This is a genomic window from Sphingopyxis sp. GW821-FHT02C12, assembly GCF_059421785.1.
In genome coordinates this window covers 1330149-1387220 of sequence record NZ_JBWKVQ010000002.1, presented here as the reverse complement: position 1 = coordinate 1387220, position 57072 = coordinate 1330149, and the positions used below count along the sequence as shown (strand labels likewise).

The window sequence follows — 57072 nt, the reverse complement described above, 5'->3', positions numbered from 1 at the left end:
CCTTCGTGCTGGCGCTGATCATCGACGGGCTGGCGCCCAACTTCGGTGGGCAGAAGAACCAGATCCAGGCGTTGAAGGTTGCGGCTTATTCGGCCACGGCCGCCTGGCTCGCCGGAATCTTCGGCATCGTGCCGTCGCTGGCGGTCCTGGGGATCGTGGGGCTTTACAGCCTGTATCTGCTCTATCTGGGCCTGCCGATCCTGATGAAGGTGCCGCAGGACAAGGCGGTCGGCTATACGGTCGTCGTGGTGATCGCCGCGATCGCGCTGTTCCTGGTGGTCGGGCTGGTCGTCGGGCTGATCGCCGCGCCGCTCATCGCCCCGACGATCGTCGCACCAACGCTCTGAAGCCCCGCGGCCGCTCCGAAGATCCTTCGAAGCGGCCCGCGGCCTCGCCGTTGGTCGATAACGGGAAAATGGAGGAGAGTGAGGGATTCGAACCCTCGGTACCGTTGCCGGCACTTCGCATTTCGAGTGCGACGCTTTCGACCACTCAGCCAACTCTCCTCGCTGAGGCAGACGCCCCTAGCGACGGCGCGATGATGTTGCAACCCCCCTGCGGCAAGCAAAGCGTGCCTCGGCGACAAGAGTCCGCGAAAAGAGCGAGATAGCGCGTCCCCGTCCGTTTTTGCTCCTATGGTTAAGCGCTTGCTAGCCATGTCCGATCCTGTCATGTTCGCGCCCGGGGAGACCGCCGCTTCACCGAAGTCGGCGAATCTTCGTGCGCGATCGGGAAGGGGCGGCACGAAAGGCACCGCTTTTCCGGATCGATCGCAGCATTGGGTGGGACTTGTTCCGATCGCGCGGCCTTGGGCCGACAGGCGACCGGGCGATCATTGGGGGTGTTTATGACCAGATATACTATGCGCGCGCTATGCGCGGCGTTTGCGGTGCTGTTGGCCATCCCGCTGGCGACGCCGGCCTCGGCACAGGCGACGCGGACCTGGGTTTCGGGCGTCGGCGACGACGTCAATCCGTGCAGCCGGACCGCGCCGTGCCGCACTTTCGCAGGCTCGATTGCGAAGACCGCAGCAGGCGGCGAGATCAATTGCCTCGACCCCGCCAGCTTTGGCGCGGTGACGATCACCAAATCGATCAAGCTGCTCTGCGACAATGTCGATGCGACGATCATCGCCAGCGGCACCAATGGCATCTTCATCGCCGCCGGTGCGACCGACAATGTCGTGATCAGCGGCATCAACATCGATGGGTTCAACACGGGAACCAACGGCGTGCGCATCACTAGCGCGGCCAATGTGCACCTGCGCAATATGACGATTCGCGGTTTCCGTGGCGCGACGAGCTATGGCGTCACCTTCACGCCGACCACCGCCACGACCTCGCTGGTCATCGACAATGTCACGCTGGTCAAGAACGGCGTCGGCAACGGGTCGGGCGGCATCCTGGTGCAGCCGGGGAACAATGTCGCCGCGAAGGTCGCGATCAACAATCTCCAGGCCAGCGACATCGCCGGCACGGCGGTGCGTTTCGACACGACCGGTTTCACCGGCGTGACGGTGAAGGCCACGCTGACGAACAGCGTGTTCACCGACTCGGCCAGCGCGATCTTCGCGAAGGTTCCGACCGGCAATGTCGTCGATGCGGTGATCAGCAAAAATGTGATCAGCGGCGGCCAGAACGGCATCGTCGCGCAGGACGTCGGCGCAAGCCTTTATGCCAGCGGCAACCTGATTTCGCAGAACAGCGCCTTTGGCGTGCGTTCGGTCAGCGGCGGCGCGATGGTCAGCCTCGGCGACAACGAACTGATCAACAACGGCAACAACGGCGCGTTCACCGCGACCGTCGGCAAGCAATAATCTCCGGCGCGCCGCCCGCGGGGGTGGTGCGCTTTGGGTACAGATTTGGGGAAACGATCATGAGACATTCCATCAAAGCGCTGATTTACGCGTCCGCCGCGGTTGCCGGCACGATGGCCTTTGCCGCACCGGCATCGGCGCAGGCCACGAAGACCTGGATTTCGGGGGTCGGTGACGACGCCAATCCGTGCAGCCGCACCGCGCCGTGCAAGACCTTTGCCGGGGCGATTTCGAAGACCGCCGCCAGCGGCGAGATCAGCTGCCTTGATCCGGGCGGCTTTGGCGCGGTGACGATCACCAAGGCGATCACCATCGAATGCGACACGACGACCGCCGCCATCCTGGTTTCCGCCGGCAACGGCATCAACGTCAATGCGGGTGTGAGCGACATTGTCATCATCAGCGGCATCGATTTCGAAGGGTTCGGCCAGGGCGGACGCGCGGTGAACATCCTCCAGGCTGGCGGGGTGGTTGTGCGCAATTCGACCGTTCGCGGGTTCCGTGGGGGCGCCACCGGCAATGCGATCAATTTCGCCCCGGCCAATGCGGGAAGCTCGTTGACAGTCGAGAATGTGACGATGACGGCCAATAATGGCGGAATCGTCGTGGTTCCCGCGAACGGCGGCCTTGCGACGGTTTCGGTGAACAATGTCCGGATCACCGGCAACACCGATTCGGGCGTGTTCATCCAGCCGGTCAACGCAGGCACCACGGTCAAGGCGACGGTGTCCAACAGCCTGCTCGCCGATACCGGCACTGCGCTTGCAGCAACGACGTCGGGCAATTCGATCCAGTTGCTGGTCAAGGACAATGTCATCACCGGCAACAGCAATGGCGTGGTGGTTGCCGGCAGCAGCCTGTCGTCGCAGCTCGTCGGCAACCGCATCGCGGGCAACGGAATCGCCATCGCGGCCGCGAGCGGCGCCAATCTGCAATCCTATGGCGACAATGTCATCGTCGCCAACACGACGAACGGCAGTTTCACTGGCTCGGTCGTGAAGCAGTAACGGCGCGATCGGCAGAAAATCGGGGCGTCCGGCGAAAGCCGGGCGCCCTTTTTCGTGTGCGTCAGACATCGCGGGATTGTTGCGATCAGTTTTTCGCTCTCGATTGCAGGGCATTAACCCCGCGTTGTCCGGTTATGGCTACGATCGTGGCCGGCGACGGCTCGAGGGGAAGAACATGCCGGAATATTTTATGCGGGCATCGCTCGCCGCGTGCGCATCGCTGTTGGCGTTGCCGTTCGCGACGCCGGCAGCGGCGCAGGTAACGCGGACATGGGTGTCGGGAGTTGGCGATGACGTCAACCCTTGCAGCCGCGCTGCGCCGTGCAAGACTTTTGCCGGGGCGGTTTCCAAGACTGCATGGGGCGGCGAGATCAACTGTCTCGACGGGGGCGGCTTTGGTGCGGTGACCATCACCAAAAGCATCGCAATCATATGTGACGACACATTCAATGGTGTGCTGGTGACGGGGGCGAATGCGATCACCGTGAACGCGGCCGACTATGATGTCGTTTTCTTAAGCGGCTTTGACTTTGAGGGTTTTGGAACGGGGGTCAACGCCGTTCGGTTCTTGGGCGGTGGCGGGCTGCTCATCCGCAATTCGACGATCCGCAACTTTCGCGGAACCAATGGATTCGGGATCAATTTCACACCAACCTTACCCGCCGCCCGGTTGGTGCTCGACGATGTTACCATTGTCGGCAACGGCGCGTCGAGCGGCGTGACGGGAGGGGTAATGATCCAGCCGGCAGTGAATGCCTCCGCCTCCTTCATCATTGTCAACAGCCGGGTGACCGACAATAATCGGGGCGGTATTCGCGTCGATGCTTCCGCTGACGGCGCGAGCGTCAAGGGGATGATTTCAAGCAGTGTCGTCTCTGGCAACCAGATTGGCCTTTATGTTCGGTCGGTAACTGGCGGCGGTAACGCAAATGTTGCGCTGATCGATACGGTCGTCAACGGCAACAGCAGCAGCGGCGTGCTGTCCGAGAGCGGTGCCGCCACAGTCAGCGCCAGTCGAAGCACGATCACTGACAATGGCAACGGTGTTCGGACGATGACGGGAGGAAACATCGTTAGCTTTGGCGACAACGTCGTGGCCGGTAACAACAATAATGGCGTTTTTACTGTCGTGGTACCAAAACAGTGAGAAGGTCCGCGTCGATCCACAATGAGCAACAGGCAGGTTTTCCGGGGGCGATGGCGTGATGCGATATTTGAGCCACACAGTGATGGCGTCTGCACTTGCAGCGGCCATGGGCTTTGCGGTGCCCGCATCGGCTCAGGCGACGCGCACCTGGGTGTCCGGAGTTGGAGACGATCTCAATCCTTGCAGCCGCACGGCGCCCTGCCAAACCTTTGCGGGTGCCATCGTCAAAACGGCGTCCGGGGGAGAGATCAACTGCCTCGATGCCGGGCTGTACGGCATGGTGACGATCACCAAGTCGATCTCGATCATTTGCGAAGGTCAGACTGGTAAGATACAGCCAGAGCTAACATACGAAAATCGCTTTGGCGCGATAGTCGTGGAAGCTGGCCCAGATGATAAGGTATTTCTCAGCGGGCTTGATATCCGCGGAGGAAACTGGGCCGGTCAAGGCGGGATAGCGTTCCTATCGGGCAAGGAGCTTCATGTCCGAAATTCAACCTTCCACAATCTGGGCAGTTGCGCGATCGGAGTCAGCGACGCTGGTTCGGTTCTTCTGGAAAATATAACTTCGAGCGCCAATTTTTGCGGTTTGGGTCTTCATAGAAGCTCCGCGGGGACGTTGAACTTTACGGCCAGAAATATCCGTATAACGGATAGCTTGCGGTCAGGAATTACCGTCGGCACGTCTTCGTCCACGGCGTCGGTGAAAGGCGTGGTGTCGGAGAGTCTGATTGCCACAACGACTGACGACAGCTGGGGCTTTGATAACCACGGAATAACGGCAAATGCGTCGAGCGGACAGATACATTTGACGATCGAAAACAGCATCATCAAGGACCAAAAGGTCGGAGCGATCGATGCGCGGGGGGCCGGTGCCATCCTCGGCGTGAGGGGCAGCGTTATCGCGCACAACATGCTCGGCGTTTCCTCGCAAGGCGGTGCCAGGGTGTCGAGCTACGGCGACAATATTCTGCTCGATAATGTGTCAAACGGCAGTTTCACCAATAGCGCTACCAAGAAATAGCTAGCGTCGGACGCTCAACGGATCGCCAATCATGGGAAGCCTTCCGGCGGTCAGACGTCGCGCAGTTTGACTTCGGCGATATGGCGCTTGCCGCCGCTGCGCCCGAGCTGGACGAAGACATCGACGGTCGAGCGCACATAATGATGAACGTCGGCGCGGTCGAGGCGGCTGCCCGATTGCAGGACTAGCAGCGTGAGCTGTTCGATCGCGCGTTCGGGGCTGTCGGCGTGGATCGTCGTCATCGAGCCGGGATGGCCGCTGTTGACCGCGCGCAGGAACGAGAAGGCCTCGACGCCGCGCAGTTCGCCGAGGATGATGCGGTCGGGGCGCAGGCGCAGCGAGGCGCTGAGCAGGTCCTCCGCGGTCGTATGCGTCTCACCGAGCGCGCTGCGGGCGGCGAGCAGGCCGACGGCGTTGGGATGGTGGATGGTGATTTCGGGCGTGTCCTCGATCAGGATCAGCCGTTCGCTTGTCGACACTTCGCGCAGCAGGGCGTTGAGAAAAGTCGTCTTGCCCGACGATGTGCCGCCCGAGATCAGGACATTCTTGCGGTTCTGCACCGCGGCGCGGAGCAGCGCGGGAATGTCGCCGGCGTCGAGCAGATCGTGCAATTTGCGGTCGAGGTCGCTGGCCTCGCCGAGGCGTCCCGCCCTGGTCGCGGCAAAGGCGCCGCTGTCGGCATAGTCCTCGAGCCGAAGGTCGGGTGAGACATGTTTGCGGATCGCCAGCACCATGCCGCCACGCGTCGCCGGCGGTGCGACGATCTGGACGCGCGCGCCGTCGGGCATCGTGGCGGACAGCAGCGGATGCTCGCGGTTGATCCCCTGATGCGACAGCGCCGCGATCTGGCGTGCGAGGCGTTCGAGAACCTGTTCGGTCAGCGCCGGGATGTCGTGGGTTTCGATCCTGCCGGTCAGCGATTCCGCCCAGGCCTCGCCCGGGCGATTGACGTAGATATCGGTGACGTCATCGCGGCCGAGCAGGGGCGCGAGCGGCGCGAGGTAGCTGCGAAAATAGACGCGGTCGTCCGGCAGGGCCGCGACATTGCTCATCTCAGCGCCGCTCCACGCCCGAAAAATCGAGATCGCGTGCGACGAACACCGAAATGCTGGTGCCCTGCGCAACCTTCAGGGTCGGGGCAATATTGCTCGGCTGCGGGCGCTGGGTTCCGCTGCCGCCGGGCAGGATGACGACCGGCGAATTGGTCGCGCTCGCTGCGGCGTTGACGCCGATGTCGAGCACCGACTGCAGGATCGCCTCGCCGAAGCGCGAGAAGAAATGGCTGTTCACCTTGGCCTTGATCCCGCCGCGGCCGAGCGGGTCGCCCGAAGGCGAGTTCAGCGAGATCGTCGCACCGTCGGGGCGGATCAGGCGCGTCCAGGTGATGAAGGCGCGCTTCTGTCCCTGCGTCGCTTCGGAGCGATATTCGCCGATCAGGCGGCTGCCGCGCGGGATCAGCACCCGGCTGCCGTCGAAGCTGCGCACATCGCGCGCCACGACGGCGCGCGAGAAGCCGGGGCGCGAGCTGTCGAGCGGGGTCTCGAGCACGGCGGGGATCAGCGAGCCCTGCACGACGGTGGTCGAGCGGTTGGCGAGCACCCCGGCGCGGACACGCCCGGCCTCGGCGGGTGCGGCGGCGCGCGATGTCGAGCCGTTGCCGTCGTCCTGCGATCCGTTCGTCGCGCCGGTCGAACCCGCACCGTCGTAAACGAGGACCGGACCGGCCCCGACCGCACGCGGCGGCGGCTGGGGCGGGTCATAACCTTGCGGCGGACCCGGATTGGGTTGCGGCATATAGACGATCTGCGGCGGCGGGGGCGGTGCGTTGCGGGCCGGCGCTTCGAGATCGCGTTCCAGCGGCGCGGGCAAAAGCTGTGGCGGCTGCGGGTAATCGTCGGGGATGGCGAGCGGTGGCGGGGCGGCGATCATCGCGGTCTGGGCGCCGGTCACCGCCGGGGCCTCGGCATTCTGGCGCCGCGCTTCGAGCGCGACGAACAGGATGATGGCGGCCAGGATCGCAAGCCCGACGAGCAGCGCGGTCGGGAGGCCCTGACGCGGGCGGCGCACCTGCGGCGCGTTGGTCGGTGCCGGTTCGGGGGCGATCGTGGTGTCGGTCATTTCGCGCGCGCCTGGCTGCGGCGCACCGCGCGGGCGAGCTTGCCGTCGAGGCGGAAGACGAGGCTGGGCACGACCTCGTCGATGGTCAGGATACCGTCGCGCATCATCGCATCGACCAGCACCTCCTGCCCCAGCTTGTCGACGATATAGATGGCCGGGAGCAGGGCGTCGTCGTTCCACTGCATATAGGTGCGCTTGCCGTCCTCGCTGATCGCGGCGGGATAAAGTTCGCGCGTGCCGCTGAGCTTGTAGAGTCCCTGGTCGATACGCTGCTCGTCGGGTGGGGTCGAAACAGCGGTCGGTTCGGGATAGGCGAAACGAACGATCTGCGCCGCGCCCGCTCCACCATAATTTGCCGGCGCGAGTTCGAACAAATAGGTGCGGGTGCCGGTCACCACCGTCATGTTGGTGGTGATGCCATATTGTAGCGGCTTGATGAAAATCCGGTCGCCGCGGCGGCTGGGCGAAACCTGCCAGGCGCTGCTGTCGCCGAGCGCGATATTCTCGATCGTCTCATCGGGCGAGATTTCGACGGTGAGTTGATAGCCGGTCGCTGCGGTCAGTCGCACGACCTTGCCCTCGGCATAGGTGACCGACTGGATCGCCGGATCGATGCCGACCGGTTGCGGGTCGATCTGCGCCGCCGCGGGCAGCGCGACCAGCGCGGCTAGCAGGACGGGCGTCAGGCGAATCACAGCGTTACCTGTGTGCCGTCGGGAAGGACCTTCACGACGTCGCCGCGACGCATCCCGCCGGCAGGGGGTTGTGGCAGCACTTCGTCGCCGACCGCGATCGGGGCGCCTGCCGCCCCCTTTGTGGCGGGCGTGTTCGTCGCGGCGGGAACGGCGACGGGAAGCATTTCGGCGTCGCGGCGATAGCTCAGCACTTGGAAGCCGAGCGGGTTGAACACCCGGTCCTCCTGCTTCATCGGCTCGCCCGAATAGCGATATTTGATCGTCGATACCCAGCTTTGTGCCGGCTGCCAGTCGCCCGCGGCGTCGCGGCGGCGGGTGTCGAAGCGGATCAGCGCGACATTGGCGCTGATCGGCGACACGCTCTTCACCAGCGTCTCGACCATCGTGCCGCGCGGATATTTGACAAGCGGGCTGGCGGCATTGTTCGACTGCATGATCGTCAGATAGTCGCTGCGCGCCTTGTCGGCCGACCAGAGCGCGACCTTGCGATAGTCGTTCTGGACCGAGTTCACGTCATAATTTTCGCGTGCGATGACGTACTGGACGAGAAAGCTTTGTGTCAGCGCGGTGTCGCCGCTGACCCGCTGCGGCTCGAGCGGGTTGAGCGCCTGGACGAAACCGGTGTGGCGATCGACGAGCAAAGTATAGGGTTCGACGGTCTTGAGCGGGGTCAGGAAGACCAGCGCGATCGCCTCGAACAGCGCGATCGCCGCCGCAACGCCGGCGACGATCCACGCGGTCCGGCGCGATTTCGTCAGCTCGTCGTGACGGTCGGCGCCCCAGCTTTCGGCGGCCTGCAGATAGTCTTCGCGGTTCTGTTTCATATCCTGCTTCATCAGCGTGTGTCCCGGCGGCTGCCGCTCGTCGAGGTGCGACCGGTGGTGCGGCGGCGCGACGGTGCGTCGCTGCCGCCATCGATGGAGGCGCGTTGCGGATTGCGCGGCGCGTTGGTGGCGGACACGGCCCCGGCGACGGCACGGGCGCGGTCATTGCCGCCGCCCGCACCCGCGCCGGCGGTCGTTTCGCGGCGCTGCATCGCCTCGACCGCATCGACGACGACCGCGGCGCGCGAGCGCGGATCCTGACGTTCGGCGGGCTGGGCGAGCGGGCGCTGACCGGCCTGTCCGGCGGCGCCGCCGAGCGAGGCGGGCAGATATTGCTGCGTCCACTGCCAGCTCGGCAGGCGCAGGCCCGCCGCGACATAGAAGGAGACGAGCAGCACCGCGAGGGCGACGAAGGCGAAGACGATGCCGAGCACGAGCAATTCTGTCGCCGATCCCTGGATCGAATAGCCCGACGCGCGCAGGTTGATCAGCGTTACGACACGCGGCTGGACGATCGCAGTCTCGACCGCGAGGACCAGCGAACTCGCGGTGGTGCCGAGGGTGAGGCCGATCAGTCCGCGCAGCCAGCCGCCGAACAGGCCGCGCGTCGCGTCGAAGAGCAGGAAGGCGATGAAGAGCGGAGCGAGCGCGAGCAGGACGCCGGCGGCGAGGCGGGTGAGAGCGATGCTGCCGATCGCGCCGGTCAGAAAACTCATCCGTGCAGCGCCGAGCGCCTTGGTCTCATAGGTGGTGTCGGGTTCGATGCCCTGATCGTCGCTGACCCCGGCTCGGTTAGGCTCGGCGCCGATACCCCAGGCGTTGAGCGTGCGCAGCGCGCGGTCGGTTTCCGACAGGCGCGCGGTCAGCGCCGTCCCGCCGCCGTCGAGCGAGGCCGCGCCGCCGACGGTCGCGCCGAGCTGCGCCGGTGCGTCGATCGCGACGTCATAGACAAGGGTGCGGAAGGCCGGCCAGCTTGTTGCGAGGGCGAGGACGATGCCGATCTTGGCGAAGATCAGCAGCCCGCCGCCAAGGTCGGGGCCGCGCCCGACGAACATGCGGTAACCGATCAGCGCGACGAAAATCGTCAGCATCGCGGTGAGGAAGGCCATGATGCCCGACCCCGGCGCCGACAGTGCGAGATAACCGGCGTTGCCGATCGTCTGCGCCTGACACTCGATGGCGCTCAATGTCCCGGCGACGAAGCTGTCGCCCGAGGATGGCGTGCAGGTGGCGAGGGCAAAGCTCATGCGACGGCCAGCAGGCGCGACATCCACACGCCGGGATCGTCGCCCGCGGTCTCGCGGATCTGGTCGAGCAGGCGCACCGTGCGCTCGCGGCCCGAGAGGATGGTGAGCAGGTCGCGCTCGCCGGTCAGGTTGAGCCGCACGACGACGCTGTCGTTGCCATGCTTGACGAGGAAGCAATGCGCATCGTCGGGCAGGGTGCGGATGAGCTGATACTCATGCTCGGTCAGCCCGAAGCCGTCCATATAGTCGGCGGCGCGGGCTTTTGGGTTCGCCATGAAGATCTGCGTCGCGACCTGTTCGATCAGCGCGCTGGCGATCTTGCTTTCGAGCGCATCCTGCGCGCTTTGCGTCGCGAAGCCGACGATGCCGTTACGCTTGCGGATCGTCTTTTCCCAATCCTTGATCCGGCGCACGAAGACATCGTCGTCGAGCGCCTTCCAGCCCTCGTCGACGACGATGATCGTTTTCTCGCCGGTCAACCGCTCCTCGACGCGGTGGAAGAGATACATCATCGTCGGCGTGCGCATCGCGGCATCGTCGAGGATGACGGTCATGTCGAAGCCGATCGTCGGGCTGTCCATGTCGGTCAGATCCTCGACATTGTCGAACAGCCAGGCGCGCTCGCCGTCACCCCACCAGGGCCGCAGCCGCGACCACATGTCATCGGCGCGCGGACGGGCGCCGCCGCGGAACAGTTCGGCGACGTGGCGCAGGCGGCGGTGCGCGGGTGGCTGCGCATAGCTTGCGTCGACCGCATCCTTGATCTGCGCCATTTCCTCGATGCTGGTGCCGCCGACGAGCTGCGCGAGCCAGTCGATCAGGAACTGGCGGTTGACCGGGGTGTCGTCGAGCTGGAGCGGGTTCAGCCCGCTCGCGACCCCGGGCCGAAGCTGGTCGTAGCGGCCGCCGATCGCGCGGATGAACAGCTCGGCACCGCGATCCTTGTCGAAGAAGATGATGCGCGGGTCGAAACGGCGCGCCTGCGCGAGCAGGAAATTGACGACGACGGTCTTGCCCGAGCCCGACGGGCCGATGACGGTGAAGTTGCCGAGGTCGCCCTGGTGGAAATTGAAATAATAGGGACCGGCGGCGGTGGTTTCGAACACCGTTACCGCCTTGCCCCAGACATTGCCCTCGGCGCGGCCCGCGGCGAAATTATGCCCGCTGGCCAGCCCCGCGAAATTGGCCGAGGAGACCATGCCGCGGCGGACGATATATTTGAAGTTGCCGGGGAACTGCGACCAGAAGCTCGGTTCGAGCGCGACATCCTCGCGCACCGAGATAATGCCGAGTTCGGCAAGCGAGGCCTGGACGTCGGCGATATTGGCGCTGACCTCGGCCTCGCTCTCGCCATGGACGGCGATCGTCATATGATGTTCGCCAAAGGCGGCGCGGCCCGCCGCAACATCGTCCTTGGCGCGCGCGAGCTGATCGCGCAGGCTGAGCGCCTCATCCTCGGTCGAGCGCATGCGCCGCAGCGCGAGGTTCATCTTGCCGAGCGCTGGCTGGCGGTCGACGAAGGCGAAGCTTTGCGCCATCACCATTTCGAAGGGCAGGCGCAGCAATTCGTCGAACATGCCGGTCGCGGTCGACGCGGGATAATCCTTGATCGCGACGATGCCGACGAAACGGCGCTCGGCATTGCCGACGGGGGCGAGCTCGATCGTCTCGGCGCCGAAGCTGATCCGGCGATCGGGCAGATAGTCGCCGGCGTCCTGATGCGGGGCGAGCAGGCGGCGTGGCTCGCCCGAGAAGAGTTGGCCGAAAAATTCGAGCGGTTCGGAGCAAAGCCCCTGATCGGTGTCGTAGAGACCGAGCAGTTCGGGCTGGTAGCTGCCGAGCTGCGCCATCAGCGCCTCGCGCGCGGTGTCGAGCAGGCGCAGTTCCTGCGTCACCGTGGCGCGATAATCCTGTCCGGTCGAACCGAGCCAGCCCGACAGCCGATCGAGCAATCCCATACGCCCCGGCGCCGGACGACGGACAAGGGTGAGGTAGAGGTCGTTGCGATAAAGCTGCTTGGTCGCGAGCCGCGCCTGCCAGCGTTCGTCGAGTCCCGCCGAGAAATCATCGCCGAAATCGCCGTCGAGGGTGATGCTCGCCTCGCGCCGCACGACGTGATGATAGAGCGCGTAGCGCGACGATCCGATCGCCTGCAGCATCGCGTCGCGGAGCAGCTTGCGGTAATTGAGCTCGTCGCTGTCGGCGGTCTCGAACAGGATGCCGCGCAGGCGGATGACCTGCATCAGCATGCCGTCGCGGGTCTCGATCGTGTGATCGTCGACATGGCGGCCATAGGGCAAATGCTTGCCCGCCGGCACCTCGCCGTCGCTCGCCGCCGGGTGCGGTTTCAGGGTCGGTAGGAGTTGCACTGCCAGGTCTTGAAATTCTTGACGCGGGGACAGCGGCTGACCTTGGTCAGCCATATATCGAAGAAGCGCGGTTCGCGCAGGCACAGCAATGCGCCGACCAGATGGACCAGCAGCGCGCCGAAAAGCGCCCAGAGCGAGCGGAAGATCAGGAACAGCTCGGTCGCCACGATCGCGTTGATCACGAAGAAGCTGTAGGTGACGCCCGCGAACATCTGCGGGCGGGTCAGCGCTACAAACAGGGGGTCGCGGTCGAGGTCGCTCACGGCGAGCCCCTAGAGTCCGCCGGAGGTCGACTGGATGCCGGCGACGATGCTGGCAGCGCCGAACAGGATGAAGCAACCGAGGATCACGGTGGCGCCGTAACGCCAGTTGATCCGTCCGGTGAGCATCAGGAAGCCGACCGAGGCGACCGCGATGATCGCGACGACGGTGGCGACGGTGCCGAGCAGCGTGCCTTGCAGCCACCGCACCGCGTTGACGATGGCGCCAGACCCCTCGGGGTCGGGAAGGCTGCTTTGCGCATAGGCGGCGGATGCATGGAAAAGGCCGGTCGCGGTGGCAGCAATCGCCGATAGTCTGGCACTTAGTTTACGCAAAATCATCCCCCCGGCCCGCAGGCCTCAGCACTCCCCAAGCTTAAAACTCTATAGGCAAAGGGCTTCATGGTGCAAGGGCGATGCGCCGTTCACCCCAACAGTTCGTCGTTTCATAGCGGGAGCATGAATCCAGTCTCCGTCATTGCGAGGAGCCGAAGGCGACGCGGCAATCCAGAGCCTGCGTAAACCGCTCTGGATTGCTTCGCTTCGCTCGCAATGACGACCAGATTAATTCGATGGTGCCGACGGCAAATCGCTTTCCCAGCCATAGGGTGCCCGCTTGCGGCTCCCGGTGTCGACCTCGTTCATCGTCAGCGGATCGTACAGCCGCCCGCCGAGCATGACCCGATGGATCTTGTCGGTGTTGCGGATGTCCTGCGTCGGATCAGCGTCGAGGATCAAGAGATCGGCGAGCTTGCCGGGTTCGAGCGAGCCGATATCCTTGGCATAGCCGAGCGATTGCGCGGGCATGATCGTGGCGGCGCGCAGCGCGTCGATGTTGCTCCAGCCGCCGCGCACGAACGACCATATCTCCCAATGTGCGCCGAGGCCCGATTGCTGGCCGTGTGCGCCGATCGAGACGTTGCGCCCCGCCTGCGCGATCTTCCACGCCTCGCGCGCCGAATCGTCGTCGACATAATCGCCCTCGGGCGCGATCGTGCGGCGCTTGTTCTGCGCGGCGAGTTCGGTCGGCGGCGCGTGGCGCGACAGGATCGGATGCTCCCAGACATTGGTGTGAGCACGCCAATAGGGATCGCCCGCCGGGCCGCCATAGGTCACGACCAATGTCGGGGTGTAATCGACAGTGGTCTGGCCCCAGAGCTGCACCAGATCCTGATAGAAGGTGTGTAGCGGGATATTATGCTCGACGGTCGAATTGCCGTCCTGGATCAGCGTCAGGTCCATCGTGTAGAGCGAACCGCCCTCGGGCACGACCTCCATGCCTTCGGCCTGGGCGGCCTTCACGACCATTTGCCGCTGTTCGCGGCGCGGCTGGTTGTAATTCTTGACGCTGTGCGCACCTTGCGCCTTCAGGCGGCGGACATGGGCGAGGGCGTCTTCATAGCTGTTGATCTCGGCATAGACCCCTGCCGCCTTGGCGCCGTAGATGATCTCGCCGGTCGAGAAGATGCGCGGCGCGAGGATCACCCCGGCGCGCTGCATTTCGGCCGAGGGGAAAATCTCCGACGCGCGCGATGACGGGTTGTGGCTCGTCGTCGTGCCCATCGCCAGATTGACGATCTCGGACCAGTTCTGCTGCGGCACCAGTTCGTCGTCGCCGTGCGAGCCATGGGCATGGGCGTCGACGAAGCCGGGAACGATCGTCTTGCCGGCGGCGTCGACGGTCACCGCGCCCGCGGGCACGCTGATCGATGCGAGCGGACCGACCGCGGTGATGCGGTCGCCCTCGATGACGATCGCGCCATTGTCGATGATGCCGCCGTCCTTGCCGGCCATGGTGACGATGCGGGCGCCGGTGATGACGACCGTGCCTTTGTGCTTCGCGGCGGCCTGCGTCATCGCCAGCGAAACGCCGTCGGTTGGCGGCGCGAACTTGGGCGCCTTGTCGTCCGCCGGGGCGTTGGTGAAGAGGCTGGCGAGGTCGGCGCTGAACAGGGTCGCGCCGCGGCTCCAGTGAAGCTTCGCGCCGCCGTTCGACCAGTGCATGAAATCGGCGCCGCTGCCGCTGACGCGGGTGACCGGCAGCGCGCCGCTTTTGGTGCCGAGCGACACGTCCTGCCCGCCGGGCATCAATGGCGTGACATAAGCATCGTAATTCTGCCGGAAGGCGATCGTCTTACCGTCGGGCGAGATTTCATAGTCGCTGACCAGTTCGCCGTTCGCATGGGTGCGCTTGTCCTGCCCGTGGAGGTCGGTGCTGACGAGCTGACTCTTGCCGTCGCCTGCCGTGATCATGAAGATGCGGTCGTTGTCGGCACCGAATTGCGGCTTGGCGCCGTCGGAACTGATGCGCTCGGGCGTGCCGCCCGCGGCGGCGATGCGATAGATGCCGGGGTCCTCGCTCCAACGCGTCGAGGTCAGCCCGCCGCTACCACGCTTTTCGAAGGCGATCGTCTTACCGTCGGGCGAGAAGCGCGGTTCGGCGTAATGGCCGGGATTGACCGTGACCTTGCGCGCGGTGCCGCCGGCCGCCGGGATCACCTGGATTTCGCCGAGGCCGCTGTCGGTCCAGCGCACAAAAACGATCGATTTGTTGTCGCGCGACCAGCTCGGCCACAGCTCCATCGCATCGTCCTTGGTCGAGGTCAGCCGGCGCGCGGTGCCGCCGGTCGCGGGCTTGGTCCACAGCTTGCCGAGCGTTTCGAACACCACAGTGCGGCCATCGGGCGAGACTTCGGCCCAGCGCGGCATCTTCGTTTCGAAGCTGTCGGGGGCGACTTCGACGGTCGGGTGGGTCGAGTCGATCACGACGCGGTCGTCGGCGATGCGGAACGGGATGATCCGCGCCTCGCCGCCATCCGCGCCGACGCGGCGGAGCTTGCCGCCAGCCCAGAAGACGATGTCCTTGTTGTCGCGGGTCCAGGCCATGTTCGGATAGACGCCGGTGACCGCCCATGTTTCCTGCACATCCTGGTCGAGCGCGTCGTAGATCTTGCGCTCCTGCCCCGAAGCGAGGTCCTTCACATAGAGTTTCGACTGGGTGCCTTCGCGGCGGACGAAGGCAAGCTTCTTGCCGTCGGGCGAAGGGGTGGGACGCACCGCGCCGCCGGCACCCGAGGCCGCGGTGCTGATTTCGCCATCGGCGAGCGCATAGCGTTCGATGTGGAACAGGTCGCTGTTGCTGTCCTGCGCATATTCGAAGATCGGGCCGGGGGTGACGTTGCGCGTGTAGAAGACGCTCTTGCCGTCGGCGGCGAAGATCGGCTCGCCGAGTTCCTTTTGCAGCCGCTCGCTCGCCTTCTTGACCAGCGGCACGCCCGCGCCGCCCGAGACGTGGTACATCCAGACTTCGCCGGTGCCGAGCGAGCGACCGGTGGTGAAATGCTTCTTCGCGACGATGAACTGGCCGTCGGGCGACCAGCTCGGCTGGTTGAGCAGGCGGAAATCCTCCTTCGACAGCTGGATCTTGCCGCTGCCGTCGCGGTTCATCAGCCAGATATTGTCGCCGCCGCCGCGATCCGAGACAAAGGCGATGCGGCCGCCGTCGGGCGAGAAGCGCGGCTGGTGCTCATAGGCGAGGCCTTCGGCGATGCGCGTTGGCGTGCCACCCTCGATCGGCATCGTGTAGATATCGCCGAGCAGGTCGAAAGCGATCGTCCGCCCGTCGGGCGCGACGTCGACATTCATCCAGCTGCCCTCGTCGACCGCGATGCTCACCTTGCGCGTCGTCATGCCGGGGGGCGCGTTGACGTCCCATTTTTCGGCCTTCTTGTCTCCGTTTTCGGATGGGGCGGGCGCCGCAGCGGTTTGAGCGAAGACCGAGGTCGAGCAGGCCAGCGACATGGCCAGGGCGAGTGCATAGCGCGCCATTTTAGTTTCCCCTGTTGAAATAATGCTGCGACCATATGGCTTTGCCGCCCGAGTGCAAGCGCGGGGTTTCGATGAAGGCGCTGGTCCGGTCGACGGACGGCTGCTAGCCCGTTCGCCAGAAACATAAGCGGGAGAGCAAGGCGTGCCATTGACGGGTATCCGGGTGCTGGATTTCGGACGCTATATCGCCGGTCCCTATTGCGGCGCGCTGCTCGCCGACTACGGCGCCGACGTGATCCGCATCGAGGCGCCCGGCGGGAATGAGGACCGCTTTTCGGTGCCGGTTGCCGAGGATGGGTCGGGGGCGATGTTCCTGCAGATGAACCGCGGCAAGCGCTGCCTCACGCTCAAGCCAGGCAGCGATGAGGGGCGCGCGATCGTGCGCAAGCTTGTCGCCACCGCCGATGTCGTGATCGCCAACATGCCCGACGACGCGCTGGTCAAGTTGGGGCTCGATTATCCGACGCTGTCGGCGCTCAACCCGCGCATCATCCTGGTCACCGCTTCGGCTTTCGGAACAGAAGGGCCGCTGGCGCAGCATGTCGGTTTCGACGCGGTCGGACAGGCGATGTCGGGCGCGGTGCATATCGGCGGCAAGCATGGCGAGCCGGCGCGGGCGCAGGTCAATTATGTCGATTTCACCACCGCGCTGCATTGCGCCTTCGGGGTGATGCTGGCGCTGCGCGAACGCGAGACGACGGGGAAGGGGCAGCGCGTGTCGGGATCGCTGCTCGGCACCGCGCTCGCGATCACCAACGGGCTGACGATCGACCATGCGCTGAACGGCATCGAGCGCGGCATGATGGGCAACCGCGCCTTCAGTTCGGCGCCGACCGACATCTTCGCGACGCGGGATGGGTGGATCATGACGCAGGTCGTCGGCAACCCGATCTTTGCGCGCTGGGCGCGGCTGGTCGGGCGGCCGGAGCTGGCCGACGACCCGCGCTTCACTAACGACATCGCGCGTGGTGGCCATGGTGAGGAACTGAGCGCAGTGATGGCCGAATGGTGTGCGGCGCGGACGAACGAAGCGGCGCTGGCCGAGCTCGGCGCGGCGAAGGTGCCGGCGGGGGCGGTGCTGAAGCCGTCGGAGGCGCTGGCGCACCCGCAGGTCGCGGCGGCGGGGCTGGTCGAAGCGATGGCCTATCCGGGCGCCTTTGGTGCGGCGCCCGTCGTGCGCACCCCGATCACCCTGTCGGCGAGTGCCAAGGCCGATCCCGCCGCCGCGCCGCAGGTCGGCGAGCATAGCGACGCGATCCTCGCGGCGATCGGTTATGATACCGACGCGATTTCGGCTTTGCGTGCGCGAAGTATAATTTGAACGGCCTCACTGGACGTCGCGGCTGCGGATGATTAGATACCGGTCAGTACAGATTTAGCGCAGGAGTGCCCGATGAGCGACGCCAACGACTATATTCCGCCGAAGGTCTGGACCTGGGACAAGGAAAGCGGAGGGCGTTTCGCGAACATCAACCGGCCGATCGCCGGGCCAACCCACGACAAGGACCTGCCGGTCGGCAAGCACCCGCTCCAGCTCTATTCGCTCGGCACGCCCAATGGCGTGAAGGTGACGGTCATGCTCGAAGAGCTGCTCGCAGCGGGCCATAGCGGCGCCGAATATGACGCCTGGCTGATCAACATCGGCGAGGGCGACCAGTTTTCGAGCGGTTATGTCGCCGCCAACCCCAACAGCAAGATCCCGGTCATGGTCGACCGCAGCGGTGCGGCGCCGATCCGCATCTTTGAATCGGGCGCGATCCTGATCCACCTTGCCGAGAAGTTCGGCGCCTTCCTGCCGACCGAAACCGCGGCGCGCGCCGAGGTGCTGTCATGGCTGATGTGGCAGATGGGCAGCACGCCCTTCCTTGGCGGCGGCTTCGGCCATTTTTACGCCTATGCGCCATATAAGATGGAATATCCGATCAACCGCTATGCGATGGAGGTGAAGCGCCAGCTCGACGTGCTCGACCGCCGCCTTGCCGAAAGCGAGTATCTGGGCGGCAGCGACTACAGCATTGCCGACATGGCGACCTGGCCCTGGTATGGCGCGCTGGCCAAGGGGCTGGTCTATGATGCGGGCGAGTTCCTGCAGGTGCACGAATATAAGAATGTCCAGCGCTGGACAGATGCAATCGCCAAGCGGCCCGCAGTCAAGCGCGGGCGCATGGTCAACCGGGTGACCGGCGACCCCGCGAGCCAGTTGCACGAGCGGCACGACGCGTCGGATTTCGACACGCGGACACAGGACAAATTGGCGGTCGCCGACGGCAGCTGATCGTCGAGGCCGGTTCAAGCGGCTGAAATATATGAATTGTCGGCTTTGACTTTCAGCAAACAGCCGTTACCGTTCCCCGACTTGCGGCATCAAGGGGGGGGTGGCTGTGCTACGCAGATTCACATATATTTCGGCATCCGCACTGGCGATCGGCGCGGCGAGCCTTGCGGCACCCGCGGCGGCGCAGTACAATTATGTCGGTCAGATTATCAAAACTGCCGGCAGTTTCTGCCCGAGGGGCACGTTGAATGCCGAGGGGCAGCTGCTGAGCATCGCGCAGGAAAGCACGCTTTATAATCTATACGGCACCACTTATGGCGGCGACGGGGTCACCACCTTTGCATTGCCCGATTTTCGTGGACGCTCGTCGATCAGCGTGGGGCAGGGCCCGGGTCTGACCAACCGTGTCCTCGGGCAAAAAAGCGGCACCGAGACCAATTTGATGACGATCGCCAACATGCCGCGGCATGAGCATGTCGCGCTGCTCCGCACCACATCGGCGGCGGGTGATTCGCAGCGTTCGTTCCGCAACGTTTTCGCGACCACGCCCGCGAACAAATATGTCAGCGGAACCGTCCCGGTGTCGAACCTGATGAATCGCGAGACGGTGATCATCCGGCCGACCGGCGGCGACCAGCCGTGGGACCATCGGCCGCCGACGCTGACGATCCGTTATTGCGTCGTCACGGCCGGCATCTATCCGTCGTCGAATTAGGCGGTGCTGGGCGCGGCGGCGCTTCGGGTAAAGGGCTTTAGGGGAAATATCATGCGGCACGGAAAATCTCTGGCGCTGGCCACGGCATCGGTGGCGGCGATTGCATCGGCAACGCCCGCGGCGGCGCAAACTTTCTTTCTCGGACAGATTTTGGAGGTCGGAGCGGCTTACTGCCCGCGCGGTTTTGCAAGCGCGAGCGGACAGCTTCTCTCGATCCAGCAGAATACGGCCTTGTTTTCGCTGCTCGGCACGACCTATGGCGGCAATGGCGTCAACACTTTTGCGCTTCCCGACATCCGCGGCCGGATGGTGATCGGCGACGGGCAACTCGGCGGTGGCGCATTCTATCAACAAGGTCAGATTTCCGGGCAGGAGACTGTCACGCTGACGAGCAATACGCTGCCGTCGCATTCCCATGCCGGGGCGTTCTTGTCGTTGACCGATGCGACGAACGAGCGGCGGTCGTTCCGCAATGCCTTTGCGACGACCCCCGACAACCAGTATAAAACGCCGCCGGTGAGCGGCCCGGTGTCGTTTGACGGCACCATGCATTCCGAAACGCTGACGGTCCAGAAGACCGGCACCGACGGGGTGCCGATTCCGAATATGTCGCCCTTTCTGGTGACCCAGTATTGCGTCGTGCTGCAGGGCATATTCCCCTCGCGCAACTGAGCTGCGCTTTCGGGCGATCGAAACATCGAAATTGGAGGCGGGACATGGCAGGCAAGACGGCAATCCGGAATTTCACCCTGGCGCTCGTGGCGGGCGGCAGCACTTTGGCCTATTCGGCACCGGCGCAGGCCGACGCTGCAGATCCTTACCTCGGCGAAATGTTTCAGGTCGGCTTCAACTTCTGTCCGCGCGGCTTTCTCCAGGCCAGCGGTCAAACATTGCCGATTTCGCAGAATACGGCGCTTTTTTCGCTGTTGGGCACCACCTATGGCGGCAATGGCCAGACGACCTTTGCCCTGCCGAATATGAGCGGCCGCTCCGCCAATCATCCGGGGCAGGGGCCCGGGCTGTCGACCTATGACCCCGGGCAGCAGGCGGGAGCCGAAACCACGACGCTGACTGTGGCCAACCTGCCCAAGCACGACCACCGCGCCGCGATCCAGACCGCGAATGCGCAGGCCAATAGCACGACCGCTTCGGGCAACGCGTTCGGCATCTCGTCGAACAACAGCTTCCTGACCGGGATCGATCCGACAGGCAACACCATGGATCGCACGATGGTACAGGTCCTGCCGACCGGCGGGTCGCAGCCGCTTACGAACCGGCCGCCCTATATTGCGCTGAAATGGTGCATCGCGGTCGAGGGCATTTTCCCGGCGCGCAACTAAAGTCCTCCCAAATTCTTTTGGGATAAGCAAAGGTCGTTTGACTTTGAAGTAAAAACATTTAGCCTTCGCGCCATTGATCAGGGCAGGGGGACGGGGCAATGGCTTTCGTGCATAAATCGCGTTGGTATGCGGCTGCGGTCGCGGTGATCGGACTGGCGGCGCCGGCGGCGGCTCAGGACACTTATATGGGGGAATTGTTGAAGGTCCCCTATAATTTCTGCCCGCGCGATACCTATGAAGCGAACGGGCAATTGATCTCGATCGCGAACAATTCGGCGCTCTATACGCTGTTCGGGACGACCTATGGCGGCGACGGGGTGAACACCTTCGCCATGCCCGACATGCGCGGGCGCTATTCGATGCACGTCGGGACCGGCAACGGGTTGACCACGCGCGTTCAGGGGCAGACCGGCGGCACCGAAACCAACACGATGACGCTGGCCGGGATGCCGAAGCACGAGCATATCGCGCTGATGAAGGCGACGAGCGACGCCGCCAATACCACCACGCCGGTTGGCAATAACTTTGCGACGACGCCGGCGATGAAATATATCAACGGTACCGCACCCAACTCGAACCTGATGGAGCGCGGGTCGATCGTCGTCGCGAACGCCGGCGGCAATCAGCCCTATTTGATCGTCCCGCCGCTGCTGGCGATCCGATATTGCGTGAAGGCATTCGGGATTTTCCCGTCGTCGAACTGACGGCGCGGGTCGGCGCGCGCTGGCGCGCATCGAGGGTAGAGGGATTTCAGGGGAGTATGACGATGCGGCATACAAAAATTCTCGCACTGGGCGCGGCAAGCGCGGCAGCGATCGCGGCGGTGCCGGCGGCGGCGCAGGACTATTATCTCGGGCAGATTATCGAGGTCGGCAACAGCTTCTGCCCGCGCGGCTGGGCCACCACCGACGGCCAGATTCTTTCGATCGCACAGAATACAGCGCTTTTTTCGTTGCTGGGGACCACCTATGGCGGCAATGGTGTCCAGACCTTCGCGCTGCCCGACCTGCGCGGGCGCATGGCGATCAGCCAGGGTCAGGGGCCGGGCCTTAGCCCCTATGCCCTGGGCCAGGTCGGCGGAGCGCAGCAGGCAACACTGAACCAGTCGAACCTGCCGGCGCATATCCACGTCGCGACGATCGAAACCAATCCGGGCAATGCGACCGAGCGACGCTCTTTCCGCAATGCCTTCGCCGTGACGGCCGACAATCAATATGCGACCGGGACCAACCTGAACGTCACGATGCATGTCGATACGATCACGGTACAGGGCGCGGGCGACACCGCGACGACGACGGCGCCGACGGTGTCGCCGTTCCTCGTCAACCGTTTCTGCATCGCGCTGCAGGGCATATTCCCGTCGCGCAACTGATCGCGCTCGACGAACCTATTGAAATTTGGGGAGGCGTATATGACACGCACTGGGAATTTTCATAAAGTCGCGTTGCTGTTGGCGACGACCGCCAGCTCGCTGGCCTATACGTCGCCGGCATCGGCGCAGGCGACCGAGATGTACCTTGGCCAGATGATGCAGGTCGGCTTCAATTTCTGCCCGCGTGGCTGGGCATCGGCGTCGGGCCAGATTCTGGCGATCAGCACCAACACGGCGTTGTTCTCGTTGCTGGGAACCACCTATGGCGGCAATGGGCAGACGACGTTCGCGCTGCCCGACATGCGCGGGCGCATGGCGATCAACCAGGGCAGCGGACCGGGTCTGTCGCCCTATCTTTTGGGCGAACAGACGGGAACCGAAACGACGACGTTGCTGACGACCCAAATCCCGAGCCACACCCACCGCTCGGCGGTCCAGACCGCGGTGCCGCAGGCGAATGCGACCACCGCGAGCGGCAATGCCTTCGGTATTTCGTCGAACAGCAGCTTCCTGGGCGGCAGTGACCCGGTCGGCAATTTGATGAGTCCGGGAACAGTCCAGTTCCAGCCGACGGGCAACAATATCCCGATCCCCGTTCGCCCGCCCTATCTGACGGTGCAGTGGTGCATCGCGACGCAGGGCATTTTCCCCGCGCGCAACTGACACCGGGCAACAGGTTTCGCAATCGATTTGCCGATTGCCGATGGTCTGAAAGCCGCGCCGCACCCGGCGCGGCTTTCGTCGTTTCGAGCTGCGGTTTGGTCCGTTTGGGTGCCTTGCGAGGCAATGGCCGGCAATAAAAATATATATAATCAAAAGGATGACTCTGCCCGTTTGACTCCGGTTAAATTCCGATTAGCCTTGTCGTCGGATCAGCGGACAGGGGGGCGGTGATGGCTATCACGCGAATATTGCTGGCGACGATCGCGGTCGGCGCAGGATGCGCCGGTATCGCGGCGCCGGCGTCGGCGCAGTCCTATTACCTCGGCGAGATATTGAAGACGCCGTATAATTTTTGTCCACGCAACACGGCTCCGGCGGCTGGCGCCATTCTGTCGATCGCTCAGAATACCGCGCTTTTCTCGCTCTACGGTACGACCTATGGCGGCAATGGGCAGACCACATTCGCGCTTCCCGATCTTCGCGGGCGCGCGACGGTGCATGAGGGGCAGGGGCCGGGTCTTTCGCCCTATGTGCTCGGCCAGGTCGGCGGGACCGAAACCAGCACCATGACCGAAGCCCAAATGCCGCGGCACGAGCATGTCGCACTGGTTCAGGCGACGACGGCGGCGGGCGACTCGCGGCGCGCCTTTCGCAACGCTTTCGGCACGACCCCCGCGAACAAATATGTCAGCGGCACCACGCCCGCCTCGGCGCTGATGAACCGCGACACGGTGATCATTCGTCCGACCGGCGAAGGGCAGCCGTTTGGCCACCGCTCACCTGTGCTCGCCATCCAATATTGCGTGGTGACGACCGGAATCTTTCCGCCGCGAAACTGATCCGCTGACGCGGTCGATACCAAGCAGCGTTTTTGAGGGGACAGACGATGCGGCACAAGACATCATTGGCGCTTGCAAGCGCATTGGCCACGGGGATTGCCGTTCCTGCGACCGCCCAGAATTATTACGTCAGCCAGATCATCCAGACGGGTGCCAATTTCTGTCCGCGAGACTTTGCGGGGACGGACGGCCAGCTCCTTTCGATTGCGCAGAATACGGCGCTCTTCGCCTTGCTCGGCACGACCTATGGCGGGAACGGGCAGACGACCTTCGCCCTGCCCGATATCCGGGGCCGGTTGGTCGTTGGCCCGGGGCAAGGCCCCGGCCTTTCGCCCTATGATCTGGGGCAGGTCGCCGGCACCGAAACGCAGACGCTCACCATCAACCAGATGCCGCAACATGTGCATCAGGCGGTGTTCCAAACGGTCAACGGCCAGGCCAACAATCGGCGGTCGTTCCGCAACGCGTTCGCGATTACCCCGGACAATCAATATACGACCAATATCACGAGTTTCAGTGGGGCGATGAACAGCGCGACGATCACGGTCCAGAAAACCGGCGGCAGTTCGCCTATCCCCAATCTCTCGCCCTTCACGGTGACGCGCTATTGCATCGCCCTATTCGGGGTGTTCCCGTCACGAAACTGATCGCGGGCGGCAATGGCGGACAATCGAAACATGGAGGCGGGCATGGCAAATATTCGGACATTCACGGTCGGGCTGGCGGTGGGCGTATCGACGCTGGCGATGTCGGCGCCGGCAATGGCGCAGGGGCCCCAGCCGCTGTTGGGCGAGATCATCTATGTCGGCGCCAATTTCTGTCCGCGGGGCTATGCCAGTACAAGCGGCCAGACGCTGTCGATCTCGCAGAATACCGCATTGTTCGCGTTACTCGGCACCACCTATGGCGGTAACGGCCAGACGACTTTCCAATTGCCCGACCTGCGCGGACGCTCGGCGATCCACAACGGGCAGGGGGCGGGTCTGACGGCATTCTCGCTCGGCGAAACCGCCGGAACGGAAACGGTCACGCTGACGACGAACAATCTGCCCAAGCACGATCATCGCGGCGCGATCCAGACCGCGAACGCGCAGGCCAATGCGACCACCCCGGCGGGCAACGCTTTCGGCATTTCGAGCAACGAGAGCTTTGAAGACGTCACGCCGCCGGCGAGCAATTTCATGGACCGCAGCATGGTTCAGGTGCAACCTGCGGGGGGCAGCCAGCCGATCTCGACCCTGCAACCCTATGTCGCGATCACCACCTGTATCGCCATTGAGGGGATCTTCCCGTCGCGTAACTGATTTTACGCATTTGGCAGCTTTGGCGGCGGGTCTATTGGTCTTGACTGTGAAAGCCTTCGCGCGGGCGAAGACGAAAACCGCGTAGTTCGCTCCTTACCGGATAGGCAAACCGAGTGAACGGGCGCAGCGAAAATATGTGAATTCGGTATTTCGCGGTTTCGCGATGCTGGCGCGTCCGCTTACGTCCCCCGCTCATAGTGGCGGGTATGACAAAGACATCGACCCGACTGGCCCGCGACCGGCGCGGCACCGCGATGATCGAGACGGCGCTGCTGCTGCCGCTCTTCCTGATGCTGTTGCTCGGCATCCTCATCTACGGTCAATATTTCCTGCTCGCGCACAGCGTCCAGCAGGCGGCGAACGACGGCGCACGCGCCGCGATCACGGGGCTCGATGCCGCCGATCGGCGCGCCGTCGCGATCCGCGCGATCGACCGCAGCATGCACGGCGTCGGCGGTTATCGACGCGAATTGCGCAGCGTGCTGGTGTCCGAAAATGCGCAGACGGTGACGGTCGATCTCGCCTATCATGTGCCCGAAGGCAATTTGCTGCGCTCGACACTGGTGCCCACGCCGGGCGATATCATCCGCGCCAGCGCGACCTTCGAACTGCCGGTCGAATGATGCGCGCGCGGCCCCTTGTTGCCCGGCTGTCGCGCGACGTTCGTGGCAGCATCAGCGTCGCCGCCGCCTTCGGCATGATCATGCTGATCGGCGCCGCTGCGCTCGCGGTCGATGTCGGATCGCTCCACCTCGATCGCCGCAAACTGCAGGGGATCGCCGACGCCGCGGCAATGGCGGCGGCGGCGAAGCCGGGCGAGGAACGCGCCGCGGCCGAGCGCATCATCGCCGCCAATTGCAACTGCAGCATCACGATCGCCGCGCTGACCCCCGGGCGCTATGTCGCCGACGTCGGGATCGCCGCTGAACGGCGCTTCACGCCCGGCGGCGCGTCGCCCAATGCGGTGCGCGTCGTGCTGACGCGCGAGCACCGGCTGTTCTTCGGCCGCGCCATCACCGGACGCGACAGCAATATCATCAGCGCTTCGGCGACCGGGTCGCGGCGCGGCTACGCCGCCTTCTCGCTCGGTTCGCGCGTCGCGGCGGTGAGCGGCGGGGTCCCCAATGCTATCCTGTCGGCGCTAACCGGCAGCGAACTCAACCTGTCGCTGATGGATTACAACGCGCTCGCCAGCGCCGACGTCGACCTGTTGAAATTCTCCGACGCCTTGCGCAGCGAGATCGGGGTCGAGGCGCTGACCTTCGGCCAGACACTCGACAGCCGGGTAACGATGCCGCAGGTGCCGTCGGCGCTCGCGGCGGCATCGGACAGCCATGTCGCGCCGCTGGTCGAACACATGGCGGCGCGGGCCAGCGCGACGCAACTCGTGCCGGCGTCGGCGATCGACCTCGGCCCGCGTTCGTCGAGCGTGCGGGTCGACGCCGCCAACCCGGTGCGCGTCAACCTGCTCAGCTTGCTGCGCACGATGCTGATCCTGGGATCCGCGGACCGGCAGGTCGACCTCGACCTCGTCGGCGCGCTGCCGGGCGGGACACAGGCGAAGCTGGCGCTGATCATCGGCGAGCCGCCGGCGAATTCGCCGCTGATCGCGGTGACCGACGACAATCAGGTCGTCGTCCGCACCGCGCAGGTACGTCTGCGGATCGACACCAGGATCGCGACGCCGGTCGCGACGATCGAATTGCCGATCCTTGCCGAACTTGGATCGGCCTCGGCGCGGATTTCCGCGATCGATTGCAGCAAGAATGCGAGCAAGGCGGTAACGCTGGCGGTGACGACGTCGCCCGCGTCGCTGGCGATCGGGACGGTCACCGATAGTGCGTTTCGCGACATGAACCGCCCACTCGATCCCCAAAAGGCGCGCCTGCTGAAACTGCCGCTCGCCAGCGTCGACGCCGAAGCCGAACTTGTTCTGTCCGATCTGGCGGAAAAACCGGTCTCCTTCTCGCGAACGAATATCACCGACGGCACGGTCAAGACGGTGTCGAGCACGGGGTTGGTGGCGGGGGCGGCCAAGTCGCTCGCCGACCGCATGGACCTTAGCGGGTCGGTGCTGGGAATCGGGCTGAATCTGGGGGCTTTGAAGTCGCTCGTCGCGACCACGGTCGGCGCAACCACGCCACTGCTCGACGGAGTGCTGCAGCAGGTGACCGGGGTGCTCGGGGTCCATGTCGGGCAGGCCGATGCACGCCTCAACGCGCTGCGCTGCGGTCAGGCGAAGCTCGTCGGTTAGTCCGTTCCGGAGTGAAAGCGTCCCAAACCGACCCATAAGGGAAGGAGCAGCGATGCTTCGGAGGATGAGATGGAAACAGGCCAGTCCCATGCGCGCGTATCGGCGGCGGACTTCATTCGCGGTTTTGCCAGCTGGCGGCTGCATTCGGCGCGCAAGCCGGTCGTGGTGACCCATCATGGCAAGGACGCGCATGTCCTGATCTCGCTCGACGATTACCGGCGGCTGGGCGGGGCGGGCGAGGGCGGCGAAGCGCAACTGCGCGATTCACAGGTCCTGCTGCTTGAATCGGTGCGCGACAGCCTGATCTTCGTCGATCGGCAGCGGCGGATCTCGGCGGTCAATCCGGCGGCGGCCGACATGCTGGAGGTCGCCGCAGCGGCGCTGGTCGGGCAGCCGCTCGCCGCCGCGCTGCCGGGGATCGAGACGAGCCTGATCTTCCACCACATCCTGCGCATGATCGACCATCGCGAGCGCTTCTCGGGCGACCTGCCGTCGCTGCTGCGGCCCGGGCAATGGCTGCACGCCGACCTCGTTCCGCTGCCGATCGGCGGCGCGATCATCCTGCGCGACGTCAGCGAGGTGATCGCCGCGCTCGAGGCCAGCGACGCGCGGACGGCGGCGCTCCGCGCGCTCGATGCCGATGGCGGCATCGGCCATGCGTGCATCTCGCTGCGCGAGGCGGTCGAATATGCGAATGCCTCGCTGACCGCCATGCTGGGGGTCGGCGACGAGGCGATCCGGAGGGTGAAATTCTCCGCTTTGCTCGCGGTCGCGCGGCGGGCGCAATTTTCGGATGCGCTGGAGGGGGTGCTGCGCGACGGGAAACCGGCGCGGATCGAATCCGACCTGGTGGTTCGCGACGGCGCCATCGTCCCGGTGACGCTGTCGATCGCCGAGCGGCGCAACGCCTATTTCAGCGACGGGGCGGTGGTCATCGTGACGCGGCGGGGCGGCGTGGGCTGACGCATTCTCGCTGCGCTGGACAAAGACGCGCATCTTCACGATGGTCGCGCATATCGCGTAGCAAGAAGCAACTTACCTTTACGTAAGCGTGAACCGGCCATATAAGGTCGGCATAGCCCTTGGGAGAATCATAATGGACATGGAGTTCAGCCCCGAAGACCTCGCCTTCCAGCAGGAAGTGCGCAGCTTCATCGCCGAAAATTACCCCGCCGACCTGCGCGGCAAGCAGGATGAGGGCGACGAACTCGCCAAGGAAGATTTCCTCGCCTGGCACAAGATCCTGTACAACAAGGGCTGGGTCGCCCCGGCATGGCCGGTCGAATATGGCGGCACCGGCTGGACCCCGACGCAGCGCTTCATCTTTTCCGAGGAAACCGCGCGCGCCGACTGTATTCGCCTGATGCCCTTCGGCCTCGCGATGGTCGGCCCGGTGATCTACACCTTTGGCACCCCCGAGCAGAAGGCTTACTTCCTGCCCCGCATCCTGTCGGGCGAGGATTGGTGGTGCCAGGGCTATTCGGAACCCGGCGCCGGGTCCGATCTTGCCAGCCTGCGCACCGCGGCGGTCCCCGATGGCGACGACTATATCGTCAACGGCCAGAAGACCTGGACGACGATGGCGCAGCACGCCGACTGGGGTTTCTTCCTCGTCCGCACCGACAAGGACGCGAAGCAGCAAGAAGGCATCAGCTTCCTGCTGATCGACATGAAGTCGCCCGGCATCACCGTGCGCCCGATCATCACGCTCGGCGGCGAGCATGAGGTCAACGAGGTGTGGCTCGAGGACGTTCGCGTCCCGCAGTCGCAGCGCGTTTACGAAGAGAATAAGGGCTGGACCTGCGCCAAGTTCCTGCTGGCCCACGAACGCACCGGCATCGCCGGCGTCGCGTCGTCGAAGCGCGGAGTCGAGAAGGTCAAGCAAATCGCCCGCACCGAGCTCGACGGCGACAAGCCTTTGCTCGCCAACGCGTTCTTCAAGCGCAAGATCGCCGAGCTGGAGATCGACCTGACCGCGCTCGAATTCACCGAGTTGCGCAGCCTGGCCGGCCCGAACGCGGGCAAGGGTCCGGGGCCGGAATCGAGCCTGCTCAAGATCAAGGGCAGCGAAATCCAGCAGCGGCTGACCGAACTGACGCTGGAAGCGGTCGGCCATTATGGCGCACCCTATTTCCGCGGTTTCGGGGAAGGCGACAACGAGCATCCGATCGGGCCCGACTATGCCCACCGCGCCGCGCCGACCTATTTCAACGTCCGCAAGACGACGATTTACGGCGGGTCGAACGAGATCCAGCGCAACATCATCGCCAAGATGGTGCTCGGACTCTGAAGCATGCGTCGTCCCCGCGCAGGCGGGGACCGCAGTCGGCCTTATCCAGCGCCGCAGTGTAAAACGATAGCGGCCCCCGCCTTCGCGGGGGCGACGAGGATATAGAGATGGATTTCACCTACACCGAAACGCAGGACATGATCCGCGACACGCTCGCCCGTTTCCTGAGCGACACCTATGATTTCGAGACGCGCCAGAAGTTCATCGCGAGCGACGAAGGCCGCGACCCCGCGATCTGGACCGCGCTGGCGCAGGAACTCGGCATGCTCGGCGCGTCCTTTTCCGAAGAGCATGGCGGCCTTGGCGGCGGCGCGCTGGAAAATGCGATCATCATGGAAGAGCTGGGCAAGGTGCTCGGCATCGAGCCCTATCTGCCGACCGTCGTGATCGCCGGCGGCGCACTCAAGGCCGTTGGCGGCGCGCAGGCCGACAAGTTCATTCCCGAGATCATCGCGGGCAATGTCATCGTCGCCTTTGCCTATGCCGAGCCGCAGGGCCGCTATGACCTTGCGAACCTGCGCACCACCGCCAAGAAGGACGGTGCGGGCTATGTGCTCAACGGACACAAGGGCGTGGTCTATGCCGCGCCCTGGGCGACGCATCTGCTCGTCACCGCGCGCACCGGCGGCGGCCAGCGCGACCGCGACGGCGTGTCACTGTTCCTGATCGACGCCAATCTGCCCGGCATCGTGCGCCGCGACTATCCGACCGTCGACGGCAGCCGCGCGTCCGAAATCTATTTCGAGAATGTCGCGATCCCTGCCGACGCGCTGCTCGGCGGCGAGGGCGCGGGGCTGGGGCTGATCGAACAGGTCGTCGACGAAGCGACGATCGCGGTCTGTGCCGAGGCGACGGGTGTGATGCAGAAGCTGCACGAAGGCACGCTGGAATATACCCAGCAGCGCAAGCAGTTCGGCATTCCGATCGCCAAGTTCCAGGTGCTGCAGCATCGCATGGTCGATATGTTCATGGAGGTCGAACAGTCGCGATCGATGACGATCATGGGCACGCTGAAGCTCGGCCTGCCCGCCGACGAACGCAAGGCGGCGGTGTCGGCGGCGAAGAACAAGGTCGCGCGCGGCGCGAACTTCGTCGGGCAGAATGCGATCCAGACCCATGGCGGCATCGGGATCACGCAGGAACTGGCGATCGGCCATTATTTCAAGCGCGCAACGATGATCGAGGGCCAGTTCGGCAGCGCCGACTATCATATGGAACGCTATGAGGCGCTGACGCTGGCGGAGTAGCCTGTAAGGCGGCTCGCGGGCGTTAGCGGGTCCCATTCAATCCTCCCTGCGGCGAAGCCGTGGGGAGGAGGACCGCCGCGAAGCGGTGGTAGAGGGGCCGCGGCCTCGCGCCAGCCTTTGACGGCGTCGGCCCCTCCGTCAGCGCTTCGCGCTGCCACCTCCCCATCGCTGCGCGACAGGGAGGATTGAGACGGCCGCTAACCGCCCAAAAGCGGTCGTTCGGCTGAAATCAATACGCCACGTCGATCGCGATGCGGATCGTCCTCGGGCGTAGCGGGGTCAGGAAGCCCGCGCTGCCCTCGACGAACGGCGTGCCGAGCGCGAAGCGATTGCCCTTGGCGTCGAACAGGTTGGTCAGCGTCAGCGACAGGCCGCGGCGGTGATCGCCGAGGCGCATCGCGAGGCCGGTGTCGAGATATTTGCCCTGACCCTCGCCTAGGATCGGGCCGATACCGAGCCGCGACGGGCCGACATAATTGGCCCAGCCGTTGATGCGCAGATCCTCGTCGCCCATCGGTGCGGCATAGTTGAACGAACCGCGGACCGCGTAGCGCGCGACATTGGGAATCTGGCCGAGGCGCGCGAGCAGCGCCTCCTGCGGGATGGTGATCCCGACATCGCCCCCCGCGGCGGCGGCGCGAACCGCGATGGTGCGCAGTTCGCCGGAGAAAAGCTCGGTCACGCGGCTGTGGTTATAGACCGCGCCGAGTTCGAACGACAATTCGGGCGTCGGCCGCACCGCAAAGGCGCCGGTGATGCTGGTGATCCGGCCGTCGCCGATATTGGCGGTGGTCGGAAAGCCGTTGGTGTCGATGAAATCGGCCTGGATGTCGCGCCAGCGGCTGTGCGAGACCGAGAGGCTGGCGTCGAACGGCGTCCAGCCCTTTTCGCCGAAGCGCACGCCGGCTTCGAGTGTCTGGACCTGGTCGTTGCGGAAACGGCGGACGAAATTATTGTCGACCGCGAGGCCGCCGGGGCGGAAACCCTCCTGATAACGAACGTAGAGCGTCACATTGCGCACCGGCAAGGCGAGCAGCGACGCCGACGGCAACAGGTCGGTCTCCGACCGATGCGCGGTTTCGGCGCGGCCCGCGAAAGCGACATCGAGCGGGATATCCCTGCCGGCCCCGTCGAGGCGCGCATGCGAGAGGCGCAGGCCGCCCGCAGCGATCAGGTTCGGCATGACTTCGACCGTCGCCTCGCCATAACCGGTGAATTCGGTGATGCGGTTGGCGACGCCGGTCAGCGGCATCTGGACCAGTGCGTTGCCCAGTTCGCGGCTCTGGCGGGTGCGATTGTCGAGGATACTGGCCCCGATCACCCAGCCGAGGCCATCGTCGAACGGGCGCGACAGGCGCGTCTCGCTGACGAACATCCGCGTCGCATTGCGCTGGTCGAGGATGCGCGGCGGGTCGTTCGGGCTGCTCGCGTCGAAGCGCTCGAACAGTCGGTGGCTGACGAAGGCGTTCGACGACTGGAAATGCAGCCCATCCCAGTCCTTCATCACCACGATCGTGCCGAGGCCGTATTTCGCCTTGGCATTCTGCTCGACCATCGAATTGCGGATCAGCGGCGGGGCGTTCTTGTCGGCATATTGCGCGTCCTGCGAGGCGATCGACTGATAGACACCTCCGAGATCGATGGTCCAGTCGTCGCCGGCGTCGACGCGGAAGGTGGCACGGCCACCGCGAACATTGACACGGTTGACGTCCTTCTGCCCGCGCAGCGGATTGTCGATATAGCCGCCGTCGCTGATCATATAGCCGACGAGGCGCAGCGCATGGCCGGTCTCGCCGATCGGCAGGTTGACCGTCGCGCCGAGGTCGCCGCCGGGGTCGCCGTGCTGGGTCAGCGACACGCCTGCGCTCGCCTGTACCGTCTGCCGGTCGGGATCGGGCGCCTGCGGCACGACGCGGATGATGCCGCCGAGCGATCCGGCGCCATAGAGGGTGCCCTGCGGCCCTTCGAGAATCTCGACGCTTTCGATGTCGTACAGGCGCAGGTCGGGGTCGGGGGCGTTGTAGCTCAGCCGGATGTCGCCGAGATACTGGCCGACGGTCGACTGGGTCGGACCGGTGAAGCTGGAATCGGCGATGCCGCGAATGAACAGCTTGTTGCGCCCCGAGCCGAGATGGGTCGAGGAGACGGTCGCCATCCGCGACAGGATCGATTCCATTCCGCGCTCGCCGCCGAACGCCAAATCGCCGCCATCGAGAACGGTGGCGACGCCGGCAAAGCTTGCGTAGGGAAGGTCGGTCTTCGAGGCGGTGACGATGATTTCGTCGCCGGGACCCGCGACCAGATTGTCGGGTTCCCGTGTCCTCGATGGCGGCGTTTTTGGCGGCGAGGTCGCCCGCCGCGCGACCTTCGGCGGCGGCGAGGGGCGGCGCTCGATCCGCCAGCTGGTCGCGCTGACCCGGACCGCGCGCGCTTCGGTCCCGGCGAGCATGCGGCGGATCGCCTCGTCGACGCTCATCCGCCCGCGTACCGCCTTGACCCGTCCGTTCCACAATTGCGCATCGGCGACGCTGATGCTGACGCCGCCCTGGCGGCTGACGAGCGGCAGCGCGGTCGCGAGGCTGCCCTTGGGCACGTCGAATGCCCGTTCCTCCGCCGCCGATGCCGCGGTGGGCACGCACAGAACGGCGGCCGCGACGAGGAAGGGCAGGGTGCGGTTCATATCAGCGCGTCAGCACCCAGCCGTCGCCGCGCTTTTCGGCGCGTGTCCCCGACAGGGCGGCGAGGTCGGCGATGGTGCGGGCCGGATCGTCGCCGACGACCAGCGCGCCGCGGAACGATTGTTGCGCCGTCTCGGGCGCGACGGTCACTTTCATCCCGGCGGTGCGCTGCAAATCCTCGGCGACCACCGCCAGCGGCGTGTCGGCATAGACGAGCAGGCCCGAGCGCCAGCCGCCGATCGACGCGGCATCGACGCTGCGCACCTTAGGCGGCCTGGCGTCGCCGTCCCGGGCCTCGATGCCTTCGCCGGCAAGCATGCGGACATTGTCGCGCTGCGGATTATAGACGACGATGCCTTCGGACACGGCGACCGATGTTTCGCGGTGGCGGCGCACGACGTTGAAGGCGGTGCCGAGGTCGACGATACGGTTTTCGCCGGCCTCGACGACGAAGGGATCGCCTTCGCGGTGGACGACGTGGAACATCGCCTCGCCGCTTTCGAGGCGCGCGAAACGCGGGCGATCCGTGTCGAGCGTGACGACCGAGCCACCGTTGATCTCGATCTTCGACCCGTCGGCGAGCGTCAGGGTGCGATGTTCGCCCGCCGCGGTCTGGATGCGGTTCGGGTCGGCGAACAGGCCGAGGTTGGGCAGGACGATCGCGCCGACCAGCGCCGCGGCGATCGCGCCGCCGAACCAGGCGCGGCGCGAAGGGGCGCGGCGCGGTGCCGCGTCTTCGCGGATGACGACCGACGGCGCGGGATCGCGGGGCAGCGCGTCGAGATCGGCGTCGAGGAGCGCGACCGCGTCATAGGCCGCCGCGTGGTCGGGGCTTGTGCCGAGCCAGTCGGCGAAGGCGTCCCAGTCGGCGAATTCGGGGTCGCGCTGGCGGATCACCCAGTCGATCGCGCGGGCTTCGATGATGGGGTCGGTTTCAGGACGCATCGAAATGCCTCCTGACCGCGGCAAGCGCCGCATAGACCTTGCGCAAATCGGCCTCGACGGTGCTGAGGCTGACGCCGAATTCGGCGGCGATGTCGCGCTGGGCGATGCCGTCGACACGGAAACGGCGGAAGATGCGCGCCGGTCGCTCGCCGGTCGCGGTCACCGCCGCCTCGACCTGCACGAGCTGCTCGCGCGCGATCAGCGCGGCCTCGGCCGAGGGTCTTTCGACCGCAGTATTTTCGCCCCACGCATGGTCGCGCAGCATGCGCTGGCGCGCCGAGCGATAGCGATCGAGCATCAGATTGTTCGCCGCGCGCATCACATAGGACAAGGGATCGGCGATCGGTCCGGTGCGGCGCTCGGTCAGCCGCATCCACAGGTCCTGGAACAGGTCCTCGGCGCCGTCGCCCGCGCCGCGCACTTCGAGGAACCGCACGATGCGGTCGCGGTTGGCGAGCAATACGCCTTCGATGCCCTGCGCGGGCGAGGGTGCGTCGGTCGCATCGGTCATGGATCGGTTGATTCGGAACGCCATCTGCTGCTGAACGACACCTGTTTGGCCGGCGCCCCCCGTCCCCCTGGCGGAGCTGTCATATAGCGCACCGTGCGGCACGCGCAACCGCAGCATGACTCCGCCGATGCCCGGACGGCGGTCCTGCTGGGGGAGAAAGGGGGCGGTGGCGGCAATCATGGTCCTCATCGTTCGTTCAAAAAGCAAGGCAAGGGGGAAGCGGAGGGTGGGGTAATGCTTCCCCCTTGCGGACAAGGCCGGTCAGGGGCGGGGGCGTGCCCTTCAGAGACCGACCTTGAGGCTCGCGCGGAAAGCCCAGCCGATATGGCTCTGCTGTTCTTCCGCAGAAAGTTCACCGCCCACCTGGAAGGAGGAGTTGCCGGCCATCCCGCGGATGCGGCCGACCCAGCCGCTCGTGCGATCGTCGGGGACGAGGGTGAAGGGCGTGCCGTCCTTGAACGACGCCGTCGTCGTGCCAAGCGAGCCGCCGACGATCTGGCGCCGGCCACCTTCGATCTCGAAGCGCGTCCAGCCGTCATATTCGTCGGTGCCGCCGAAATCGAGGCCAACCGCGACGGTGCCCGAGACCGCGAGTTCGTCGCTGTCGCGGCCGAGGACCGTCAGGTCGAGCGCGTCGCCGCCGCCGGTTTCGGTGTAGCCCTTTTCGGTGAGCTTGTAATAGTCGACCGCGACCGTCGGGCGCACCGACAATCCGCCGAGGCGGCCGTCGTGCGCGACCGAACCCGAGGCGGACCACAAAGTGCCGTCCCACTTGCCGCGGATCGTTTCGTCGATGTCGTCGGCGCCGGCCTCGGCCTGGAACCGGCGGGTGCCCTTGAAGCTGATCGGCGCGCCCGAGATACGGGCATTCGCCATCCAGCCGTCCGACCGCAGGCGCCAGTGCAGCGCGCCTTCGAACTGGCTCGACGTCACCTCATTGAGGTTGCTGGCGTTGCCGTCCTTGCCGCTGAGGAACGCGATCGAGCCGCCGAAATTGCCCATGTCGGACTTGATTTCGGCGCCGAGCGAGATGCCCCAGCCGGTGACGTCGTAACCGGCGGTGTCGCCGATGCTCTTGGACGTGCCCCACACGGCCTGGTTGACCCAATAACCCCATTTGCCTTCGTCCTGGAACGGCGCGTTGGGATCCATCAGGTAGCGGCCGAGCGCGCGCGAGCCCGAGGTGACGGTTTCGAACACACCGCCTTCATGTTCGGGCAGCATCTGGCCGAGCTGGCCCTTGAACTGGGTGCCGTTGGTGATGTCGAGGAACACCTGTTCGATGGCCTCGTCCCCCGCGAGCGCGTCGATCACCGCGTTGAAGGCGCCCGCTTCGGAGCGGTTGAGGCCGAGTTCGGTCGTGCTCTTGCGCGACACGTCGACGATCAGCTGGGTGGCGTTGGAGGTCAGGGTGCCCTTGAACAGGAAGGGCAGCGTCGTCGAGGTGGTGGTGAGGTTGCTGGCACCCGTCAACGTGCCGGCGGTCAGCACGACATGCTGGCCCTCGGCATTGTCTAGGCTGGACAGCCGCAGCGCCAGTTTCGATTCGGCGCCGAAGCTGGCGTTGCCGGTGACCTGGATCGCGGTGCCGGTGGTGCCGCCGTCGAGGGTGACACCGAGCACGCCCTTGTTGGTGACCGCGAGCGACGAAATCGTCGCCGCGCCGACGACGTCGAAGGCGCCGCCATTGACCGCGACCGCGAGGCCCTGAGCATTGGCGAGGCGACCCGAGAAGATCGCGGTGCCGCCGATGGTCAGCGTGTCGCTGCCGCCGCCGAAGTCGGCAAGGCCGCCGAATTTCGAGGTGCCGGCGAGCGTCATGATGTCGTTGCCGTTACCGAACTGGGCGGTGCCGTCGTACGTTGCGTCACCCGACAGCGCGAGGGTGTTGTTGCCGGTGCCGAAGAAGCTGTCGCCCTTCACCGAACCGTCGGCGATGTCGATCAGGTCGTTGCCGACGCCGAAACGGATGTCGCCGACGATCGACGGTGCGGTGATGCCCGAAGCGACGGCGGTCTGCTTGACCGACGCGCCGCCGGTATTGGCCGACAGGTCGATCGCGATGTTGCGGTCGGAGGTGCCCAGCGCCCCGGTCGCGGTGATCGTGCCGCTGTTTTCGACCAGCCCGACATTGCCCGACAGGTCGACGATACCGCGTGCGGTTCCGTCGGTGCCCGCCGCCTTGGCGCTGATCGTGCCGCTGTTGCGGATCATTCCGACATTGCTGCCGGCCTGAACGAGGATGCCGGTCGAGATCGCGGTCGCGGCGTTGCCGCCCGAGGCTTCGATCCTGCCCGCGTTGCGGATTTCGGGGACGGTCGCGCCGGCGCCGACCTGCAGCGCGGTCGCCGAGGCGCCGTTGGAAACCGCCGTGACGGTGCCGCTGCTGCCGATCGCGAGGCCGCCGGCGATGGTGACGTTGCCGCCCATGCCGCCGATCTGGATCGCGGCCGCATTCTTGCCGGCATAGAGGCCGTTGCCGAGGATCGCGCCGTCGATGATGACGCCGAAATTGGTGCCGGTGCCCGCGACGGGGCCGATGGTGACATCGCGGCCCGCGGCGCCGATGCGCACGGCGGGTGCCGACCCGAAGGAGCGGACCGAAGCCGAGCCTTCCTTGGCGTCTTCGATGCCGTCCTTGTCCTCGTCATTGTCGGTGGTGCTGCTGTCCTTGGGCGGGACGGCGAAGATGATGCCGCCGGTCACGTCGCCCTCGATCGACAGCGCCGGGCCGCCGATGAGCAGATCGTCGGCGTCGAGCTTCGACGGGTCGGCGGGGACGGTGGTGGTGCGGTAGCCGGTCGAGGTCAACGTGCCCTGGATCTCAAGCGCGCCGGTGATGTTGCCCGAGAGACGCGCTGCGGTGGCATCGAGGCCGGTGGCGGTGATCGTGCCCGCGAGGCGGACATTGCCGGTGACATCCCGCAGACCGACGCCGAGCGCGCGGTCGCCGAGGACCGAGATCGTGCCGTCATTGGTGAACTTGCCGGTCAGCGGGCCGCCGAGGCGGATGCCGGCCGAATCATTGCCCTCGACCGTGATCGCACCCGAATTGACGATGTTGCCGGTAAAGGCGCCGGCGGTCGCGATGCCGACGCGTCCGGTGCCGACCGCGAAGGGGCCGTCGATGTCGCCGTCATTGTCGATGTCGGTCGGCGCATAGGTCTCGTCGATGACGATCTTGCCGCTGGCCGCGTTGGTGATCGCGCCGGTCGTGCCCGCATTGGCCAAAATGCCGATCGAACCATCGGCGTTGGTGATCTGGATCGTGCCCTCGTTGGTCATCTTGTGATTGCTGTCGATCGTGACCGCGGTGCCCGAGGTCGGCTTGATCGATCCCGAAGCGGCGAGCCTCGCGTCATCGGGGGCGGTTCCGCCATTGACCGTCGAGGTGCGGATGGGCGTGGTGAGCGCGTTGCCGATCACGGTTTCGGCATAGGCAGGCGTGGCGATGACAGCCACAAGACAGGTGGACGCGAGTAGGGTCTTGCGCATGAAGGTCCTCTTGAAATCGGGGCGGGAAGGGTCCCGCGACAATCTCAAGACGGACCCCGCCCTGCGCAGCCTTGGAAAAAAATCGCTCGCGGCCAGCAAAATTGTCGCAACCTGTCGCAATCGTAACCAAAGCATTGCGCAAGACCGCCCAATTTGCTCAAGGATAGCGACTTAAGGCTAGTCCCCAGCCCGAAAAGGTTCTTCGAATGCATGTGAATGGGCGGCCGAGGCTTCGGCTCGGCGCGATCTGTGTCGCGATGGCGCTGCTTGCGGGCTGTTCGGCGAGCGACGAGGGCGATGGCAACCGGCAGGCGCCGGAGGTCGGCTATGTCGTCGTCCAGCCGGCCACCGTTCCGGTGCCGATCGAACTCGGCGCGCGGACGGTGGCGTTCGAGACGAGCGAAGTCCGCCCGCAGATCAACGGCCTGATCCGGCGGCGCTTGTTCGAACAGGGCGGTTATGTCCGCGCCGGCCAGCCGCTGTTCCAGATCGACGCCAGCCTGTATCAGGCCGCGGTCGACCAGGCGGCCGCCAATCTGTCGAGCGCGCGCGCCAGCGCCGAAGCGGCGAAGGTCAAGGCCGACCGTTTCCGCCCGCTCGCCGAGATGGAGGCGATCGCCAAGCAGGATTACACCGACGCACTGGCGCAGGCGCGCGTTGCCAATGCGGTCGTCGCACAAAATAATGCGGCGCTCGAAACCGCGCGGATCAACCTGCGCTATACGACGATCACCGCGCCGATCAGCGGTCGCATCGGGCGAACCTTGTTCACCGCCGGTGCGCTGGTCAACGCCAACCAGACCGATCCGCTCGCGGTGATCCAGCGTACGGACCCGATGTATGTCGACATGCAGCAGTCGAGCGCCGAATTGACCGCGCTGCGCCAGTCCATCGCCGCGGGCGGTGTCCTGCCGGGCAGCACCAGCGTGCGGCTGATCCTCGAAGACGGCAGCGCTTATGGCTTTGCCGGAACGATCGAATTTTCCGAAGCGGTGGTCAGCGAGGAAACCGGCACGGTGACCCTGCGCGCGCGTTTCCCGAATCCCAAAGGCACGCTGCTTCCCGGCATGTTCGTCAAGGCGGCGTTCGACCAGGCGATCGAAGAAAATGCCTTCCGCGTGCCGCAGGCGGCGATGCAGCGCGATTTCGACGGGTCGGCATTCGTCTATCTGGTCGGCAAGGACAACAAGGCCGAGCGCCGCAAGGTGAAGGCCGATCGCACATTGGGCACCGACTGGATCGTCACCGACGGATTGAAGGCGGGCGACCGCGTCATCAGCCAGGGGCTCGGCAATTTGCGGCAGGGGCAGCCGATCCGTCCTGTCACGGCGAGCAGCGGGCAACGTGTCGGCCTGCCCAAGGGCGGCACGGCGGGCGGCGCTTCGGAAAAGCCAGCGGCGAAGGGTAACTGACCGCCCATGTCGCGTCTGTTCATCGATCGTCCGATTTTCGCATGGGTGCTGGCGATCATCGTCATGCTCGGCGGGGTCGGCGGGTTGTACCTGCTGCCGATCGAGCAATATCCCGACATCGCGCCGGCGCAGGTCAACATCCGCGCGCAATATCCGGGTGCATCGGCCGAGACGATCGAGAATAGCGTCACCCAGGTGCTCGAGCAGCAACTGACCGGGATCGACGGGCTGCTCTATTTCAGTTCGCAGTCGAGTTCGCGCGGGCAGGCGAACATCACCGCCATCTTCGCCAAGGGCACCGACCCCGACATCGCGCAGGTACAGGTCCAGAACAAGATCCAGGCGGCGCTGTCGCGCCTGCCGCAACAGGTGCAGGCGCAGGGCATTCGCGTCACCAAGGCCAATTCGGACACGCTGTTGCTCGTCGGCGTCTATGACGCGACCGACACGCGCGTGAACCAGGACGTGTCCGACTATATGGCGTCGAACATCCAGGACCCGCTGTCGCGCGTCGAGGGCGTGGGTGAGGTCAATATCTTCGGCGGCCCGCATGCGATGCGGATCTGGCTCAACCCGCAGCGGCTCGCCGCGGTGTCGCTGATGCCGAGCGATGTGATTTCGGCGATCACCGCGCAGAATGCCGAAGTCGCGGCGGGCGAGGTCGGCGGCCTGCCGTCGCCGCAGGGCCAGATGCTCAACGCCACGGTCACCGCCCAGTCGCGAATGCAGACGGTGGCCGAGTTCGAAAATATCGTGCTCAAGACGCTGCCCGACGGGGCGGCGGTGCGGATCAAGGATGTCGCGCGGGTCGAGATCGGCGCCGAAAGCTATGCCGTCGTGAGCCGCATCAACGGCCACCCCGGCGCCGGCATGTCGATCTCGTTGTCGCCCGGCTCCGACGCGCTGGAAACCGCCGACCGGGTGAAGGCGCGGATGGAGGAACTCGCCGCCGATTTCCCCGACGGACTGACCTACAGCTACGCCAACGATGCCACCGCCTTCATCAAGCTGTCGGTGAGCGAGGTGCAGAAATCGCTGTTCGAGGCGATCCTGCTGGTCATCCTCGTCATGTTCGTCTTTCTGCAAAGCTGGCGCGCGGTGCTTATCCCGGCGATCGCGGTGCCGGTGGTGCTGCTCGGGACCTTTGCGATCTTCTATATCCTGGGGTTCAGCATCAACACGCTGACGCTGTTCGGGCTGACGCTCGCGATCGGCCTGCTCGTCGACGACGCGATCGTCGTCGTCGAGAATGTCGAGCGGTTGATGGAAGAGAATCCCGAAATGTCGGCGCGCGAGGCGACGATCCAGTCGATGCAGGAATTGCAGGTTGCGCTGATCGCGATCGCGCTGGTGCTGTCGGCAGTGTTCCTGCCGATGGCCTTTTTCGGCGGATCGACCGGTGTCATCTATCGCCAGTTCTCGGTCACGATCATTTCGGCGATGATGCTGTCGGTGCTCGTCGCGCTGATCCTCAGCCCGGCGCTGACCTCGACCCTGCTCAAGCCCAAGCATCAGGGCGATGCCGCGACGCCGCGAGGGCGTTTTCCGCGCGCGCGCGCCTTGCTCGAACGGGCGAAAGACGGCTTCAACACGCGCTTCGACCGCACCGTCGAGCGATATGTCGGCAGCGTGACCAAGGTGGTCGACCATAAATGGCTGTTCCTCGGCATCTATGCGGTGCTGCTCGTCGCGCTGGCCGTGCTCTTCCTGCGCCTGCCCGGCGGCTTCCTGCCCAACGAGGACCAGGGGCGCGTCCAGGTCCAGTTCCGCCTGCCCGCCGGCGCGACGCAGGGGCGGACGCTCGAGGTCCGCGACGCGATCGAAAAATATATGCTGACCGAGGAAAAGGCGAACGTCGGGGCGCTGTTCCTGATCGCGGGTGGCGGCGGCGGTTCGGCCGCGGGACAGAATACCGGGCAGGGTTTCGTCAACCTCGTCCATTGGGACGAGCGTTCGGGCGATGAAAACACCGCCGACGCGATCGCTGCGCGCGCGCGCAAGGCGCTCAGCGGACTGCGCGATGCCCAGATCTTTGCGCTCGTGCCCGGCGCGGTGCGCGGTCTCGGCGATTCCTCGGGTTTCACGATGCAGTTCCAGAACCGCAGCGGCATGAGCCGCGATGAATTCGTGGAAGCGCGCGAGAAACTGCTGGCGATGGCGAACGCCAATCCCAAGCTGACATCGGTGCGCCTGTCCGACCTTCCCGACGTCGCGACGCTGAAGGTCGACGTCGATACCCAGCGGCTGACCGCTTATGGACTGACCAACAGCGACGTGAATTCGACGCTCGCGACCGCCTGGGGCGGGCGCTACGTCAACGACTTCATCGACAAGGGCCGCGTCAAGCGCGTCTATGTGCAGGGCGATGCGCCCTATCGCGCCAAACCCGAGGATCTGGGTCAATGGTACGTCCGATCGAGCGACGGCGAGATGTCGCCCTTCTCGGCCTTTGCGAAGGTCGGATGGTCGACGACACCGAGCAGCAGTTCGCGCTTTCAGGGCGTGCCGGCGTTCGAAATCTCAGGGCAGCCGGCCCCCGGCACCAGCTCGGGCGAAGCGATGAACGAGATGGAGCGCATGGCGGGCGAGATTGCCGGCACCAGCGTCGCCTGGTCGGGGTCCTCCTATCAGGAGCGGCTGTCGTCGGGGCAGGCGCCCTTCCTATATGCGATTTCGCTGCTCGTCGTCTTCCTGTGCCTCGCGGCGCTCTATGAAAGCTGGTCGATCCCGCTCGCGGTGCTGCTCGTCATTCCGCTCGGACTGATTGGCGCGGTCTTCGCGGTGACGCTGCGCGGGCTCGAAAACGACGTCTATCTGCAGATCGGCCTGCTCACGACGATGGGACTCGCGGCGAAAAATGCGATCCTGATGATCGAATTCGCCGAACAGGAAGAGCGCAAGGGCAAGCGCGTGATCGAGGCGGCGGTCGCCGCGGCGCGCATCCGCCTGCGTCCGATCCTGATGACCAGCTTCGCCTTCATCTTCGGCGTGCTGCCGCTGGCGATCGCGACCGGGGCGGGCGCGAACAGTCGCGTCGCGATCGGCACCTCGGTGATCGGCGGCATGCTCACCGCCGCCTTCCTCGCGATCTTCTTCATTCCGCTCTTCTTCGTCCTCGTCCGCCGCGGGGTGCGCGACGGGTTGCTCGCGGTGCGCGGCTGGATCGGCCGCCGGCGTGACGGCAGCGAGGTGGCGGCATGACGCGCGTCCTGCTTCTGGGCGCGGCGACGCTGGCGCTGGGCGCCTGTTCGCTGGCGCCCAAATATGTCCAGCCGGCGCCGCCGGTGCCGGCGTCGTGGCCGGTCGGCGATGCTTATCTGGCGCAGAGCGAGGCGGCGCTGCCGCGGGTGACGCTCGCCGCCCTGTTTCGCGATCCGCGGTTGCAGGCGCTGATCGATCAGGCGCTCGCCAACAACCGCGACCTGCGCGTCGCCGCCGCCAATGTCGCGGCGGCGCGGGCGCAGGTGCGGGTGACCCGATCGGCGCAGTTCCCGGCGATCGGGATCAGCGGCTCGGGTGACTATACCGACGGCGGTATTGCGGGCGGCGTCGCGAGCGGCGGGCGCGAGAGCTATGCGCTACAGGCCGGGGTCTCGGCGTTCGAACTCGACCTGTTCGGGCGGCTCGCCAACGCGACCGCCGCCGACCGCGACCGCGCCTTTTCCACCGAGGCGGTGGCCCGCACCGTGCGCCTGGCGCTGGTCGCCGACCTCGCCGAGGCCTGGACCAACCATGCCGCCGACCGCGAACTGCTGGGAATCGCGCGCGAGACCGCCGACAGCGCGCGGCGCAGCGTTACGCTGACCCGCGCGCGGCTGGAGGGCGGGGTCGCGCCGCGCACCGACCTGCGCCAGGCCGAACAGGTGCTGGCGACCGCAGAGGGCGACCTGGCGTTGCAAACCGCCGCGGTGGCGCAGGACGAGAATCTGATCCGGCTGCTCGTCGGTGCCGATTACGACAAGGCGCTGTTGCCGCAGAAACTTGATGAGGTCAGCGCGTCGATCGCGACGCTGCCGGCGGGGACCAATTCGCAAATCCTGCTGCGCCGGCCCGACGTGGTCGAGGCCGAATATCTGCTCCGCGCCGCCAATGCCGATATCGGCGTCGCGCGTGCGCGGTTGTTCCCGACGATCTCGCTCACCGGCCTGCTCGGTTTCGCGAGCGATGCGCTGGGGTCGCTGTTCACCGGCGACGCGCTCCGCTTCAGCGCGGGCGCCGACGCCAGCCTGTCGATCTTCGACGCCGGCGGGCGCCGTGCCGGGGTCGCCGTCAGCGAGGCGCAGCGCGACGCGGCGCTCGCGAGTTACGAACGCGCGATCCAGACCGCCTTTCGTGAAGTCGCCGACGCGCTCGCCGACCAGGGCACGCTCGGCGAGCGGCTGCGCGCCGCGCGCGCCAACACCGAGGCAGCGGCCGACACGGCAAGGCTGACCGACGCCCGCTATCGCGGCGGGGTCGACAGCTTCCTGTCGAGCCTCGACGCGCAGCGCAGCCTCTACAGCGCCCGCCGCGCCCAGATCGCGGTCGAACTGGCGGCGGTGCGGAACCGGATCACGCTGTACCGCTCGCTGGGCGACGACGGGATTTCGACCGAATAGGGAAAATGGCGGAGCGGGAGGGATTCGAACCCTCGATACGCTTTTGACGTATACTCACTTTCCAGGCGAGCGCCTTCGACCACTCGGCCACCGCTCCGCATGCACTGGAAGGGGCGCCCTAATCGCTTGGCGGGGCTTTCGCAAGCGGCATGGGCGTGGCAGACATCGCCTATGAAACACAGCCTCCTCGCCGCCGTAGCGGCCCTCACGCTCACCGTTCCCTCCGCCGCGCAGCAGGCACCGGCGCCCGCCGCCGAAATCCCGTCACCGGGCGAGATCGCGGCGGCCGCGCCGGCCAAGGACTGGATCGCGATTCCCGCATCGGACCTGCTGGTGATGGACCTTGCGCTGGACGCGAAGGGCAAGCCGCGCCGCGTCGTCATCCAGCTGATGCCCGCGCCGTTCAGCCAGGGGTGGATCGGCAATATCCGCAAGCTCGCCGCCGCGCATTGGTGGGACGGGACGAGCGTCAACCGGGTGCAGGACAATTATGTCGCGCAATGGGGCGATGCGACCGAGAAGAAGGCGTTGCCCGACGGTTTGGCAGTGGTGCCGGAATCGAATTATGTGGTCAGCGGCAGGGCTTTCCCCATCAAGGTTGTTTTGCGACGTCAGAATCGAAAGGACGCTTATACCGGTGCGGCCATCCCCTTGCTTGGGTGGCCGATTGCATTGGGCAAGGGCAGCGCTTGGCCCGTCCATTGCTACGGTATGGTCGGCGTTGGCCGTAATATGTCACCCGACACCGGATCGGGCGCCGAACTCTACACCGTCATCGGCCATGCGCCGCGCCATCTCGACCGCAACATAGCGCTTGTCGGGCGCGTGATCAGCGGCATCGAATATCTGTCGAGCCTGCCGCGCGGGACCGGAGCGCTTGGTTTCTACGAAAGCGAAGCCGAGCGGGTGCCGATCGCGTCGATCCGGATCGCGACCGACCTGCCGTCCGCCGACCAGCCGAAGTTCGAATATCTGTCAACCGAGAGCGAGAGTTTCGCGAAATATGCCGATGCGCGGGCGAACCGGCGCGATCCGTTCTTCATCAAGCCCGCCGGCGGTGCCGACATCTGCAATATCCCGGTCCCGGTCCGCGCGGCGAAATAGCAGGCGTGGAAAGCTTCACCACTACCACACCGCTGTGGCGCTGGCAGTCGGCGACGGCGCCCGCCGCCTGGTTTTTCCTGACGATCGACGGCGAGGTCGCCGACGGCATTCGCGTTGCGGCGATGTCGGGGCAATGGCTCGACAAGCGCGGCGGATTCGGGTCGGCGCGGGTCGCGGTGACGATCGGCGATACAAGCTGGAACACCTCGGTCTTTCCGCACAAGGAAAGCGGCGGCTGGATCCTTCCGGTGAAGGCCGCGGTGCGCAAGGCCGAGGGGATCGCCGAGGGCGACGATGTGACGGTGACCGTCAGTCTTTAGGCGGGGTTTCGGTCCGGGTTTCGCGCGCCTGCGCCTTTCGTTTGCGCAGATTTTCGCGCAGCGCTTCAGCCAGGCGGCGTTCGCGTTCGAGGTCGGCGGGGGAGGGGGGCTTGCTCACGCCATCGTCCATGCCCGCGAAATCGGCAAAGCGTCAAGCCTATCGCCTTGACAGGCGGCAGAGGCCCCGCCATAGGCCGCGCCTGCCCAGCGAACACGCGTTCGCGGCGGCCCGGTTGCTGCTGTAGCTCAGTGGTAGAGCGCGTCATTGGTAATGACGAGGTCGACAGTTCAATCCTGTCCAGCAGCACCATTTTCCTGACATCGACGTTCAGCTTTACGGCTGCGCACCTCGCGGCCTAGAGTCGCGGGCGTGCCGCGTCCGGCGGCATCGACGGGGAGAAGCATGGCAGACGGCGACGATCGGATGCGGGACGGCAATCGCTGGTCCTTCCTGGCGATCCTGATCGCGATTTCGATCGCCTTCGCGGTGGTCCTGTTGCCGTTCGCCGCCGCGATCCTGTGGGCGGTGATTGCCGCCATCCTGTTCGAGCCGCTCTATCGCCGCCTGTTGACGAAGATGCCCCGGCGGCGCAACGGCGCCGCGCTGCTGACCATTCTGCTGATCCTGGCGATGGTCATCCTGCCCGCGTCTATCCTCGCCGTCGCGCTGATCAACGAAGCCGCCGCCGTCTATCAGCGCATCCATTCGGGGGCGATCGACCCGACGCTTATCTGGACCAACTTCCGCGCTGGCATGCCCGAATGGCTGGCATCGTGGGTCGACCGCATCGACCTGGGCAATATTGCGACCGCGAAGAGCATTTTGGGCGGCGGAGCGGCCGATGGCGTCCGCGCGATCCTGGGGCAGGCGCTGTCGATCGGACAGAGCCTCTTCGGATTGCTGATCAACCTGATGGTGATGCTCTATCTCGCCTATTTCCTGATCCGCGACGGGGAGAGCCTGCAACAGAGCATCCGGCGTGCGATGCCGCTGCGCACCGACCATCTCGAACTGCTCGCCAGTCGTTTCGTCGTCGTGGTTCGCGCCACAATCAAGGGCAGCATCGTCGTCGCGATCCTGCAGGGGCTGATCGGCGGGATCGTGCTGTGGGCGCTGGGGATCGAGGCGGCGCTGTTGTGGGGGGTGCTGATGGGCGCGGCCTCGCTGCTTCCCGCGGTCGGGACGGGGCTGGTCTGGGTTCCGATGGCGCTCTACCTGCTGTTCACCGGGCAAATCTGGCAGGGGCTGGTGCTGGTGCTGTGCGGGCTGTTCGTCATCGGGATGGTCGACAATGTGCTGCGCCCGGTGCTGGTCGGACGCGAGACCCGCATTCCCGATTATGTCGTGCTGATCACCACGCTCGGCGGGCTCCAGCTTTTCGGTTTTCACGGCATCGTGATCGGCCCGGTGATCGCCGCGATGTTCATCGCCGTATGGGACATTGCGACGACCATGCGCGGCGAATCCGCCGCCAGCCCGGCCTGACCGCTCAGATCTTCGCCGCGAGCAGCCAGTCGTGGAACAGCTTCACCGCCGGCTGGCGCAGCGCGCGCGGACGGCAGACGAACCAATAGCTGTACGGGCTGTCGACGTCGAAATCGAACAGGCGGATGAGCCGCGGGTCGTGCGCGTCGTCGAGATGATGGCCGTGCATGAAGGCGACACCGATGCCCTGCGCCGCGGCCTCGAGCATCAGCGGCCCCGAATCGAAATAGTCGATCCCGGCGGGCTCGAGATAGGGCATGCCGATCGCCTTTTTCCATTCGGTGAAGGTTTCGGGCATTTCGCGATGGACGAGGATGGTCAGCCGCTGGAACTGTTCGGGCACGGTGATGGGACGGCCCGTCTCGGTCAGCGTCCGCGATGCGATCGGGAACACCTTGTCCTGATCGAGCCGCGCCGCATAGAGCGCGGGGTCGATGGTGCGGGCGAGCGCGATCGCGGCGTCGATCCCTTCGCCCAGTCGCGCCTCGGCGTGCGACATGGTGTCGATGTCGATATGCAGTTCGGGATGTTGTTGCCTGAGTTCGGGCAGCCGCGGGAACAGGCGCTGCTGGGCAAAGAGCGGCAGCACGTTGAGGTGCAGCCGCATCGACGCGTCGGGGCTGCTCGCCTGCACCACCACCGCACGCAATTCGTCGAGGATCGGCGACAATTGGTCCTGCAGCGCGCGTCCCGCTTCGGTTAGCCGCAATCCATGGTGGTGGCGATCGAACAGCGGTCGGCCGACGGCATGTTCGAGCGTCTGGATGCGCCGCGACAACGCGGGCATCGACAGGCCGAGTTCGCTCGCCGCGGCCTTGACCGTTCCGTGCCGGGCAACCTCGAGAAAGGCTTCCATGCTGCTGAGGGGAGGGAGACGTGGCATATCGTGTGTCCATGATAGTGACATGACAGTGCGGCCCATGCCAACAATTTTTGTGCGCTGCGGCATAAGTCCCGCTTGGCCGGCGTGTATCCAAAGGGGTCGCAAAACGGGAACCGGCGTCCTATCTTCGCCGTTCTGACCATTTTGCGGGAGACACGCCTTGGCCGAAGCAGCGGTAAAAGAAAAACAGGTCAAATTGCAGGTGGCGAACGCCCGCGCCGAAGAAAGCGGTGGCGGCATCGCCCGCATTCCGCGCGCGGCGATGGCCGAACTGGGCGTCACCGAGGGCGATATCGTCCAGATCAGCGGCAAGCGCGGCACCGCGTCGCGCGTCGTGCTGCCCTATGCCGAGGACGAGGGACTCGATGTGATCCGCCTCGATGGCCTGCAGCGCGCCAATGCCGGTGCGGGCGCGGGAGACATGGTGGCGCTGACCCGGGTCGAAACACGCCCCGCGACGCGCGTGGTGTTCGCCCCGGCGCAGGAAAATCTGCGGCTGCAGGGATCGGCGAACGCGTTGAAGCGCAGCTTTTTCGGCCGTCCGCTGGTCGCGGGTGACACCGTGGCGACCGCGGGGCAGCAGCGACTGCCGTCGGGCGACATGCCGCCGCAATTGCGGCAGATGCTCAACGCGCCCGCCTATGCGCTCGCCGAAGTTCGCCTGATCGTCGTATCGGCCGCCCCGAAGGGCGTCGTCTTCATTGACGAGAATACCGAGATCGAGCTGCTCCCCGAATATCAGGAGCCGCAGGATGCGCGGCGCACCGACGTCACTTATGACGATCTGGGCGGGCTGGGCGAGACGATCGACCAGTTGCGCGAGATGGTCGAGCTGCCGCTGCGTTACCCCGAACTGTTCCGCCGCCTTGGCGTCGATCCGCCGCGCGGGGTGCTGCTGCACGGGCCGCCGGGCACCGGCAAGACGCGGCTGGCGCGCGCGGTCGCCAACGAGAGCGATGCGCAATTCTTCCTGATCAACGGGCCCGAGATCATGGGGTCCGCCTATGGCGAGTCCGAAAAGCGGCTGCGCGACGTGTTCGAGCAGGCGACCAAGGCCGCGCCCTCCATCTTGTTCATCGACGAGATCGATTCGATCGCGCCCAAGCGCGGGCAGGTGACGGGCGAGGCCGAAAAGCGCCTCGTCGCGCAGTTGCTGACGCTGATGGACGGGCTGGAGCCGCGCACCAACCTGGTCGTGATCGCGGCGACCAATCGCCCCGACGCGATCGACGAGGCGCTGCGGCGTCCGGGCCGCTTCGACCGCGAGATCGTCATCGGTGTGCCCGACGAAAAGGGCCGCCGCGAGATATTGGGCATCCACACGCGCGGCATGCCGCTCGGCGAGGATGTCGATCTCGACGAGCTGGCGCGCACGACCTTCGGCTTCGTCGGCGCGGATATGGCGGCGCTGACCCGCGAGGCGGCGATCGAGGCGGTGCGGCGGATCATGCCCAAGCTCAACCTTGAGGAGGGGACGATTCCGCCCGAGGTGCTGGAGGAGCTTCGCGTCACGCGCGAGGACTTCAACAATGCGCTGAAACGCGTGCAGCCGTCGGCGATGCGCGAGGTGATGGTGCAGGCGCCCAAGACGCGCTGGAGCGACATCGGCGGGCTCGACGCGGCGCGCGACAAGCTGATCGAGGGGATCGAACTGCCGCTGAAGAACCCCGAGGCGTTCCGGCGGCTCGGCATTCGTCCGGCCAAGGGCTTCCTGCTCTATGGCCCGCCGGGCACGGGCAAGACGCTGCTCGCCAAGGCGGCGGCGCGCGAATCCGACGCCAATTTCATCTCGATCAAATCGTCCGACCTCTTGTCGAAATGGTATGGCGAGAGCGAGCAGCAGATCGCGCGGCTGTTTGCCCGCGCCCGCGCCGTCGCGCCGACGATCATCTTCATCGACGAACTCGACAGTCTGGTGCCCGCGCGCGGCAGCGGCACGTCGGGCGAACCGCAGGTGACCGAACGCGTCGTCAACACGATCCTCGCCGAGATGGACGGGATCGAGGAGATGCAGTCGGTCGTCGTGATCGGGGCGACCAACCGGCCCAATCTGATCGACCCGGCGCTGCTCCGTCCGGGGCGGCTCGACGAGTTGATCTATGTGTCGGTGCCCAATGCCGAGGGGCGCAAGCGCATCCTGGAAATCCAGACCGGCAAGATGCCGCTGGCGGAGGATGTCGACCTGTCGGTGCTCGCCGAGAAATCGGACCGCTTCACCGGCGCCGATCTGGAGGATTTGACGCGCCGCGCCGGCCTCGCCGCGCTCAAGCGGTCGATCGACAGCGATACGGTGACGATGGCGGACTTCGACACCGCACTCAAGGATACGCGCGCCTCGGTCACCGAGGCGATGGAGAAGGATTATGAAAAAATCCAGGGCGAGATCAAACAGAACGCGATGAGCGTCGACCCGATCGGCTTTTTCGCGCCCGGCATGCTCAAGCCGGTGCGCGAGCGCAAGCACGACGAGGCGACCGACTGAATTCCCCCTAGCCCCGAACCGACAGGCTCGGGGCTAGGGTTCGTGGGCGATACCGAAGGCTTGGTCCTGCCGCAGCGCCTTCCACCCCCAGAGGACCAGCCAGCCGCAGAATCCGGCCATCAGGCCGTAGGCGACCATCGGGTGCCAGTTATAGAGCAGCACGCCGATCGCGGGCGAAATGATGTAGGCGGATCCGTTGATCGATGCGGTCATGCCCGCGACGGCGCCCTGGTCGCGGCGCGGCACGGCGAGCGAAGATCCCGCGGTAAAGCCCGGGCGGAACAGCCCGAAACCCAGCGAGGCGGTGGCGAAACCGATGACGATGCCGTGCAGATCCTGTGCGAGGCCGGTCATCAATATCCCGCCGATGGCGAGCGTCGCGCCCCACAGCACGGTGGGGCGGGGGGTCAGCCTGAACAGCGGGATCAGCCCCCATTGCGCGAGCAGGGTCGCGAAGGCGCCGGCCATCAGCACGATCCCGGTCATCGCCGCGCCCTCGTCGGGGCGAAGGCGCAGATGGAGCCTGTCGAGGATCAGGAAGCCGATGACGCCGAGCATCATCGCCTGCGCCTGTCCGCCGAAAAAGCCTGCGAGCAGCCAGGGGCGCACGCGCCGATCGTTCCAGCTCAAGGGTTCCTGTGGCGGCAGGTCGGGTTCATTCTCGTCTTCGGCGGTCGGTTCGGAAGGGCCCGCCGACAGCGGGTAAGACGCGATCGTGCCGCGCGCGGCGAAGCGCGGGATGTCGTTGGGCAGGCGCCAGCGCAGCATGACCAGCACGATGATCCCGATCAGCGCGAACACCAACAGGGGGCCCGCCAACCCGACGATGGGCAGGATGAAGAAGGGCGCGATCGCCGGGCCGATGACGGTGCCGAGGCCGAAGGACGAGGAGACGAGCGACAGGGCCTGGGTGCGCTCCTCCGGGTCGGTGCGCGCCGCGACATAGGCCTGTACCGCCGGCGGCGCGGCCGAGCCGAAGCCGCCATAGAGGCTGCGGAAAAGCGCGAAGAGGATGAAGGTGGTGCCGGCGGCGAGCCAGCCCATCAGCCCGGACCAGAGGACGAGCCCGCACAGCGCCATCGACGACAGGAAACCGATGACGCCGAGCGCCATCAGCGCCTTGCGCCCCCGCTTGTCCGACTGGCGCGCCCAATGCGGCGCGGTGAGCACCCAGAGCAAAGCCGACCAGCTGAACGCCAGGCTGACCCAGACGTCGGGAATATGCAGTTTCGCGCCGATCGCGGGCAGGATCGATTGCATCGCGGTATTGCCCGCGGCGGCGACAAGCATCACCGCGAACAGCACCGCCATGCGGTCGGGGGGGATCGAACGGCTGACATTCGACATTCCCGGCTCCCCCTCTTTTGCATAAGTCGTTGGCCCGATTGTCCTACACGGCCTGTCCCGTCTGTCCAGCGACGGAACGTGGGCGGGGATTGTCAAGCGCACTCTTTCCTTGCGCCGCGCGCCCGATTTTGCCACGCCTCAAGGGTCCGCAACAACGCGAAAGCCATCATGTCCAATCCCCGGGCGCAGGCCCAAGAACAAAAGGTTCCCTTGATCAAACGGATCAGGGACCGCGCGCGGCGCTTTTTCGGGCCGTGGGGCATGTTCGTGAAGGGCTTCATCAAGCATCCGGTGATGGTCGGGTCGATCGTGCCGTCGTCGCCGACGCTGATCCGCCACATGCTGAAGCCGGTGGACTGGAAGAATACCAAATTGTTCGTCGAATATGGTCCCGGCGTCGGCACCTTTTGCCGCCCGGTGCTCGAACGGATGGCGGGCGATGCGACGCTGATCGCGATCGACACCAATGAGGATTTCATCGACTATCTGCGCAAGGACATCCGCGACAGCCGCTTCATCGCGGTGCACGGATCGGCCGCCGACGTCGAGGAGATCATTCGCGCCCATGGTTTCGACCATGCCGACTATGTCCTGTCGGGCCTGCCTTTCTCGACCTTGCCCGCAGGTGTCGGCCCGGCGATCGCCGCAGCGACGCACCGCGCGCTCCGCCCCGGCGGCGCCTTCCTCGTCTACCAGTTCCGCGCCCGCGCGCGTGATTTCCTCGCGGCGCATTTCGCGCGCATCGACAATGCCTTCGAATGGGTCAACATCCCGCCCTGCTTCCTGTTCTGGGGCTGGAAGGACTGAGGATCAGACCTCGGTCTCGGGATCGATCTCGCCGAGCCCGAAGTTGAGCCGGCGCGTCACCGTATAATCGACCACCCCGACGACGAACCAGGCCATCGTCCAGCGCAGCCGGGTCAGCCAGCTCGCGCGCGCCTTGTGGCGCTTGCGCGTGATGACCTCGCAGTCGGGCTTTTGCCGGGTGATGAAATCACGCATCTGTGCCGCGAATCCGGCGTCCTCGATACGCAGCATCACCTCGACGTTCACGAACAGGCTGCGCATGTCGAAATTGGCGGTGCCGACGTGCACGACATCGTCGATGACGATCAGCTTCATATGCAGCCGGCACGGCTGATATTCCCAGATCGCCGCCCTTTTGCGCAGCAAATAGCCATAGAGCAGGCGCGAGGCGCCGATCGTCGCGGGATTGTCGGACTTCGCCGACATGATGAAGCGCGTCCGCCCGCGCCGCGCGACCCTGCCCAGCCGCCGCAACATGCCCTGCCCGGGCGAGAAATAGGCCATCACCATATCGAGCCGGCGGGCGCCCTCGAGGTCGGTACGCACCGCGCGCGCCCAGGGCGACAGCCGCTGGGTCGGGCCGCCGACGAGCCAGGTCACCGGCCCGCTGTCCACCGGCCATTCGCGGATCAGGCGGCGCAGCGCGAGCAGCTTGCCGTCGTCGTTGACGGTGTAATCGTGGATCTCGGCGAACCAGTCGACCATCCGCGCCACCGAGGGCCCGCGCACGACGATGCCAAGGTCGAACCAGCAATGGGTGTCGCGGCGGCTGAGATAGGGGTCGGCGATGTTGAAACCGCCGGTCACCGCGATCTCCTCGTCGACCAGCAACAGCTTCTGGTGATTGCGGATGAGATAGGTCGAACGCCAGTGGCGCGAGAAAAAGGTCACGCCGCCGCCGGCGTCGCGCAGCGGGGCGAAGACGGCGTCGGCCGTGTCCGACGAGCCGAAGCTGTCGATCACGGCGCGAACGCGCACCCCGCGCTTCGCCGCCATCGTCATCGCGTCGAGAATCCGCGTACCCGCGCCGTCGTGCCGGAAGATATACATGACCAGGTCGATGCTGCGGATCGCGCCGTTGATCAGCGCCAGCAGCCGTTCGAGCCGTTCCGCCCCGTCGAAGATGACCTCGAGCCGGTGCCCCGCGACGTCGGCGCGCAGCGTCTGGAGTTCGCTGGCGGGGACGGGATCGGCGATCATGCCATCGCTCATAGGACGGCCGCGACGGTGGGGGCAAGGGCAGGGGATTCGTTGACATTCGCCGGGACGCCTGCTAGCGCGCAGCGCTTGCCGCCATGCCTCCGGGCTGGCCTCTCCTCGATCAAGGAAAACACATGGCCCGCGTTACCGTCGAAGATTGCGTCGACAAAGTTTCCAACCGTTTCGATCTGGTTCTGCTCTCGGCGCACCGCGCCCGCGAAATCTCGGGTGGTTCGGAACTGACCGTCGATCGCGACCGCGACAAGAACCCCGTCGTCGCGCTGCGCGAGATCGCCGAACAGACCGTGCGCCCGAAGGATCTGTCGGAAGCGCTGACCATATCGTTGCAGAAGGTTGTCGTCGACGACGACGATACGCCCGATGAAATCAGCTCGATCAGCCGCTCGGCCGAAGCCCTGCGCCTCACCGCTGCCGCGCCGCCGCGCAGCCCCGCGGGCGGTGGCAGCGACTTCGAATAAGTCGAAGCCATATCGGATCACCAAGGAGGGCCGCGGGAAACCGCGGCCCTTTTTGTTGGCAAAAAGGTTGCATGCTGTTCTCTCGACGCACAGACTTACAGATAGTTTCGATGTCCCGGAGGGTGGACATGACCCATCGCCCCTATAAGCTAGCCGTAGCGAGCATTTTTGCCCTGTTTGTCGGCCTTGTCGAAACGCTGGCAACTTCGTTTGAACTCTATCAGGCGGGTATGCCCCAATCATGGGGACGCTCGATTCTGACGGGCGTGTCGATCATGGCAAGCCTGTACGCACTTCTGGAAATCCGACGCCTTCTGCGTATGCTGGGCCGTCCATCTCTCATGGTGGCTTGGCTGACGATTGGCTTCTGGGGGGCCGCTCTGGCTACCGTCCTTCTGGGGATACTGGCATTTCGGTCGAACACGCTCTCCGGCCTACTGCTTTTCCTTGCGGCCATTGTCCCGCTGTTCGTGCTCGGCGTGTCACGCGATATGATCACGGAAGTCTTGGAACCCGATCAGCGCGATCTGTTCCAGTGGCGTGAGAGCGAAGATCGCGCAGCTGCGCTGGAATTGGAGGTTGCGCGCCTAAAGGAGAATCAAGCAGATCTCGATAAATTGCTCCGTGAGAATCCTGAACTCGCGTCGGCATATGGGCTGCCGCTTTCGGCACGCATCCGGGGCGGCGAGTTGCCATAGCTCGCTTAGGGAACTCGAGTCTGCTCCGCCACCCGGATCGCCTTCGACGCCAGCATCGGCTCAATGATCCGCGCGATCCGCGCCGCGCGTGGGGACTTCACCGCGATGTTGAACAGGCTGTTGGCGACCACGTCGGCGATCTGGACGCCGTCGCTGCGCTTGCTGTCGGCGAGCGAGGCGCGGCCCCATTGCCCGAGGCCGGCCTGGATTTCCGCGCGGACGTGCGACAGGATCTTGGGATCGTAGCGCCCGTCGTCGATGACGACGTCGGTGCACACGCCGCCGGTCTCCGGCAGCCAGTGGCCGACTGCGCTGTTGAGCAATGCGCCATAGAGAGCGAGGTCGCTCGGCATCGTGCCGTCCGCGTTTTTCGCAAGCGTATCGCGCTCAGCCACCGCGACCCAGGCGCGGCCGCCGGCTCGGTCGAACAGTTCGAGCAGATAGGCGCGCTCGACGACCGAGATGCGGCTGCCTTTCAGTTCGCCGCGCAGCCCGGTGACGCCGCGAAAACGCTTGTGGATGTCCGCCGCCGCTTCGGGCGTCAGCATCACCGCGGCGAAGGTCATCGCGCCCGCGTTGAGTCCGCCCGATTCATCGCAATAAATGGTCATGCCCGCAGCCTAGCGGACGATGCCAAAAAAGGTCACCTTCTTGACCGCGCCCGCCGCCAGCGGTTCGGGCAGGACCCATTGGACATGGGTGACGTCGTCTGCGGTCGCCGGACGTGCCGCCGCGCCCGCCACCGGCACCGTCAGCCCGGCAAGGGTCCCATAGGTCTTGCCGCCGTCGATCGAGACCGAAAATCCCGCCATATCGTCGGTGCTGGCGAAGCGCACCTCGGGCGGGATCGGGTTGACGAATTTGAGGCCGGCGGCGGATTCGCTGGTCTGGTTGTCGAGTTGCAGCGTGAAGCGCAGCCGGTCGCCGGGAACGACGGTCTCGGGCGCCGAGAAACTGATCTTGCGCTGGCCCTCGGCGCCGGTCGTCACGGTCTCGACCTCGACATTCTGGCTGAACTCGACGCGCTGGAACGCCTGCACCGGACTGGCGAGCGCGAACATCGCCGCGACGCCGAGCCCGAACCGCGGCAGGCGGAATCTCTTGCGCTTCATGTCCAACCCCCCACCGACCGGAACTTATGCACCCTGCGGATTGACGTCACCGAAGGGGCGCGGTTTGCGCTTGATCTGCGGCAGCGAGCCGGCGTGGCCCGACACCGGGGTGCCGTGCTTGCTCTGGTCGTCCTCGCGGCCGATATCCTCGCCCTTGATCGCGCGCTTCGATTCCTCACCCGACAGCGTCTCATATTCGAGCAGCGCGGCGGCGAGCAGGTGAAGCTCGTCGAGATTGTCGGTGAGCACCTTGCGCGCGACATTCTCGCCTTCCTCGACGAGGCGGCGGACCTCGGCGTCGATCAGCCGCGCGGTGTCTTCGGACATATTCTGCGCGCGCGACACGCTGTGGCCGAGGAACACCTCGTCCTGGTTGTCGCGGTAGCGCAGCCAGCCGAGCTTTTCGGACATGCCATATTCCATGACCATCGAACGCGCCATGTCGGTCGCCTGCTGGATATCGTTCGACGCGCCCGTGTTGAGCTCGTCCTTGCCATAGATCAGCTGCTCGGCGATGCGGCCGCCGAAGCAGAGCGCGAGCCGCGCCTTCATCTGCTTCATGTTGGTCGAATAGCGATCACGCTCGGGCAGGTTCCAGGTCACGCCCAGCGCACGGCCGCGCGGGATGATCGTCACCTTGTGGAGCGGGTCGCAGCCTTCGACGTGCAGCGAGACGAGCGCATGGCCGGCCTCATGATAGGCGGTCGACTTCTTCTCGTCCTCGGTCATCACCATCGAACGCCGCTCGGCGCCCATCATGACCTTGTCCTTGGCTTCCTCGAATTCGTCGCTGGCGATCAGGCGTTTGCCCTTGCGCGCTGCGAGCAGTGCGGCTTCGTTGCAGAGGTTGGCCAGATCGGCGCCCGAGAAGCCCGGCGTAC

General features: G+C 65.6%; 51 protein-coding genes and 3 tRNA genes (2 of these 54 running past the window's edge). 32 read left to right on the top strand and 22 right to left on the bottom strand.

What is annotated here, in order from left to right; all coding sequences use genetic code 11:
* On the top strand, nucleotides 1-347 hold the 3' portion of the coding sequence (locus AC07U1_RS21940; RefSeq protein ID WP_187141425.1) for a Yip1 family protein. The gene continues 301 nt to the left of window position 1, outside the view; the window shows 347 of its 648 coding nt (coding positions 302-648); its start codon lies off the left edge, out of view; its stop codon occupies nucleotides 345-347.
* Between the two features lie 69 nt (nucleotides 348-416).
* Here the strand turns inward: AC07U1_RS21940 and AC07U1_RS21935 are convergent.
* Nucleotides 417-506 (bottom strand) — tRNA-Ser (locus AC07U1_RS21935).
* A gap of 341 nt (nucleotides 507-847) precedes the next feature.
* Here AC07U1_RS21935 and AC07U1_RS21930 point away from each other — a divergent pair.
* From AC07U1_RS21930 to AC07U1_RS21915, 4 genes are all read left to right on the top strand, one after another.
* Nucleotides 848-1816 (top strand): right-handed parallel beta-helix repeat-containing protein, encoded by a 969-nt coding sequence (locus tag AC07U1_RS21930; protein ID WP_495177523.1) that lies wholly within the window; start codon nucleotides 848-850, stop codon nucleotides 1814-1816.
* 59 nt (nucleotides 1817-1875) lie between these two features.
* Entirely contained in the window at nucleotides 1876-2823 is a 948-nt protein-coding gene (locus tag AC07U1_RS21925) for a NosD domain-containing protein (RefSeq protein WP_056351761.1), read from the top strand.
* A gap of 103 nt (nucleotides 2824-2926) precedes the next feature.
* Nucleotides 2927-3970, top strand: coding sequence for a right-handed parallel beta-helix repeat-containing protein (locus tag AC07U1_RS21920; protein WP_495197805.1), 1044 nt, complete (start codon nucleotides 2927-2929; stop codon nucleotides 3968-3970).
* A gap of 67 nt (nucleotides 3971-4037) precedes the next feature.
* Nucleotides 4038-4994 carry a right-handed parallel beta-helix repeat-containing protein gene (locus AC07U1_RS21915; protein WP_495197804.1) on the top strand — a complete coding sequence of 319 codons (957 nt, stop codon included), beginning with the start codon at nucleotides 4038-4040 and terminating at the stop codon, nucleotides 4992-4994.
* Between the two features lie 50 nt (nucleotides 4995-5044).
* Here the strand turns inward: AC07U1_RS21915 and virB11 are convergent, their stop codons facing one another.
* The 9 genes from virB11 to AC07U1_RS21870 all read right to left on the bottom strand — a co-directional run bounded on the left by virB11 (nucleotide 5045) and on the right by AC07U1_RS21870 (nucleotide 16335).
* Nucleotides 5045-6046 carry a P-type DNA transfer ATPase VirB11 gene (virB11, locus tag AC07U1_RS21910; RefSeq protein WP_056351750.1) on the bottom strand — a complete coding sequence of 334 codons (1002 nt, stop codon included), beginning with the start codon at nucleotides 6044-6046 and terminating at the stop codon, nucleotides 5045-5047.
* 1 nt (nucleotide 6047) lies between these two features.
* The gene (locus AC07U1_RS21905; protein WP_495177525.1) at nucleotides 6048-7112 is read right to left on the bottom strand and encodes a TrbI/VirB10 family protein; all 1065 of its coding nucleotides are present in this window, start codon (nucleotides 7110-7112) and stop codon (nucleotides 6048-6050) included.
* On the bottom strand, nucleotides 7109-7807 hold the full coding sequence (locus AC07U1_RS21900) for a TrbG/VirB9 family P-type conjugative transfer protein (RefSeq protein ID WP_056351748.1): 699 nt from the start codon (nucleotides 7805-7807) through the stop codon (nucleotides 7109-7111). The genes AC07U1_RS21905 and AC07U1_RS21900 overlap by 4 nt, the downstream gene beginning before the upstream one ends.
* Nucleotides 7804-8643, bottom strand: coding sequence for a VirB8 family type IV secretion system protein (locus tag AC07U1_RS21895; RefSeq protein ID WP_495197803.1), 840 nt, complete (start codon nucleotides 8641-8643; stop codon nucleotides 7804-7806). The genes AC07U1_RS21900 and AC07U1_RS21895 overlap by 4 nt, the downstream gene beginning before the upstream one ends.
* Entirely contained in the window at nucleotides 8643-9878 is a 1236-nt protein-coding gene (locus tag AC07U1_RS21890; protein ID WP_492739701.1) for a type IV secretion system protein, read from the bottom strand. The genes AC07U1_RS21895 and AC07U1_RS21890 overlap by 1 nt, the downstream gene beginning before the upstream one ends.
* Nucleotides 9875-12253, bottom strand: a complete 2379-nt coding sequence (locus AC07U1_RS21885; RefSeq protein ID WP_495178455.1) for a VirB4 family type IV secretion/conjugal transfer ATPase — start codon at nucleotides 12251-12253, stop codon at nucleotides 9875-9877. The genes AC07U1_RS21890 and AC07U1_RS21885 overlap by 4 nt, the downstream gene beginning before the upstream one ends.
* Nucleotides 12226-12510: a VirB3 family type IV secretion system protein gene (locus AC07U1_RS21880; protein WP_056351740.1), complete on the bottom strand. Its 285-nt coding sequence runs from the start codon at nucleotides 12508-12510 to the stop codon at nucleotides 12226-12228. The genes AC07U1_RS21885 and AC07U1_RS21880 overlap by 28 nt, the downstream gene beginning before the upstream one ends.
* Nucleotides 12511-12519: 9 nt before the next feature.
* Nucleotides 12520-12843, bottom strand: a complete 324-nt coding sequence (locus AC07U1_RS21875) for a TrbC/VirB2 family type IV secretion system protein (RefSeq protein ID WP_262408008.1) — start codon at nucleotides 12841-12843, stop codon at nucleotides 12520-12522.
* 228 nt (nucleotides 12844-13071) lie between these two features.
* Entirely contained in the window at nucleotides 13072-16335 is a 3264-nt protein-coding gene (locus AC07U1_RS21870) for an amidohydrolase family protein (RefSeq protein ID WP_495177527.1), read from the bottom strand.
* 142 nt (nucleotides 16336-16477) lie between these two features.
* Here AC07U1_RS21870 and AC07U1_RS21865 point away from each other — a divergent pair, with 142 nt between their 5' ends.
* The 16 genes from AC07U1_RS21865 (at nucleotide 16478) to AC07U1_RS21790 (ending at nucleotide 30634) form a co-directional block, all read left to right on the top strand.
* A complete protein-coding gene (locus tag AC07U1_RS21865) occupies nucleotides 16478-17656 on the top strand; it encodes a CaiB/BaiF CoA transferase family protein (RefSeq protein ID WP_495177528.1) in 1179 nt (392 codons plus the stop codon).
* A 72-nt stretch (nucleotides 17657-17728) separates the two neighbouring features.
* Nucleotides 17729-18610: a glutathione-dependent disulfide-bond oxidoreductase gene (yghU, locus tag AC07U1_RS21860; protein ID WP_495177529.1), complete on the top strand. Its 882-nt coding sequence runs from the start codon at nucleotides 17729-17731 to the stop codon at nucleotides 18608-18610.
* A gap of 106 nt (nucleotides 18611-18716) precedes the next feature.
* Nucleotides 18717-19325: a phage tail protein gene (locus AC07U1_RS21855; protein WP_492739694.1), complete on the top strand. Its 609-nt coding sequence runs from the start codon at nucleotides 18717-18719 to the stop codon at nucleotides 19323-19325.
* Between the two features lie 3 nt (nucleotides 19326-19328).
* Nucleotides 19329-19997 (top strand): phage tail protein, encoded by a 669-nt coding sequence (locus tag AC07U1_RS21850; RefSeq protein ID WP_492739693.1) that lies wholly within the window; start codon nucleotides 19329-19331, stop codon nucleotides 19995-19997.
* Nucleotides 19998-20041: 44 nt separating this feature from the next.
* Entirely contained in the window at nucleotides 20042-20665 is a 624-nt protein-coding gene (locus AC07U1_RS21845; protein ID WP_187141412.1) for a phage tail protein, read from the top strand.
* Between the two features lie 98 nt (nucleotides 20666-20763).
* Nucleotides 20764-21369 (top strand): phage tail protein, encoded by a 606-nt coding sequence (locus AC07U1_RS21840; protein ID WP_492739691.1) that lies wholly within the window; start codon nucleotides 20764-20766, stop codon nucleotides 21367-21369.
* A 62-nt stretch (nucleotides 21370-21431) separates the two neighbouring features.
* Nucleotides 21432-22037: a phage tail protein gene (locus tag AC07U1_RS21835; RefSeq protein ID WP_187141410.1), complete on the top strand. Its 606-nt coding sequence runs from the start codon at nucleotides 21432-21434 to the stop codon at nucleotides 22035-22037.
* A 39-nt stretch (nucleotides 22038-22076) separates the two neighbouring features.
* Nucleotides 22077-22700, top strand: a complete 624-nt coding sequence (locus AC07U1_RS21830) for a phage tail protein (protein ID WP_187141409.1) — start codon at nucleotides 22077-22079, stop codon at nucleotides 22698-22700.
* A gap of 230 nt (nucleotides 22701-22930) precedes the next feature.
* On the top strand, nucleotides 22931-23539 hold the full coding sequence (locus AC07U1_RS21825) for a phage tail protein (RefSeq protein WP_495177530.1): 609 nt from the start codon (nucleotides 22931-22933) through the stop codon (nucleotides 23537-23539).
* Nucleotides 23540-23622: 83 nt separating this feature from the next.
* Nucleotides 23623-24186 (top strand): phage tail protein, encoded by a 564-nt coding sequence (locus AC07U1_RS21820; RefSeq protein WP_495177531.1) that lies wholly within the window; start codon nucleotides 23623-23625, stop codon nucleotides 24184-24186.
* A 42-nt stretch (nucleotides 24187-24228) separates the two neighbouring features.
* Nucleotides 24229-24843, top strand: a complete 615-nt coding sequence (locus AC07U1_RS21815) for a phage tail protein (RefSeq protein WP_495177532.1) — start codon at nucleotides 24229-24231, stop codon at nucleotides 24841-24843.
* Between the two features lie 206 nt (nucleotides 24844-25049).
* The gene (locus tag AC07U1_RS21810) at nucleotides 25050-25466 is read left to right on the top strand and encodes a TadE/TadG family type IV pilus assembly protein (protein WP_495177533.1); all 417 of its coding nucleotides are present in this window, start codon (nucleotides 25050-25052) and stop codon (nucleotides 25464-25466) included.
* Nucleotides 25466-27097, top strand: coding sequence for a TadG family pilus assembly protein (locus AC07U1_RS21805; protein WP_495197802.1), 1632 nt, complete (start codon nucleotides 25466-25468; stop codon nucleotides 27095-27097). Before AC07U1_RS21810 ends, AC07U1_RS21805 begins: the two co-directional genes overlap by 1 nt.
* A 69-nt stretch (nucleotides 27098-27166) precedes the next feature.
* Entirely contained in the window at nucleotides 27167-28060 is an 894-nt protein-coding gene (locus tag AC07U1_RS21800; protein ID WP_495177535.1) for a PAS domain-containing protein, read from the top strand.
* 133 nt (nucleotides 28061-28193) lie between these two features.
* The gene (locus tag AC07U1_RS21795; RefSeq protein WP_056351696.1) at nucleotides 28194-29387 is read left to right on the top strand and encodes an acyl-CoA dehydrogenase family protein; all 1194 of its coding nucleotides are present in this window, start codon (nucleotides 28194-28196) and stop codon (nucleotides 29385-29387) included.
* Nucleotides 29388-29494: 107 nt separating this feature from the next.
* A complete protein-coding gene (locus AC07U1_RS21790; RefSeq protein WP_495177536.1) occupies nucleotides 29495-30634 on the top strand; it encodes an acyl-CoA dehydrogenase family protein in 1140 nt (379 codons plus the stop codon).
* A gap of 229 nt (nucleotides 30635-30863) precedes the next feature.
* Here AC07U1_RS21790 and AC07U1_RS21785 read toward each other — a convergent pair whose 3' ends face one another.
* From AC07U1_RS21785 to AC07U1_RS21770, 4 genes are all read right to left on the bottom strand, one after another.
* Entirely contained in the window at nucleotides 30864-33314 is a 2451-nt protein-coding gene (locus tag AC07U1_RS21785) for a TonB-dependent receptor (protein WP_495177537.1), read from the bottom strand.
* A 1-nt stretch (nucleotide 33315) separates the two neighbouring features.
* Nucleotides 33316-34257, bottom strand: coding sequence for a FecR family protein (locus tag AC07U1_RS21780; protein WP_495177538.1), 942 nt, complete (start codon nucleotides 34255-34257; stop codon nucleotides 33316-33318).
* Nucleotides 34247-34768, bottom strand: coding sequence for an RNA polymerase sigma factor (locus AC07U1_RS21775; RefSeq protein WP_187141449.1), 522 nt, complete (start codon nucleotides 34766-34768; stop codon nucleotides 34247-34249). The genes AC07U1_RS21780 and AC07U1_RS21775 overlap by 11 nt, the downstream gene beginning before the upstream one ends.
* Before the next feature lie 282 nt (nucleotides 34769-35050).
* Nucleotides 35051-38263, bottom strand: coding sequence for an autotransporter outer membrane beta-barrel domain-containing protein (locus tag AC07U1_RS21770; RefSeq protein ID WP_495177539.1), 3213 nt, complete (start codon nucleotides 38261-38263; stop codon nucleotides 35051-35053).
* A gap of 206 nt (nucleotides 38264-38469) precedes the next feature.
* On the opposite strand from AC07U1_RS21770, the gene AC07U1_RS21765 reads away from it, so the two are divergent.
* The 3 genes from AC07U1_RS21765 to AC07U1_RS21755 are packed head-to-tail and all read left to right on the top strand — an operon-like array spanning nucleotide 38470 to nucleotide 44273.
* A complete protein-coding gene (locus AC07U1_RS21765; protein ID WP_495177540.1) occupies nucleotides 38470-39675 on the top strand; it encodes an efflux RND transporter periplasmic adaptor subunit in 1206 nt (401 codons plus the stop codon).
* 6 nt (nucleotides 39676-39681) lie between these two features.
* Nucleotides 39682-42876: an efflux RND transporter permease subunit gene (locus tag AC07U1_RS21760; protein ID WP_187141400.1), complete on the top strand. Its 3195-nt coding sequence runs from the start codon at nucleotides 39682-39684 to the stop codon at nucleotides 42874-42876.
* On the top strand, nucleotides 42873-44273 hold the full coding sequence (locus tag AC07U1_RS21755) for an efflux transporter outer membrane subunit (protein ID WP_495177541.1): 1401 nt from the start codon (nucleotides 42873-42875) through the stop codon (nucleotides 44271-44273). Before AC07U1_RS21760 ends, AC07U1_RS21755 begins: the two co-directional genes overlap by 4 nt.
* A 6-nt stretch (nucleotides 44274-44279) precedes the next feature.
* Here the strand turns inward: AC07U1_RS21755 and AC07U1_RS21750 are convergent.
* A tRNA-Ser gene (locus AC07U1_RS21750) sits at nucleotides 44280-44370 on the bottom strand.
* 74 nt (nucleotides 44371-44444) lie between these two features.
* Between AC07U1_RS21750 and AC07U1_RS21745 the strand changes: the two genes are divergently transcribed.
* Both AC07U1_RS21745 and AC07U1_RS21740 read left to right on the top strand, forming a co-directional pair.
* Nucleotides 44445-45377 carry a peptidylprolyl isomerase gene (locus AC07U1_RS21745; RefSeq protein WP_495177542.1) on the top strand — a complete coding sequence of 311 codons (933 nt, stop codon included), beginning with the start codon at nucleotides 44445-44447 and terminating at the stop codon, nucleotides 45375-45377.
* A 5-nt stretch (nucleotides 45378-45382) separates the two neighbouring features.
* Nucleotides 45383-45697, top strand: coding sequence for a DUF1905 domain-containing protein (locus tag AC07U1_RS21740; RefSeq protein WP_187141397.1), 315 nt, complete (start codon nucleotides 45383-45385; stop codon nucleotides 45695-45697).
* Here the strand turns inward: AC07U1_RS21740 and AC07U1_RS21735 are convergent.
* The gene (locus tag AC07U1_RS21735; RefSeq protein WP_262408005.1) at nucleotides 45687-45815 is read right to left on the bottom strand and encodes a hypothetical protein; all 129 of its coding nucleotides are present in this window, start codon (nucleotides 45813-45815) and stop codon (nucleotides 45687-45689) included. The genes AC07U1_RS21740 and AC07U1_RS21735 overlap by 11 nt on opposite strands.
* Before the next feature lie 117 nt (nucleotides 45816-45932).
* On the opposite strand from AC07U1_RS21735, the gene AC07U1_RS21730 reads away from it, so the two are divergent.
* Both AC07U1_RS21730 and AC07U1_RS21725 read left to right on the top strand, forming a co-directional pair.
* Nucleotides 45933-46007: transfer RNA gene (locus AC07U1_RS21730), tRNA-Thr, on the top strand.
* A 93-nt stretch (nucleotides 46008-46100) separates the two neighbouring features.
* Nucleotides 46101-47183, top strand: coding sequence for an AI-2E family transporter (locus tag AC07U1_RS21725; RefSeq protein WP_495177543.1), 1083 nt, complete (start codon nucleotides 46101-46103; stop codon nucleotides 47181-47183).
* A 4-nt stretch (nucleotides 47184-47187) separates the two neighbouring features.
* On the opposite strand, the gene AC07U1_RS21720 is transcribed toward AC07U1_RS21725, so the two are convergent.
* A complete protein-coding gene (locus AC07U1_RS21720) occupies nucleotides 47188-48066 on the bottom strand; it encodes a LysR substrate-binding domain-containing protein (protein ID WP_056351661.1) in 879 nt (292 codons plus the stop codon).
* 160 nt (nucleotides 48067-48226) lie between these two features.
* Between AC07U1_RS21720 and AC07U1_RS21715 the strand changes: the two genes are divergently transcribed.
* Nucleotides 48227-50548, top strand: a complete 2322-nt coding sequence (locus AC07U1_RS21715) for a CDC48 family AAA ATPase (RefSeq protein ID WP_495177544.1) — start codon at nucleotides 48227-48229, stop codon at nucleotides 50546-50548.
* 33 nt (nucleotides 50549-50581) lie between these two features.
* Here the strand turns inward: AC07U1_RS21715 and AC07U1_RS21710 are convergent, their stop codons facing one another.
* Nucleotides 50582-51895: an MFS transporter gene (locus tag AC07U1_RS21710; RefSeq protein WP_495177545.1), complete on the bottom strand. Its 1314-nt coding sequence runs from the start codon at nucleotides 51893-51895 to the stop codon at nucleotides 50582-50584.
* A 168-nt stretch (nucleotides 51896-52063) separates the two neighbouring features.
* Here AC07U1_RS21710 and AC07U1_RS21705 point away from each other — a divergent pair, with 168 nt between their 5' ends.
* Nucleotides 52064-52702, top strand: coding sequence for a class I SAM-dependent methyltransferase (locus AC07U1_RS21705; protein WP_495177546.1), 639 nt, complete (start codon nucleotides 52064-52066; stop codon nucleotides 52700-52702).
* 3 nt (nucleotides 52703-52705) lie between these two features.
* Here AC07U1_RS21705 and AC07U1_RS21700 read toward each other — a convergent pair whose 3' ends face one another.
* A complete protein-coding gene (locus tag AC07U1_RS21700) occupies nucleotides 52706-53914 on the bottom strand; it encodes a phospholipase D-like domain-containing protein (RefSeq protein ID WP_495197801.1) in 1209 nt (402 codons plus the stop codon).
* A gap of 122 nt (nucleotides 53915-54036) precedes the next feature.
* Between AC07U1_RS21700 and rpoZ the strand changes: the two genes are divergently transcribed.
* Together rpoZ and AC07U1_RS21690 are read left to right on the top strand one after the other, a co-directional pair.
* Nucleotides 54037-54381, top strand: coding sequence for a DNA-directed RNA polymerase subunit omega (gene rpoZ, locus AC07U1_RS21695; protein WP_056351653.1), 345 nt, complete (start codon nucleotides 54037-54039; stop codon nucleotides 54379-54381).
* A 128-nt stretch (nucleotides 54382-54509) separates the two neighbouring features.
* On the top strand, nucleotides 54510-55079 hold the full coding sequence (locus tag AC07U1_RS21690; protein WP_492739672.1) for a hypothetical protein: 570 nt from the start codon (nucleotides 54510-54512) through the stop codon (nucleotides 55077-55079).
* Between the two features lie 5 nt (nucleotides 55080-55084).
* On the opposite strand, the gene AC07U1_RS21685 is transcribed toward AC07U1_RS21690, so the two are convergent.
* The 3 genes in view from AC07U1_RS21685 to ftsH are tightly spaced (at most 24 nt apart) and all read right to left on the bottom strand, a layout consistent with a single transcriptional unit that may run on beyond the window.
* On the bottom strand, nucleotides 55085-55690 hold the full coding sequence (locus AC07U1_RS21685; RefSeq protein WP_495177548.1) for a DUF3800 domain-containing protein: 606 nt from the start codon (nucleotides 55688-55690) through the stop codon (nucleotides 55085-55087).
* 9 nt (nucleotides 55691-55699) lie between these two features.
* Nucleotides 55700-56191 (bottom strand): hypothetical protein, encoded by a 492-nt coding sequence (locus AC07U1_RS21680; RefSeq protein ID WP_495177549.1) that lies wholly within the window; start codon nucleotides 56189-56191, stop codon nucleotides 55700-55702.
* Nucleotides 56192-56215: 24 nt separating this feature from the next.
* On the bottom strand, nucleotides 56216-57072 hold the final stretch of the coding sequence (gene ftsH, locus AC07U1_RS21675) for an ATP-dependent zinc metalloprotease FtsH (RefSeq protein WP_056351640.1). It continues 1087 nt past the right edge of the window; 857 of the gene's 1944 nt are visible here — the last part of the coding sequence; the start codon falls outside the window, past its right edge — the gene reads right to left on this strand; it ends in the stop codon at nucleotides 56216-56218.

Excerpts from the sequence above, each read along its gene's own strand:
- AC07U1_RS21930 (WP_495177523.1), top strand. The coding sequence starts at position 848 with ATGACCAGATATACTATGCGCGCGCTATGCGCGGCGTTTGCGGTGCTG.
- AC07U1_RS21925 (WP_056351761.1), top strand. The coding sequence starts at position 1,876 with ATGAGACATTCCATCAAAGCGCTGATTTACGCGTCCGCCGCGGTTGCC.
- virB11 (WP_056351750.1), bottom strand. The coding sequence starts at position 6,046 with ATGAGCAATGTCGCGGCCCTGCCGGACGACCGCGTCTATTTTCGCAGC.
- AC07U1_RS21905 (WP_495177525.1), bottom strand. The coding sequence starts at position 7,112 with ATGACCGACACCACGATCGCCCCCGAACCGGCACCGACCAACGCGCCG.
- AC07U1_RS21895 (WP_495197803.1), bottom strand. The coding sequence starts at position 8,643 with ATGAAGCAGGATATGAAACAGAACCGCGAAGACTATCTGCAGGCCGCC.
- AC07U1_RS21890 (WP_492739701.1), bottom strand. The coding sequence starts at position 9,878 with ATGAGCTTTGCCCTCGCCACCTGCACGCCATCCTCGGGCGACAGCTTC.
- AC07U1_RS21870 (WP_495177527.1), bottom strand. The coding sequence starts at position 16,335 with ATGGCGCGCTATGCACTCGCCCTGGCCATGTCGCTGGCCTGCTCGACC.
- yghU (WP_495177529.1), top strand. The coding sequence starts at position 17,729 with ATGAGCGACGCCAACGACTATATTCCGCCGAAGGTCTGGACCTGGGAC.
- AC07U1_RS21845 (WP_187141412.1), top strand. The coding sequence starts at position 20,042 with ATGGCAGGCAAGACGGCAATCCGGAATTTCACCCTGGCGCTCGTGGCG.
- AC07U1_RS21840 (WP_492739691.1), top strand. The coding sequence starts at position 20,764 with ATGGCTTTCGTGCATAAATCGCGTTGGTATGCGGCTGCGGTCGCGGTG.
- AC07U1_RS21835 (WP_187141410.1), top strand. The coding sequence starts at position 21,432 with ATGCGGCATACAAAAATTCTCGCACTGGGCGCGGCAAGCGCGGCAGCG.
- AC07U1_RS21830 (WP_187141409.1), top strand. The coding sequence starts at position 22,077 with ATGACACGCACTGGGAATTTTCATAAAGTCGCGTTGCTGTTGGCGACG.
- AC07U1_RS21825 (WP_495177530.1), top strand. The coding sequence starts at position 22,931 with ATGGCTATCACGCGAATATTGCTGGCGACGATCGCGGTCGGCGCAGGA.
- AC07U1_RS21815 (WP_495177532.1), top strand. The coding sequence starts at position 24,229 with ATGGCAAATATTCGGACATTCACGGTCGGGCTGGCGGTGGGCGTATCG.
- AC07U1_RS21810 (WP_495177533.1), top strand. The coding sequence starts at position 25,050 with ATGACAAAGACATCGACCCGACTGGCCCGCGACCGGCGCGGCACCGCG.
- AC07U1_RS21805 (WP_495197802.1), top strand. The coding sequence starts at position 25,466 with ATGCGCGCGCGGCCCCTTGTTGCCCGGCTGTCGCGCGACGTTCGTGGC.
- AC07U1_RS21800 (WP_495177535.1), top strand. The coding sequence starts at position 27,167 with ATGGAAACAGGCCAGTCCCATGCGCGCGTATCGGCGGCGGACTTCATT.
- AC07U1_RS21795 (WP_056351696.1), top strand. The coding sequence starts at position 28,194 with ATGGACATGGAGTTCAGCCCCGAAGACCTCGCCTTCCAGCAGGAAGTG.
- AC07U1_RS21790 (WP_495177536.1), top strand. The coding sequence starts at position 29,495 with ATGGATTTCACCTACACCGAAACGCAGGACATGATCCGCGACACGCTC.
- AC07U1_RS21785 (WP_495177537.1), bottom strand. The coding sequence starts at position 33,314 with ATGAACCGCACCCTGCCCTTCCTCGTCGCGGCCGCCGTTCTGTGCGTG.
- AC07U1_RS21780 (WP_495177538.1), bottom strand. The coding sequence starts at position 34,257 with ATGCGTCCTGAAACCGACCCCATCATCGAAGCCCGCGCGATCGACTGG.
- AC07U1_RS21775 (WP_187141449.1), bottom strand. The coding sequence starts at position 34,768 with ATGACCGATGCGACCGACGCACCCTCGCCCGCGCAGGGCATCGAAGGC.
- AC07U1_RS21770 (WP_495177539.1), bottom strand. The coding sequence starts at position 38,263 with ATGCGCAAGACCCTACTCGCGTCCACCTGTCTTGTGGCTGTCATCGCC.
- AC07U1_RS21765 (WP_495177540.1), top strand. The coding sequence starts at position 38,470 with ATGCATGTGAATGGGCGGCCGAGGCTTCGGCTCGGCGCGATCTGTGTC.
- AC07U1_RS21760 (WP_187141400.1), top strand. The coding sequence starts at position 39,682 with ATGTCGCGTCTGTTCATCGATCGTCCGATTTTCGCATGGGTGCTGGCG.
- AC07U1_RS21755 (WP_495177541.1), top strand. The coding sequence starts at position 42,873 with ATGACGCGCGTCCTGCTTCTGGGCGCGGCGACGCTGGCGCTGGGCGCC.
- AC07U1_RS21745 (WP_495177542.1), top strand. The coding sequence starts at position 44,445 with ATGAAACACAGCCTCCTCGCCGCCGTAGCGGCCCTCACGCTCACCGTT.
- AC07U1_RS21725 (WP_495177543.1), top strand. The coding sequence starts at position 46,101 with ATGGCAGACGGCGACGATCGGATGCGGGACGGCAATCGCTGGTCCTTC.
- AC07U1_RS21720 (WP_056351661.1), bottom strand. The coding sequence starts at position 48,066 with ATGCCACGTCTCCCTCCCCTCAGCAGCATGGAAGCCTTTCTCGAGGTT.
- AC07U1_RS21710 (WP_495177545.1), bottom strand. The coding sequence starts at position 51,895 with ATGTCGAATGTCAGCCGTTCGATCCCCCCCGACCGCATGGCGGTGCTG.
- AC07U1_RS21705 (WP_495177546.1), top strand. The coding sequence starts at position 52,064 with ATGTCCAATCCCCGGGCGCAGGCCCAAGAACAAAAGGTTCCCTTGATC.
- AC07U1_RS21700 (WP_495197801.1), bottom strand. The coding sequence starts at position 53,914 with ATGAGCGATGGCATGATCGCCGATCCCGTCCCCGCCAGCGAACTCCAG.
- rpoZ (WP_056351653.1), top strand. The coding sequence starts at position 54,037 with ATGGCCCGCGTTACCGTCGAAGATTGCGTCGACAAAGTTTCCAACCGT.
- AC07U1_RS21690 (WP_492739672.1), top strand. The coding sequence starts at position 54,510 with ATGACCCATCGCCCCTATAAGCTAGCCGTAGCGAGCATTTTTGCCCTG.
- AC07U1_RS21685 (WP_495177548.1), bottom strand. The coding sequence starts at position 55,690 with ATGACCATTTATTGCGATGAATCGGGCGGACTCAACGCGGGCGCGATG.
- AC07U1_RS21680 (WP_495177549.1), bottom strand. The coding sequence starts at position 56,191 with ATGAAGCGCAAGAGATTCCGCCTGCCGCGGTTCGGGCTCGGCGTCGCG.